A 57,671-nucleotide genomic window follows, 5' to 3' on the forward strand; every position below is an offset into this window, starting at 1 on the left:
GAAACCTACTCAATGGTGACGGCAAACCGTTTCTGGTCACAGATTTTTGGTATTGCTTTCTCTAACAAGCGCTGGTTGCACTTCTTCATGTTGTTCGTGCCAGTCACAGGCTTGTGGATGAGCGCCGTCGGCATCGTCGGTTTAGCCCTGAACTTACGGGCTTATGATTTCGTTTCCCAAGAATTACGGGCGGCGGAAGACCCGGAGTTTGAAACCTTCTATACCAAAAACATTTTGCTGAATGAGGGTATCCGCGCTTGGATGGCTCCTCAAGATCAACCCCACGAACAATTTGTATTCCCTGAGGAGGTATTACCACGTGGTAACGCTCTCTAATAGACCAAATATCTTAGGCGGCACTGGACGCGATATAGAATCCACTGGCTTTGCCTGGTGGTCTGGTAACGCACGTTTAATCAACCTATCTGGCAAACTACTGGGTGCTCACGTTGCCCACGCTGGTTTGATTGTATTCTGGGCTGGAGCGATGACCTTGTTTGAAGTCGCTCACTTCGTTCCTGAAAAGCCCATGTATGAACAGGGCTTGATCCTGTTACCTCACCTCGCCGCTCAGGGTTGGGGTGTTGGTCCTGGTGGTGAAGTCATTGACACCTTCCCCTACTTTGTTGTCGGTGTACTCCACCTAATTTCCTCAGCCGTCCTTGGCTTTGGCGGTATCTATCATGCCGTCCGTGGCCCAGAAACCTTAGAAGAATACTCTTCTTTCTTTGGTTACGACTGGAAAGATAAGAACAAGATGACCAATATCATCGGGTTCCACCTGATTATTTTGGGATGCGGTGCGCTGCTGTTGGTAGCAAAAGCAATGTTCTTTGGTGGGTTGTATGACACCTGGGCACCAGGCGGTGGTGATGTTCGGATTATTACCAATCCGACGCTGAACCCGGCGGTGATCTTCGGTTATGTACTCAAGTCTCCCTTCGGTGGCGAAGGCTGGATTGTCAGCGTCGATAACTTAGAAGATGTGGTCGGCGGTCACATCTGGATTGCCTTCATCTGTATTGCTGGGGGTATTTTCCACATTCTTACCAAGCCTTTTGCTTGGTCACGTCGTGCATCCATCTGGTCTGGTGAGGCTTATCTCTCCTACAGCTTGGGCGCTCTCTCCTTGATGGGCTTTATTGCCTCAATCTTTGTTTGGTTTAACAACACCGTTTACCCCAGCGAATTCTTTGGTCCTACCGGTCCAGAAGCTTCTCAAGCTCAGGCTCTGACCTTCTTGATTCGTGACCAACGCTTGGGTGCTAACGTCGGTTCTGCCCAAGGCCCCACTGGTCTAGGTAAATACCTGATGCGCTCTCCTACTGGTGAAATCATCTTCGGTGGTGAAACCATGCGCTTCTGGGATTTCCGTGGTCCCTGGCTGGAGCCTCTACGTGGCCCCAATGGTCTTGACCTGGAAAAAATCAAAAACGATATTCAGCCTTGGCAAGCTCGTCGCGCTGCTGAATACATGACCCACGCTCCTCTGGGTTCTCTGAACTCCGTGGGTGGTGTGGCTACCGAGATTAACTCCTTCAACTACGTATCTCCTCGCGCTTGGTTGTCGACTTCTCACTTCGTACTAGGATTCTTCTTCCTAGTTGGTCACTTGTGGCACGCTGGTCGCGCACGGGCTGCTGCTGGTGGTTTTGAGAAAGGAATTAACCGTGATACTGAGCCAGTGATGTTCATGGACGACCTTGACTAGGTTGTAAAGTTTATTTCATCACTGATAATTAAATAGTTTAGAGGCTCTTGCATAAAAGCAAGGGCTTTTTTTATAAGAAAATTAATAGTTTACTGATTAACTGAGCGACTTACCAATATAATTAATACCATGAGCTATTCCAATTTTATTGATGCTTTGCAATGGACATCTGAAGCTAAGGAAAAATTGCAAAATATTCCCTTTTTTGTCCGCGCTCAAGCTAGAGCCAGAATTGAACAACTGGCTCGTGAAGCAAACCAAGAGATTGTGACAGCCGATTTGGTAGAACAGGCTAGGCTTGAGTTTGGACAATAAAACATTCTGGAGGTCGTAACAATGACAGTCGCCAAAAATTTAGCAGACCGAGTAATGCTTTAGGACATTAGCTAGCAACAGTTTGAAAATCTTCTAAAAGACTTGGGAGAGCATCGGCAGCACGGTTAGCTTCTGATCGCACTACTTTAGAAATTATGACACCTTTACCTGAACACGAACATTACAAAGAGGTAATTAGCGATTTGGTCAAAGAAATCGCTGATGTGCTGGATTTGGACTCAGATATCAGGAAAATCTTCTTTCTTTATCCATAAATAAATTTAGGCAAATCAAGACTTTGTTTAGATTTTTAATTTTGACTTATTCAATCTAAAATCTAAAATTCCGTCAACTTCCTCCCATATTCATTGCTGCTAAAACAGCTTTCTGGCTGACATCTGTATAAACCGTAGTCAAATACTTCATTACCACATCACTCGAAGTTGAATTTACTGCATTTTCCTCTTCCTTCGCTAGAGGAATTGCTCCTAAGACATCTAATACCGTCTCGCTAATTGACGGCGCAATCACTACCAAAGATGACTCTAGTGGCTCATTGTATTGCCAGAAAGAGTCAATTTTTACCGAGTATTTGTTATTAGGAATTGACTGTTGAATATCGAGCGTTTCTGTGGCATTTGGTTGAATTTTTGCACTACGTAATTGACGTAAATCGCTGATAATTTGCTCTTTGGTGCGTCCGCGCAATTGAAATAGTACAAAGGGGTCTTCACTGAAGCGATCGCCTAACTGATAGTACAGCGCACCAATATGTTTACAGGGATTTGCTTTATCAGGACAAGAGCATTTACTCTGGACATCACCAAGGGTAAATGGAAATATCGAAAGACCATTAGCTGTGAACACTTCCTCTATATTTTGTGGCATTTCTCCTGCTAGTAGTTTGGCAGCAAAAATTGCCCTTTGGGACATGGTTTCAATTACATAACTCCACTGTTCATCGCTAAAAGGTTCAAGGGAAAGGGAAACTTTATAAGGTTCTACTTCACTACCTTGCACCCTAGCTAATACTTTTGCACCTTTAAATTCGATGCTGAGAACATTTCCTTGACGAGCATAATTTCTCGCACGTTCTAAACGCTTTTTAAAGCGATAAGAATCTAGTAAATCTAGCCATTGTTGTGACCACCATTCGCGGCTTGCTTGTAATGTGTAATTAGTCATAAGTCAATTCAAAATTATGGAATAGATGCGCGATTTATCGTTTTATGACAGTTACTTAAGACTATAGCGCTTATAGTTGGGAGCATATCAGTTTTGTAAATATGCAAATATACCTACAGACTGGAAGTTTGGGACAATACAGGGGCGTAAAACCTTAATTACGAATGCAGTTTGTGTTCTGAACTCGTCTTATTTATTTACAAGACGCGCTTGTGTTGAGTATTGATCGCGGTCTTTGGCGGGAAATGCAGTTTTAACTTTATCAACACTTTAGTTTTTCAGCAAAACTTTATTCAGATTAATCACTGCATTGCCCCATTCGTCCTTAGTCATAACCCACTTTTTGGTATCGTATGTGATGATGCTCCTCAGTTCAAATTAATCATTAAAGTCATACTTTGGAACAAGGTGAACGGGATGATTAAAGTCAATTCGACCGATAATGTCTTAGATGTCGCGATCATTGGAGCCGGGCCAGGTGGACTCTGTGCCGCTCATGCTTTAGCACGACTTGGCTTCTCTATCGGGGTTTTTGAGCAAGCCCACCTGTTGCGACCAATTGGTGCTGCCCTGGGGATGGGTGATTCCGGCTATGCTGCCCTAGCGGAGATCGATACTGAACTGGCGCAGCAGGTGCGCCAGTTGGCGGTGAATCCCAAACAGCAGATGTTGATGCGGCCAAATGGCGAGGTTCTTTTTGCTGATGAATCCCCGCTTGCCGGGACAGGCTTCACCTGGTTATGCTGGTATAATCTACAGACCTGTCTTTATAAAGCACTGCCCGCGACGGTATCACTTCATCTCAACCATACCCTTATCGGTTTCACTCGGACTTCAGTCCAGGGACAAGAGCAATTGCATTTGAAATTCCGTCAACAGGAAGATTTCTGTGCCCGACTTCTAATTGGTGCTGATGGTTATCACTCTGCGGTGAGAAGCATTACCGTTGCAGATGGTGCCCCTCTTTACACAGGAACCATGACCTGGAGGGGGATTGTGAAGCGGAAAAACTTGCCCCCACTTGCCGCTCCGTTCATTGAATCTGCTGGATTTCAACTTGTAGTTGGAGAAAAAAAGAACTTCTGGATAATGGATGCGGGTACGGAATTACTTGCCTGGGGTGGCACAGCCCTACGTTTGAATCACTCGAAAAGTTTATCAGCGCTAGAGACGGTACTCCAAATATTTGAGCAATGGCCTCCTCTGGTTGAAAGTGTGATTAGAACCACTGAGCCTGCGTCCATCATCGAAACTGGTGTCTTCGACAGGGAACCAGTGCCGCAGTGGGGGGACTTGAGACGTGTGACCCTACTGGGTGATGCGGCTCACCCAATGCGGCCATCGTTGGGATTGGGCACAACTATGGCCATACAGGATGTGGTAACCTTGGCTAAGGTTCTAGTCCATACTGATCTAGGTGATGGGGAACAACTCGGTCTTGCTCTACGCACTTACGAACAGGAGAGGATTGCCATTTCGGCCCCGTTACAGCGCCTTGCCCGACAGGAGGGTGCTAATTCCCATGCTGAAGATCAGGCAGAGCAGCTCAAAGAAAGATTTTTAGCTGCGCTGGCAGCACGTAGGCAGGCATCCCAGAAGTACTAAAGTACTTACTACGAAATTATTCGGCATCATCATCAATTACTGCACTGCGGTCAAGTATTAGTAAGTTGCGAAGTTGGTCTGTATCCAGTTCAGTCAACCATTCTTCACCAGCACCCACAACTTGTTCAGCCAATTGTTTTTTACTTTCAATCATGTCATGAATTTTTTCTTCTAAAGTCCCAGTGCAAACAAATTTATGTACTTGCACATTCCGGGTTTGACCAATCCGAAATACTCTATCTGTAGCTTGATTTTCTACGGCTGGGTTCCACCATCTATCAAAGTGGAATACATGATTTGCTCGTGTTAAATTCAGTCCTACACCACCTGCTTTCAGAGAAAGAATCATAATTGGGGGCCCTTGCGGGTCGTGTTGGAAACGGTCAATCATTTCCTCTCGTTGTTTTTTACTGGTACTACCATATAAAAAGAATATTTCTCGCCCAAGCTGTTTTTCTAAATAGGGTTTAAGTAATTTACCCCACTCAGCAAATTGTGTAAAAACTAAAGCGCGATCGCTTTCTGCTAAAACTTCTTCTAACATTTCTTCTAGCCGCAGAAGTTTGGCTGAATTATGTTGCTCTAATGTCGCCTGTTTCAAATATTGGGCTGGGTGATTGCAAATTTGTTTGAGTTTGATTAGTAAAGCTAAAATCATCCCCCGACGTTGCAATCCTTCAGCAGAATCTATCTCTGCTAAAGATTGTTCTACAACTTGTTGATAAAGTGTAGCTTGTTCACCAGTCAGACCGCAAAATACAGTCATTTCTTGCTTATCTGGTAAGTCTTGAATGATGTCGCGATCGCTTTTCAATCGTCGCAGTATAAAAGGTTGAACTAATGAACGTAATTGATTCAAAGAAGCCGTATCACCATACTTTTCAATTGGCATGGCAAACCGCCGCTGGAAAAATTGCCGATTGCCTAAATATCCTGGATTCAGAAAATCTAAAATAGACCAGAGTTCTTGCAGCCTATTTTCTACTGGTGTCCCCGTCAACGCAATCCGAAACGTCGCTTCTAATTGCCGTACTGCTTTTGACTGTTTCGCCTCTGGATTTTTCACATTCTGGGCTTCATCTAAAACAATTATCTGCCAAGATACACTTTGCAATGACTTGATATCTCGATGAAGAAGTGAGTAGCTGGTAACGATTAAATCGTGATTTTTTGCTGCTTCTAAAAATGCTTTCCCTTTTGGGCGTTTGTCACCGTGATATTGCAAAATTTTCAGGGTTGGTGCAAATTTATTAACTTCCCTTTCCCAGTTGCCTAAAACAGAAGTTGGACAAACTAGCAGTGTTGGATTTTCTAATGCATCTTGTTCTTTGAGATGTAATAAAAAAGCGATGAACTGAATAGTTTTACCGAGTCCCATATCGTCCGCCAGACACGCGCCTAAGCCCCAACGTTCTAAGAATGACAGCCAAGCAGCACCTCGTTCTTGATAAGGTCGCAACTGTCCCTGAAAGCCTGTTGGTGTGGGCAAAGGTGCGATCGCCTGGTTATTTGTTAGCGCCCCAATCAACTCTTGTAATGCCCCAGATGCCTCAAAGCTGACCACTGGTAATTTTTCAATTACCTGGGTATCTCCTGTACTAAAACGTAAGGCATCTTCTAAGGAAAGCGCCATTTGGTCTTTGCGAGTGGTAAAAAAAGTTTGGGCTGTTTTGATATCTTGGGTCCGTAATTCCACCCACTCGCCGTTAATTTCCACTAATGGACTATTTAAAGCCACAAGTCTATCAAACTCAGCTTTGGAAATAGTTTGTCCACCAATTGCCAATTGCCATTGGAAATTTAGCAGACTTTGCAACCCTAAGCGTCCCTGCTTTTTCTTTGGGGTTTCGGCAGTAATTTTCAAACCCAAACGGTTCGCCCATCCTTCACGGTTAGCTAAACTGGGAGGTAAAATTACTCCCAAACCACTGTCTTCCAACCTCCAAGCTACAGCTTTAATAAACTCGTATGCTTGGATGGGGTTGAGACGAGAAGATTGGGGATATTCGGTTTCTAAACTGGGTGCGTAGGCGCTTTGCGCCTTGTCGCCAGACATCGCTGGGTATAATCGGGAAGCTACCCCCAAACCCCGCAAAAATGTTTCTTGTGGTTGCTCAATTGTCCGATTTTCATAAACCAACCTTTCAACTGGATTGTTCCAAATAGTTGCTGCATCCACCAAAAACTCAGGATTATCAGCCGCTTGCAGGAAATAGGCTAATGTCCAATCTGTTTCGCCAGACTCCGGAGAACGCAGTTGAAAACAGGTACGAAATAGAGTTTTAAGAGTTAATTGGTATTGTAGCGGCATAGTCCAAGCCTTCAGTGCCGCTTGCAGTCGTTCTATTTCAACTGCATCTGCATTAACTGGATGAGATGCACTAGTTAAAGCTTGTAACCACTCTCGCACCGCAGCTGGTAATGCCGCAGCTACGCCCGTCGTAGACATCGCCTTAGCTTCAATTGGAGGTTGAGAACCTACCATCCCTCGCACTTGGGCATCTATCGTACTGTTAAGAAATCCCAAAAGTAATTCTTGAGGTTCGATGGGGAAATTTACATAGATTGGGCATTGGGCATTGGTTATTGATTCTTCTCCCCCCACTCCCCACTCCCCACTCCCCACTCCCTCTTGATAAGTACGACAAACCAACGGCATGTTCACAGAAAATTTTTCTAGGCGGGTTCCATCTACAGCACTGTCTAGGAGTACTTGCCATTTAGCAGCAAATGCACCATCTGATTGTCGGTCAATTGTTGGTAAAAACTTACACCGCGAGATTAAATCTAAACTCCATCGGGCAACCTGCGACCAAAAACGTAAATCTCCTCCTAAAAAGGCATCTTCCCCTTTAGCAGCATTTAAGGGAACAGCAGCGAGAAATTTTACCGCCTCGCTGGGGTTGAGGCAAAAACCCTCAACTCGCCACGGTTGCAAATATTGTGGGGAGTCTGTATCCAGCCCCAAGCTGGCAGAATGTACAGGGAAAATCCCTACTGTTCCTTCTTTACTTTCTTCTGGGATATAAGTTGGCAGAGCAATTATTTGGGAGTGCGTTGGCATTATCTCAGTGGCACTTGCTGCTTTGCGCGTTAGCGTAGCTCCTCCTTTGGAGGTTCGCCCAGTAGTAGCCATAGCAACTTGAGGTTGCTGGATGAAGTTAGTAATTGCCATGTTCTGTGAAGGCAACCACTCATTCAACTCAACTGATGACATTGCCAATGGATGTAGTGGGATATCTTCAGATCCATTAGACTCGAAATTCACTCGTGGCGATCGCCAAGTTTCTCCCCAAATAAATAAACAACCCTTTTGACTTTTTAGTAACCAATTTCCGTGTAAAATCGCCATTTGCTAACTACTTATAGTTTCCCAAAACTCATGAACTAAAATTGCAACTATTCTACTTTTCGCATCTTCTCAATAAAATCTTTAGTCAAATTTTGCAGACAATAAATATTTTAGTAATTATTGCACATAAACATTATTAATAATGAGACTTTCCTTAATTAAAGTGTTAAAAACCGGAATGCTGGTTGAACTAGATTATATGCATCCTCAGGAACAGGAGGTTGTAAGAGCATTACTCAATCTTGTAATTGTTGAAGGTAAAACTTATCCCCAAAAGCAACCTCTATCTCAGGTAGAATTTTCAACTTACTGGTTAAGCAAGGATGCCTTTGTTGTCAGGACATCTATTCAGGATGCTATACACAAACCAAAAGAAATATTAGGGGCGTTTTATTTAAAGCCAAACTTTCCTGGTCGGTGTTGCCATATTTGCAACGCTGGTTTTATTGTACAACCTGGCTTTGGCGGTCAGGGGATCGGGCGGTTCATGGGAGAGGCGATGCTCTTGATAGCAGCAAGCCTGGGCTATAAGGCAGTAATGTTCAATTTGGTCTTTGAAACTAATATACCTTCAATTACACTTTGGCAGTCGTTAGGATTTGAGATTATTGGGCGCATTCCGCGTGCGGCGAAGCTAGAGGATGAATAGGTGATAGACGCGCTGATCATGTATCGCGCTTTGGGTTGAACAACAAGTCTGATCTTTGTATGTACTAGAAGTCAGTCATAGGGCATAAATGTTAGGATTGCCACAGAAAGAGAATAGCGAAAGAGAAGGAAAAAAAACTGAATGGCAGAAGTTGACAAGTCAATATCCTTCGATGGAAGGGATATTCGACTGAAAGTAGGCTTACTAGCTCCCCAGGCTGGTGGGTCAGTTTTGATAGAATCAGGGGACACATCCGTTTTAGTTACGGCTACGCGATCGCAAGCCAGAGAAGGCATCGATTTTCTTCCGCTCACAGTAGATTATGAAGAAAGGCTATATGCCGCTGGTAGAATTCCCGGAGGGATCATGCGGCGAGAAGGTCGTCCACCAGAAAAAACAATTCTCACCAGCCGTCTTATAGACCGTCCCATGCGTCCCCTGTTCCCCTCATGGCTACGGGATGACCTACAAATTATTGCCTTAACGCTGTCGATGGACGAGTTAGTGCCACCCGATGTGTTAGCAGTTACAGGTGCTTCCATTGCTACCCTGATTGCCCAGATTCCTTTTAATGGGCCAATGGCAGCAGTGCGGGTTGGTTTAGTGGGAGATGATTTCATTATTAACCCCACTTATGCAGAAATTGAAGCTGGAGATTTGGATCTAGTAGTAGCAGGTTCACCACATGGGGTGATCATGGTGGAGGCGGGAGCCAATCAGTTGCCAGAACGAGATATTATCGAGGCAATTGACTTTGGTTATGAAGCAGTGCGTGACTTAATCAAAGCGCAGCAAGATTTAGTAGCAGAACTGGGCCTAGTAATAGTGCAAGAAGCACCACCACAAGTAGACCAGACGCTAGAAAATTATATCCGCGATCGCGCTAGCAGCCAGATTAAGAAAATCCTCTCGCAATTTACTTTCACCAAACCCGAACGCGATGCAGCTTTAGATGTCGTCAAGGATGAAATTGTCACGACGATTAAGGAACTGCCAGAAGAAGATCCAATTCGAGTTGCCGCAACTGCAAATAGTAAGGCACTTGGTAACACTTTTAAAGATATTACCAAATACTTCATGCGGCGGCAAATCGTTGAAGATAACGTTCGCGTTGATGGTCGTAAACTCGATGAAGTCCGTCGTGTTTCTTGTTTAGTTGGTGTCTTACCAAAGCGAGTCCACGGTAGCGGTTTATTTAACCGAGAACTAACTCAGGTATTATCCACTTGTACTCTGGGTACACCTGGGGATGCCCAAAACCTCAACGATGACATGCAGCTAGACCAACATAAGCGTTATCTGCATCATTACAACTTCCCGCCGTTCTCAGTCGGGGAAACCAAGCCAATGCGTTCTCCAGGAAGGCGCGAAATTGGTCACGGGGCATTAGCAGAGCGATCGCTCCTACCTGTGCTACCCTCAAAAGAACAATTTCCCTACGTGATTCGCATCGTATCGGAAGTACTTTCCTCCAACGGTTCCACCTCAATGGGTTCAGTCTGCGGTTCTACCCTCGCCTTAATGGATGCTGGTGTGCCAATTATCAAACCCGTCAGTGGCGCAGCAATGGGTCTGATTAAGGATGGGGACGAAGTGCGAATCCTGACCGACATTCAGGGCATTGAAGACTTTTTGGGCGACATGGACTTCAAAGTTGCTGGGACGGATACCGGAATTACCGCCTTGCAAATGGATATGAAAATCTCCGGTTTGTCGTTGGATGTTATTTCCCAAGCCGTCCACCAAGCCAAAGCAGCCCGGTTGCACATTCTGGAAAAAATGCTTGCCTGCATCGATCAACCCCGGATAGAAACCTCACCTTATGCCCCACGTCTGTTAACAATCAAGATTGATTCAGACATGATTGGTCTGGTCATCGGGCCTGGAGGCAAGACGATTAAGGGGATCACTGAGGAAACTGGTGCTAAAATTGACATTGAAGATGATGGCACTGTGACAATTTCTGCTGTGGATGAGAACAAGGCCAAAAGAGCCAAAAACATCATCCAAGGCATGACCCGCAAGCTGCATGAAGGGGATGTCTACGCAGGACGCATCACTCGGATTATACCGATAGGTGCATTTGTGGAATTTCTGCCTGGAAAAGAAGGGATGATCCACATCTCACAACTAGCTGACTACCGCGTTGGCAAAGTTGAAGATGAAGTAGCGGTGGGCGATGAAGTGATTATCAAAGTGCGCGAAATTGATAACAAAGGTCGGATTAATCTCACCCGCTTGGGTATCCACCCAGATCAAGCAACAGCAGCACGGGAAGCGGCGGCGGTGAATCGGTAACTCGATTTGGGATTTTAGATTAAATCTAAAATCCGCGATGCCTACTGTGAAGGCATCGCCGTATGCTTCTCTAATTAGTTGCCAAACTGCTCTAAATAAACTTATCCCGCTCCCAATTATTAATTTATTTATTAAATACTTGGCAGATTTAAGGTATTATATTGAATTTTATATCAGTGTGTTGAAGTTCATCGACGCATCTCGCCGGAATATTGAAAACCGCATAACTTCGTTGACATGCGTCGATGCCTTGTGTAAGAAGGCTTTCAGGCTACAAAATTGACGATTTTTTTTCTTCATCAAGAGATGTGTCGATTAGGGGGTCTAAAACCCGCTCCTAGTAAGGGTTCCAGAAGTTAACTCTTTTCATAACCACTTTCCTTAACAGGGATGGAAACAAGTGATTCTTACTGTAATTGCGAGATAGCCTTGCCAGATACCTTCCAAGTTGTAATCTTTCCCTAACAAAATCCCCGCAAGGGGACGAAAATAATTAAATTATCGCGTCTTCCTCAATTTTAGCGGCGATCGCACTGAAATTCCGGAAATATCGGCCGAAGGTAGCGAGCACTCGCGCCAATAACTTATACCAATTCATGAAAACCCAGATACAGATAGATTTCTCGTAAGGGCATGGCAATGTCCATTGGTGTCAACTTAATAAAACTTTTTTAAAACCTCGTTTCCAGTCTCTGACTGGAAATGCATACCCTGGCGGCTCTGCCGCTAGGAGAGGGAGACGGAGCCTCCGAACTGGCATTCCCAGTCGGAGACTCTTAACGAGGCAATCTCTGAAAAGTCTATCTAGACAGACTTTTACGTTAAGTTGACACGTATGGGCAATGTCACCCCCCTACCAACGTATTTGTATTATTATTAAAGTCAGATACTCCAAATTCTGTTTGAAAACTACTTAGTAGGTGACTATATCGAGCCTGGGAAAGTTGAAGAAAAACTTGTTGGAGGTATTGTCAAGGCAATGGAATAAGGAGAAAAACAGCTTTTTAGATCGTCCAGTGATTAGCGTTGTACCAGGCTTAATATGACATCGGAAATAAATTTGAAACCCCAAAAAATTGTGTTTACCTATACAACAAAGTAGTAACAATTGTTATAGGCTTGAAAAGCCCTTTACTTTTATACTTTTGGCGAAACTTCACCGCCAAAAAAGCACCAGAGCGATAGGAAATTACTTGTGACCAAGTGTGATTGATACTTATCAAACACAAACCTGGTTAAGTTGAACATATTCCTGTCAGCAGCATAGATGATTTCCTACGCCCTGGTTATTTATTTTCATTATTTTAGGTCAACAGCTTCAGGCGATACCCTCCTTTTTAAACTTTGTCATTGCTTAATGCTGAATGAACAGCGATGCCTGCGGCGGGCTGCGCCAACGCTCTGAGACTGGGGCAGGTTCGGTTGGAAGTTTACTACACCTTTTCAGAAATATTCTTAATGACATCCAATACCAACTTCAACAATTCATCTACCTTGAATAATACCTACCCCTGAATCTAACCAATTAATTTCTGCCAGCTAACAGGCCCGACAATTCCATCGGCATCTAAACCATTTTGCTTTTGAAAGTTCTTAATTGCAAGCTCTGTTTGCGGCCCGTAGACGCCATCATTCTCAACACCTAGACGATATTGCAAGTATTTGATAACTGCATTACCAGCATGGTTTGGTCTGAGAATTCGTTTTGCCAAAATTAAATTTATGGCATTCCATGTAGCTTCGTCAGCAATTCCAGTTGGCTGAACCCCTACAATAGTCTGAAATTTTTCTACGGTAGATTTTGTATTAGCCCCGGTGAAGCCATCTTCTACTAATGCCTTACCATTTTTATCGGTTATCTTTAGTCGATTTAAGGCTTTTTGCAGTCTGAGAATAGTAGTATCTACATTCTGCTCTTCATCTGGTACGGGGTTAACAGGAACACTTGACACTTTACCAGTTAAGCCTTTGACGATCGCATTAGCCATTGCTTCTGGATTATAAAGATTCATATCTTTTTGCGAATCGACAAAGCAACCTTCTACAAGAATCGCAGGCATATCCGTATTTTTCAGAACAAACAAGTGGGAACCACTCTTAACACCGCGATTAAAAAATCCTAACTTGACGATTTCATCTAATACAGGTTTAGCGATTTTTCTGCCAGTATCGCTAGTTGCAAATACTTCTGTGCCATTAGCTTGCCCGTTAAAGGAGTTAAAATGAATCGAGACGTAAATATCTACTTTACTCCCATTAGCTGTAGAACATCTTTTTGAAAGCGATTCCCGGACTGTACTAGCACTACTTGGTCTACATACTACGACTTCATTTCCCAAAGCTCTTAACTTGGCTATAACTCTATTACCAACATCTAAAGTTAAATTATCCTCAACTTTGATTCCTCTGGCTCCTGTGTCTGGTGGACAATTGTGCCCACTATCAATTCCGAATTTCATGATTTTATCCTCAACTTACTTATTTTTACGTTAGTTCAAAACTCTTCCAATTATATAGACAAAGTTTTGTTAATAAATTTGTTGAAGTACTTGTTAGCAATGTCCGCATTATTTTAAGCATTATTGCGCTGGTAAGTAAAATAAGTTTTTCTGCGACCATTGCAAGCAGATTCTATGTGGTTAAACCCGCTGATTGCAAGATTTTTTGGAAGAAAAAACACAACCATCATAATTTATCAAAATCGGAAATAATCCGGTGATTGTTGCAATAAATTGAAATGCAGCAGTTACCCCCATTGTTAAGATAATAACGCTTCGTAAAAGTAGAAAGCTATGACAAATCTACCTAGTGCAAGAAGGCAGAGGGGCACAGAAGCAGAGGGGTAGAAGGAAGAAAAGCGATAATACAGGCTTTTGTGCCTGATCGAATGGTCTGTTTATTTTTGCCATTCTGTACTAGTACGCTTGAATGACCGGAATCTGTGGGTAGATATTTAACAATCAACCTATGAGCCAGTTTAAAATTTAAGTAAAGAAATATTTCGTAGCTTACAGGCATGAAACGCATCGTCTTGGTTGCTGGGTTTGAATCGTTCAACGCTGACTTGTATAGGAAAGCAGCTTTTTTGGCTAACTCTCGCTGTCCTGAGTTGGATATTCGGGTATTTAGCGATCGCGATCTTACTAGCAAACGTACCGAGGTAGAAGCAGCACTTCATGACGCTGATGTGTTTTTCGGCAGCCTGCTATTTGATTATGACCAGGTTGTGTGGTTGCGCGATCGCATTGCCCAAATTCCCATCCGTCTGGTGTTTGAGTCAGCCTTGGAATTGATGAGTTTAACCAAGCTGGGTGACTTTGCGATTGGTGACAAACCCAAAGGAATGCCCAAACCAGTTAAATTCATCCTCGACAAATTTAGCAACGGACGAGAAGAAGACAAACTCGCTGGTTACATCAGCTTCTTAAAAATTGGCCCTAAACTACTGAAATATGTACCAGTGCAAAAAGTTCAAGACTTACGCAACTGGTTAATTATCTATGGTTACTGGAATGCTGGCGGTTCAGAAAACGTCGCTTCATTATTCTGGACACTGGCAGAAAAATACTTGGGTTTAAAAGTCGGCGATATTCCCGCGCTAATTGAAACCCCTAATATAGGATTACTGCATCCCGATTATCCAGGATTTTTTGAATCGCCCCGTGAATATCTGGAATGGTATAAAACCTATTGTGGAGACGCGATGAATCGCGTCTCTACAAAACCGATTATCGGGATTTTACTTTACCGTAAACACGTCATCACCAAACAACTCTACATTCCCCAACTGATTCGCAGTTTTGAATCAGCCGGGTTAATTCCTTTACCCATCTTCATCAACGGCGTGGAAGGACATGTGGCGGTACGGGATTTGATGACAACCGACTATGAAATTCAGCAACGACAACTAGGTAATATCGAGACTCCCTCACTATCTAATGAAGCAGTCAAAGTGGATGCGATCGTTTCGACAATTGGCTTTCCTCTGGTGGGTGGCCCGGCTGGTTCAATGGAAGCAGGGCGTCAGGTGGAAGTAGCAAAGCGCATCCTCACTGCCAAGAATGTACCTTATATTGTTGCTGCACCACTGCTAATTCAAGATATTTCCTCGTGGACGCGCCAAGGTGTCGGCGGATTGCAAAGTGTAGTGTTATATGCGTTACCAGAATTGGATGGGGCTATTGATACCGTTCCCCTCGGTGGTTTGGTGGGCGAAAATATTTATCTGGTTCCTGAACGGGTGCAGCGATTAATTAGTCGGGTAAAAAGTTGGGTGTCTTTGCGGCAAAAACCTGCATCGGAACGCAAGATTGCCATAATTTTATATGGGTTTCCTCCAGGTTATGGTGCTGTGGGCACGGCTGCATTATTAAATGTGCCGCGTAGTTTGCTGAAGTTTCTCCATGCACTCAAAGAACAAGGTTACACCGTCGGAGATTTACCAGAAGATGGGGAAGAATTGATTCGCTGGGTGAAAGAAGCGGATGAATCTTTAAATGACGCAAAGAATATCCCTGCATCTGTCAACGTCCGCACATTAGAAAAATGGTTGGGATATCTGCAAACTTCCCGTATCGAAAAACAATGGAAATCTCTGACGGGAACTGGAATTAAAACTTATGGCGATGATTTTCAGATTGGCGGTGTGCAATTAGGAAATGTGTGGATAGGTGTACAACCACCTTTGGGGATACAAGGTGATCCCATGCGCTTGATGTTTGAAAGAGATTTAACGCCTCATCCGCAATATGCCGCTTATTATAAATGGTTGCAAAATGAGTTTCAAGCTGATGCTTTAGTTCACTTTGGAATGCATGGGACGGTGGAATGGTTGCCTGGTTCTCCTTTGGGGAATACGGGTTATTCTTGGTCGGATATTCTGTTAGGAAATTTGCCTAATCTATATATATATGCGGCGAATAATCCGTCTGAGTCGATGTTGGCAAAACGTCGCGGTTATGGTGTGTTAATTTCTCATAATGTACCGCCTTATGGTCGGGCAGGTTTGTATAAGGAATTGGTGGCGTTGCGAGATTTGATTTCGGAGTATCGGGAAGATCCACAAAAGAATTATGTCTTGAAGGAAGGGATTTGTAAAAAAATTGTGGATTCTGGGTTGGATGCAGATTGTCCGTTTGAGGATGCTAAACGGTTGGGGATTGCGTTTACTCCGGAGAATGTGCGGATGTTTAGCAGTCATGCTTTTGATGATTATTTGGTGGAGTTGTATGAATATTTGCAGGTTTTAGAAAATCGGTTGTTTTCTTCTGGGTTGCATGTTTTGGGGGAAAGGCCGAGTGAGGAGGAGTTGGGGGCGTATTTGGAGGCTTATTTTGGGGAGGAGGAGGAAGAAAACGAACCGCAGAGGCAAGGCAGTGCGTTGGGCGGGTTCCCCGACTTGAAGCAACTGCCGCGCAGAGAACGCAGAGAGGAGAGAGAAGAGGAGGGAAGAGTAATAAGGGATTTGTTGATGCAATCTACGGATGAGTTAATGAATTTGTTGAGGGGGTTGAATGGGGAGTATATTCCGCCTGCACCTGGGGGGGATTTGTTAAGGGATGGGGCTGGTGTTTTGCCAACTGGGAGAAATATTCATGCTTTAGATCCTTATCGGATGCCTTCGCCTGCTGCTTATGAACGGGGACGGGAAATTGCTCAAAAAATTATTGTGCAGCATTTGGATGAATTTGGGAAATATCCTGAAACGATCGCAGTGATGTTATGGGGATTGGATGCGATTAAAACTAAGGGTGAATCTTTGGGGATTCTTTTGGAGTTGGTGGGGGCTGAACCTGTTAAGGAAGGAACTGGTAGAATTGTTCGTTATGAATTGAAGCCGTTGGTGGAGGTTGGACATCCCCGTATTGATGTATTGGGTAATTTGTCTGGGATTTTCCGCGATAGTTTTGTCAATATTATCGAATTGTTGGATGATTTATTTCAACGGGCGGCTGATGCTGATGAATCGGAAGATCAAAATTTTATTAAAAGACATGCTTTAGCTTTGAAAGCCCAAGGGGTGGAAAATGCATCGGCGAGATTGTTTTCTAATCCGGCGGGTGATTTTGGTTCTTTGGTGAACGATCGCGTCGTGGATGGTAACTGGGAATCTGGTGAGGAGTTGGGGAATACTTGGCAAAGTCGCAATGTATTCAGCTATGGGAGAGAAGATAAAGGTCAAGCTAGACCGGAAGTGTTGAATACTTTGTTAAAAACTAGCGATCGCATTGTTCAAGAAATCGATTCGGTAGAATATGGTTTAACTGATATTCAAGAATATTACGCTAATACGGGCGGTTTGAAAAGGGCAGCAGAAAAACAAGGCGGGAAGAAGGTTACAACCAGTTTTGTGGAAAGTTTCTCGAAAGATACTACACCGCGTAAGTTAGATGATTTGCTGCGAATGGAGTACCGCACTAAGTTGGTAAATCCTAAATGGGCGCAAGCGATGGCGAATCAAGGTTCTGGTGGTGCTTTTGAAATTTCCCAACGGATGACGGCGTTAATTGGTTGGGGTGGTACTGCCGATTTTGCCGATGATTGGGTTTATGACCAAGCGGCTGATACTTATGCGTTAGATGCAGAGATGGCGGATAAATTACGCAAGGCAAATCCTGAAGCTTTTCGCAATATTTTAGGGAGAATGTTGGAGGCGCATGGGCGGGGTTTCTGGGAAGCTGATGGTGAGAAGTTAGATAAGTTGCGGCAATTGTATGAGTTGACAGATGAGGAATTAGAAGGGGTCGTTGTTTAATTCAGTATAAATATTGAATTAATCTTGAAACTGTTTAAGTATCAATTAGGATTGCTATATAAATACTGGCGTTTAAGTCGCTCATATAAACAGGTTATATTATAAGTTGCATTTTTATCTAAATTATTTTGCCGCCAAATCTCATTCCATAGGTGTACTGCATAGCTATTCTTTGTAATCATACCCGATTTGGTAGAAGGTATAATTATTGGTTTTATCCAATCCTTTGCTAATTGAAAAGCCTTTTGAAATGTTAGTAATTCTTGATTGTAAACTATCTTATTTACAGCCCTCCATGTGATTGGACAAAATATCTCATGACCAACAACATGCTGTTGATAATTTAATTCAGAAACTGCTTTTTGAATTAAGACTGGACCAGTATCCGCGAATTTAAGAGTATTTGGTTCAGCTTTGTCACTGACTTCAACAAGATAAGCAGCCAAATAACTATCTTTAGGTATTTTGAGAACACAATTATTAGCAGCTTCTCCCTGTTGCCGTTCACAACTTGAAGCAATTACATACTCTGATTCAAAATTAAATGGTTTTAGACATACAATGTCTGTATCTACCCACCAACCCCCCTTAATTTTTAGGAGGTGATACCTGAAAAGATCCGCAAATCCTGCATAACTTCCTTTCCCCCATCCTACTGAGTAAGTAAAAATCCTTTCTGCTGGCAAAATTTCATTACCATTTTTAACAGTCGTACCTTCTGGGATATTCTTAACATCGTCATAAATATATAAGTGATACTCATGCCCATTTGACAAAAAAGAGTTAATAGATAACTGCTCCATTAAGGATAGTTCATTTCCTAACCATAAGCTCTGTATTATTCGATTTGCTGCTTGTATCATGTCTATTTACGCTTGTAATTAACGATAAAATTAAGTTATATGCTTCCAGCCGTAGCAGAAATACTAGGGCTTGGAGTCTGCGTCGTAATGATGCAAGACTGCTTTGGAATTGATAAATTCTTGTTGGAGTTTACACTAGTTAGGAGTGCAAAACTCAGAAAGCTCATTCTATAAAGCATAAAAATTAAGGCGTTGGTTCCTGGAAACATCTTAAAGGATGTTTGAAAAGTCTAAGAGCGTGTGTTTCACTACCCTAGCCACTGAGAAACTGCAACGAGAGAATCTGGGTTTTGGGATTTGCGATCCGGCGCACATCCGAAGCCTGCGGGCATCACGCCCCTGAGTCGTAGTAATGACATACTTATAAATTTTCCCACCTACCTACTTACAGCTATTTTCAACTAAATAGATCACGCACTCTTGGGCACAGCATTGCTGTGCCCCTACAACAGATGTGGTTCAAATACATGAAAACTGCTGTAATTGTATCGACTGACAATGCGATTGTTTCGACTGACAATGCGATTGTATCGACTGACAATGCGATTGTTTCGACTGACAATGCGATTGTTTCGACTAACAATGCCATTGCATCGACTGACAATGCCATTGTATCGACTGACAATGCCATTGCATCGACTGACAATGCCATTGCATCGACTGACAATGCCATTGTTTCGACTAACAATGCCATTGCATCGACTTGCAAAAATTAACTCACGTTTCCTTAACTTTGTTCTATCTAAAAATCTCATTTACTGTTAGTTTTTTTGTTGTAATGGGCACATTAAACTTATCCATTACAACAGTATGCATATATGCCTACTCAAGATAAAACCCGCCGTTTGCCCTCTCAATCAATTAGTCAAGATATTAACTCATTACACGGTTTGCAAACTGTCAGTACCTATGATACAACCCGTGCTGATGCCTCTGTAGCAAATTTACTGCAAGCTTATCAGGATATGTTGATGCAGCAACAAGCCGAAACCGAAAAACTAACTTTATTCCGTGCTGCTACCGATGCTGCACGATTAGCAGAATGGGAATTTCACAATGCTATATTAGCGATGAAAGAAGTAATCCGCGGACAATATGGGTCAGATAGCGACGAAGCCCAAGCGGTTGGACTAAAGAAAAAATCAGAGCGCAAGCGTCCCAGTCGTAAAAAGTCAGTTGCGGTGGCGTAATCGCTCGCCCGAAGCGATCGCAAGTTAACACAACAATAATAAAACAGACGCAGTAAACCCGCTTAAAGCGCTAGTTCACTGCGTCTTTTTTGGTAACAATAAGCTTTACTAAGGAAGATACTACACAAACCCCATAGCAAACTCTCCTCCTTCCCCCTGGTTACTGAGCGACTTGTCCTGAGTAAAGCCGTTCGCGCTAGCGTCTTTGAAGGAGAAGGAAGTCGAAGTATACCCTCTGCCTCCTTGCCTTTCCCCCGTTATGATTAGAAGTTAGTATGCATTACGGGTGCAAACCGGAATATAGAGTAACGAATTGCTTTAAGAAAACCTCTTTTAAACACGAAAACCTAGTAAATTCTTTAGAAATAAGGCTATGGCAACCGAACAGTTAACTAGAGACAGCGACAATCTAGATTTAAATCAGCTACTAAGAACGCTGAATGCTGTTAAACAGGGTGACTTCTCGGCTCGGATGCCCATAGACCATACTGGTGTGGCGGGGAAAATAGCTGATACGCTTAATGATATTATTGACCAGAATCAACGGATGGCGGCAGAGTTACAACGGATTGGCAATGTTGTCGGCAAAGAAGGCAAAATTGCCGAACGCGCCTCTCTCGGAGATGTTCGTGGTTCGTGGTCAGATTGTGTTACTTCTGTCAATAGTCTGATTACAGATTTAGTCCAACCAACAACTGAAACTACTCGTGTGATTCGGTCAGTTGCCAATGGTGACTTATCGCAAAAAATCGCCATAGAAATTAACGGCAGACCCCTCCAAGGTGAGTTTCTCCAAACTGCTAATATCGTCAACACGATGGTGGATCAACTCAGTTCCTTTGCTAGTGAAGTGACGCGAGTCGCCCGTGAAGTGGGAACTGAAGGTAAATTGGGTGTGCAAGCCCAAGTTAAAGACGTTGCTGGTACTTGGAAAGATTTAACCGATAGCGTGAACTTCATGGCGGGAAGCTTGACGGCGCAGGTGCGGAACATTGCCGAAGTTACAACTGCGATCGCAAATGGTGACTTATCTAAGAAAATTACTGTTACTGTCAAAGGCGAAATTCTGGAACTCAAGAATACTATCAATATAATGGTGGATCAACTCAACTCCTTTGCAAGTGAAGTGACGCGGGTGGCGCGGGAGGTGGGAAGCGAGGGTAAACTGGGTGTGCAAGCGGAAGTTAAAGGTGTGGCTGGCACTTGGAAAGATTTAACTGATAGCGTGAACTTCATGGCAGGAAGTTTGACGGCACAGGTACGAAACATTGCCGCCGTTACCACCGCCGTAGCTAATGGCGACTTATCTAAGAAAATCTCGGTTGATGTCAAAGGTGAAATTTTAGAGTTGAAGAACACCGTCAACACGATGGTGGATCAACTTAATTCCTTTGCAAGTGAAGTGACGCGGGTGGCGCGGGAGGTGGGAACTGAAGGGAAGCTTGGCGTGCAAGCGGAAGTTAAAGGTGTCGCCGGCACTTGGAAGGATCTCACCGACAGCGTAAACTTCATGGCGGGAAGTTTGACGGCACAGGTGCGAAACATTGCCGAAGTTACCACAGCTGTAGCCAATGGTGACCTCTCGAAGAAAATCACTGTCGATGTTAAAGGCGAGATTCTGGAACTTAAAAACACCATTAATACAATGGTGGATCAGCTAAATTCTTTTGCATCAGAAGTTACAAGGGTTGCCCGTGAAGTGGGAACCGAAGGTAAATTAGGTGTGCAAGCCTACGTCAGAGGAGTTGCAGGCACTTGGAAAGATTTGACAGACAACGTTAACTCAATGGCGGGGAACTTGACGGGACAAGTTCGCAACATCGCGGAAGTTACAAAAGCGGTAGCTAATGGCGACTTATCCAAGAAAATTACTGTCGATGCCAGAGGCGAAATTTTAGACTTGAAGAATACCACCAATACAATGGTTGATCAACTCAGTTCCTTCGCAAGTGAAGTAACGCGGGTGGCGCGGGAAGTGGGAACTGAAGGGAAGTTGGGCGGACAAGCGCAAGTCAAAGGTGTTGCAGGGACTTGGAAAGATTTAACAGACAACGTTAACTCGATGGCGGGGAACTTAACAGCCCAAGTGCGCGGTATTGCTAGAGTTGTAACGGCGGTTGCTAACGGTGACTTGAAACGGAAACTGATGTTAGATGCCAAGGGAGAAATTGAAACTTTGGCAGAAACAATCAACGAGATGATTGATACCCTAGCGACGTTTGCCAATCAAGTAACCACAGTGGCGCGGGAAGTGGGAATCGAAGGGAAGTTGGGCGGACAAGCGAGAGTACCTGGGGCGGCTGGAACTTGGAAAGATTTGACAGATAACGTCAACGAACTCGCTGCGACACTTACCACCCAGTTGCGATCGCTGGCAGAAGTTGCTACAGCTGTAACTAAGGGTGATTTAACTCGTTCAATCGCCGTCGAAGCACTAGGTGAAGTTGCCATCCTCAAAGACAACATCAACCAGATGATTGCCAATCTGCGGGAAACAACGCAGAAAAACACCGAACAAGACTGGTTGAAAACTAACTTAGCCAAGTTTACCCGAATGCTGCAAGGGCAGCGAGAGTTGGAAACTGTATCTAAACTAATTCTCTCAGAACTTGCACCTTTGGTAGGAGCGCAACACGGCGTATTCTTCCTGATGGAGTCTGGGGAAAATGCACCGTATTTGAAACTAATTAGTAGCTACGCTTACCGCGAACGCAGACATTTGGCTAACCGCTTCCACTTGGGTGAAGGCTTGGTGGGACAATGCGCTTTAGAAAAAGAGCGAATTCTGCTGACGGAAGTACCAAGTGATTATGTCAAAATTTCCTCTGGTTTAGGAGAAGCCACGCCACTCAATGCCGTGGTGTTACCTGTACTCTTTGAAGGACAGGTGACAGCAGTCATAGAATTAGCTTCCTTCCGCCGCTTTAGCGAAATTCATTTAACATTCTTCGACCAACTTACTGAAAGTATAGCGATTGTCTTGAACACGATCGCAGCATCGATGCGAACTGAAGAATTACTCAAGCAGTCGCAATCTTTAGCTGAAGAACTCCAAACCCAGCAAAGTGAACTCCGGGAAACCAACCAGCGCTTAGAACAACAAGCCCAATCACTCAAAGCCTCTGAGGATTTACTCAAAGGACAGCAAGAGGAATTGCAACAAACCAATGCTGAGTTAGAAGAAAAGGCAGAGTTGTTAGCTACACAGAAGAAAGAAGTCGAGCGCAAAAATCGCGAAATTGAACAAGCAAGACTCTCTTTAGAAGACAAGGCTGAACAACTCACCCTCTCCTCAAAATATAAATCAGAATTTCTCGCCAACATGTCCCATGAACTGCGGACACCGTTAAACAGCTTGTTGATTTTGGCGAAGTTGTTGGCAGATAACATTGATCACAACCTCACCACCAAGCAAGTTGAATACAGCCAGACAATTTACTCAGCAGGTACTGATTTGTTGACGTTAATCAATGACATTCTGGATCTCGCTAAAATTGAATCTGGAACTATGTCAATTGACATAACCCAAATGTCGTTAGCAGAGTTGGGCGAACAGACTGAGCGCACCTTCGGAGAAATAGCTCAAAGCAAAAGACTTGGCTTTGTAATTGAATTTACTCCCGAATTGCCAATCAGCATCAATACAGATGTCAAACGCTTACAACAGGTGTTGAAAAATCTCCTCTCCAACGCTTTTAAATTTACAGAACATGGGGAGGTACGCTTAAAGATTGCGGTAGCGAAGCAGGGATGGAGCAACGACAAGAAAACTTTAAATAACGCCCAGCTTGTGATTGCCTTCTCAGTCAGCGATACAGGCATTGGCATTGCCCCCGACAAGCAGAAAGTGATTTTTGAAGCATTTCAGCAAGCCGATGGCTCTACCAGTCGGAAATACGGCGGTACTGGATTGGGCTTATCAATTAGCCGCGAAATCGCCTATCTCTTTGGTGGCGAAATTAAATTAGTCAGTCAACCCGGTCAAGGTAGCACGTTTACGTTCTATTTACCACAATTAAGTCAACAGTCAAGAGTCCATAGTCAAGAGTCTACATTAATATTTCCTACTCCCAACTCCCCACTCCCTACTCCCTACTCCCTACTCCTAAATGACGATCGCACTACTATTGGTATAGGCGATCGCGTGTTGTTAATTGTCGAAGATGACGTTAACTTTGCGCGTATCCTGATAGAGATGGCGCAACAGCATGGATTCAAAGTAATAACTGCCCAAAACGGCACTACAGGTTTGACACTAGCGCAGCAATTCCTGCCTTCAGCCATTTTGCTAGATATTAAATTACCAGAAATGGATGGTTGGACGGTATTAGATCGCCTGAAACATGACCAAAACACGCGTCACATTCCCGTACATATTATGAGCGTTGAGGAAGGGAGACAACGCGGTTTGCAACTAGGAGCGATCGCATATCTGCAAAAGCCTTTAAACAGTCAGACAATATCCCAGGCGTTGACCAAAATTAAAGGTTTTGTTGAGCGCCAAGTGAAAAATTTGTTAGTAGTTGAAGATGATCATACTCAACGGCTTAGTATTGTCGAGTTGATTGGCAACAACGATGTTTCTACCATTGCTGTTGGTACAGGTGCAGAAGCGCTAGAAGCTATTCGTGCCCAGCATTTTGATTGCCTAGTTCTCGATTTAGGACTACCTGACATGACTGGGTTTGAACTGATCGAGCAGATAAAGCTTCTACCTAACGGCAAAACATTACCAATTATTGTCTACACAGGTAGAGAAATTAGCAAAGCTCAAGAAACAGAACTCAGGCGGATTGCCGAAACAATCATCATTAAAGATGTGCGATCGCCCGAACGTCTCCTTGATGAGACAGCATTGTTTTTACACCGGGTTCAGGCAAATTTACCTGCACCCAAGCGAGAAATACTTGAACAATTGCATTCACAAGACTACTTACTCACTGGCAAAAAAGCCCTAATTATAGACGACGATATGCGTAATATCTTCGCGCTTACCAGTATGTTGGAGCGTTATCAAATACAAGTTTTATATGCTGAAAACGGCAGAGAGGGTATCGCCCTGTTAGAAACTACACCAGATATTGATGTCGTTTTGATGGACGTAATGATGCCAGAAATGGATGGTTACGAAACAACACGCTTAATCCGCCAAAACGATCAATTTCAATCTTTGCCGATTATTGCACTGACCGCTAAAGCTATGCAAGGCGATCGCGATAAGTGTATTCAAGCCGGCGCATCAGACTACATCACCAAACCTGTAGATACTGAACAACTGCTTTCATTATTACGTGTTTGGCTATACCGTTAACCGCAGAGAACAGCAATTATGAAACACCTTGAAGGTAGAGTGGCATTGGTAACAGGTGCTACGCGGGGAATTGGTAGGGGAATTGCTATTGGCTTGGCTGAGGCTGGTGCAACTGTATACGTCACAGGCCGCAGCCTCAACAACTCTTCCAGTGATGCGGTTTCAGGGAGTCTTAGCGAAACCCAATCAGCCATAGAAGAAGTTGGTGGTGTATGCATTCCCGTCCAAGTAGACCACAGCGACGATCAACAGGTGCGTTTACTGTTTGAGCGCATCCAAGATGAGCAGGATGGACAACTCGACCTACTGGTTAACAATGCTTACTCAGGAGTTCAAGCAGTAAAAAACGCCTATGGGCAGCCCTTTTGGGATTGTGAACCAAGTATTTGGGATGCTAGCAACAACGTTGGTCTTCGTAGCCACTATGTTGCGAGTGTTTTTGCTAGCCGAATGATGACCAAGCGGAACTCTGGACTAATTTGCACCATTTCCTCGTGGGCTGGGATATCTTATCTCTTTAATACAGCATACGGTGTTGGTAAAGCAGCTTGCGATCGCCTAGCAGCTGATATGGCTGTTGAACTCAAACCCCATAATGTCGCTTCTGTTTCAATTTGGCCAGGTATTGTTGGGACTGAGCTTTTTTCCCGTTTTGCTTCTGAAATGAATCAAACCAATGCTACTGACCAAAAAAGCTCATTCATCAGTGAGCGCTACAACTGGGAAACTCCCTTATTAACTGGACGGGTGATTGCTGCACTTGCTTGTGAGCCAAATGTCATGCGCCATACAGGACGGGTACAGATTGTTGCCGAATTAGCCAAGCAATATGGAATTGTAGATGAAAATGGCGATCGACCCGCATCGCTTCGCTCTTTACGTTTTGTGCTGCCTGCTGCGTTGCCTGTACTGAGAAAGTACTCATGGCTTATACCTGATATTAAAATGCCGTGGTCACTACTACTATTGAGTGTTGTTAGCTCACCTAAAATTTAATCGACATTGGGGATGGGGCATCCACCTTTGATACTCGTGAACGAGTCTTTTAGCTGCGTTCATCCACCTTTAATACTCGTGAACGAGTCTTTTAGCTGCGTTGATCCACCTTTAATACTCGTTCATCCACCTTTGATACTCGTGAATGAGTCTTTTAGCTGCGTTCATCCACCTTTGATACTCGTGAACGAGTCTTTTAGCTGCGTTCATCCACCTACCCCTTTCAAGGTGGGTAAAAATTTTGGTCAATAAATTCCTCTTTAACCTCTAGTCTCTGTTTTCTCTGTGTCTTTGTGGTTAAATAAATTACTTTTAAACCGCAGAGGCACAGAGAACGCCGAGAAAAAACAATCTTATTTTACTAGTCACCTTGAAAGGACTAGTCCGACAATAAAAACTCCAATTGCCGCCTTAAAAATAATCAAATTTTGTCGCACCTTCACTAAACAAACGGTTTGAGAACATAAAACTTTGTATCCTGAATTAATAGGTCTTAATTAATAGTTTTTTTAAACTGGTGCAAGAAGATTTTAGGCTAATTGTTGATTTAGTTTTAGTTCTAGGCGTTGCAGCCTGCGGCGGACTGTTGGCGGCACTTTTGCGACAACCCGTGCTGCTGGGGTATCTCATTGGCGGGATGATCGTTGGGCCAGCCGGACTGGGACTGATTAAAGAACTTATTCAAGTAGAGACTCTGGCACAGTTCGGGGTTGCCTTTTTGTTATTCGCCTTGGGTGTGGAATTTTCCTTTGCCGAACTCAAGAAGGTAAAAGCGATCGCTCTTGGCGGAGGTGGACTCCAGATTGCTTTGACGATTTTGGTCACAGTTGTGGTATGCGGATTAACCGGAGCCTGGGGAGCCTTACCTGCTAAGGGCATGTTTTTGGGGTGTATTCTGTCCTTGTCTTCCACGGCGGTTGTCCTCAAGTGCTTAATGGAAGATAACGAAACAGAAACGCCCCACGGGCAAGTTATGCTAGGGATTCTGGTAGTACAGGACTTGGCACTAGGACTGATGTTAGCAGTCTTACCAGCCCTTAACCAACCACCAGAAACTATTGGCATCACCGTGCTGACAGCACTACTGTTGATTGGTTTATTTGCCGCCGGGGCAGTAGCTGCGGGGATTTGGCTGATACCACCTTTGTTGCAACTGTTAGCCCGTACTGAAAGCAAAGAACTATTTTTATTAGGGGTTGTAGCTCTATGTTTGGGCATTGCTCTGTTGACAGAGCATTTAGGGCTGTCGATTGAAATGGGGGCATTTGTCGCAGGTTTGATGATTTCTGAGGTGGAGTACGCCGATCAAACCCTGACTTATGTCGAACCCTTGCGAGATATCTTTGCCAGTTTATTTTTTGCCGCCATTGGGATGTTAATCGACCCAGTGTTTTTGTGGAACAACCTAGAATTGATTTTGGTGTTAGTGGCAATAGTTTTCGTCGGGAAATTTTTGATTATCACCCCCCTAGTAAAGCTGTTTGGCTACCCTTTGAAAACAGCGATAATCGCCGGTTTGGGACTGGCGCAAATTGGGGAATTTTCCTTTGTCCTCGCCAGTGAAGGGCAGGCATTGGGGCTGGTGTCCCGACAAATATACTTATTAATTTTGGGAACCACAGCAGTTACTCTCATGCTTACTCCCTTTGTGCTGCGGCTAGTGCCATTTTTATTTAACTTTGCCGAATCAATGCCCTGGTTGAAACCGTATTTAGAAGAACAAGAGGCGCGGGATGTGTCGCAAGATTTGCCCTTCAAAAACCATGTGGTAGTCTGTGGCTATGGGCAAGTTGGCAAAAATTTAGTAAAGTTGTTGCTGCAACATGACCTGCCTGTGGTAGTAATCGACCAATCAGAAAGTAGAATTCAGCGGTTGCGTGAGATGGGTGTGTCTTATGTCTATGGTAATTGCGTGAGTTTACATGTTTTGGAAACTGCTGGCGTGAATCATGCCAAAGGAATGGCGATCGCACTCCCAGATCCAATGAGTAGCCGTCTTTGCTTGAAACGCGCTTTGGAATTGTGCCCAGAATTAGATTTGGTTGTCCGTGCTACCCAGGATAAAAATATTGAGGTGCTGTATCAATTGGGAGCTAGAGAAGTTGTGCAACCGGAGTTTGAAGCCAGCTTAGAAATGGCAACTCATTTATTAACTGGCTTAGGCTTGTTGTCGCCAGTTGTCGTGCAACGGGAAATGCAGCAAATCCGCAACGATCATTATTTAGATTTGCGCCCAGAGCGTTCTGCTACTGAAGTTGCTCGTGATTTCCGCCAAGCAACCCGCGATTTAAATCAGCGCTGGTATCCTTTACCATCTGCTTCGCCGTTAATTGGCATGAGCATAGAAGAAGCAGATATGCGCTACTTAACAGGAGCGAGTTTGATGGCAATTCGCCGCGCTAACGGGGATGAAATCGATTATCCCAATAATCAAACCAAATTGGAAGAAGGCGATCGCTTGCTGATTGTGGGAGCAGATGAAGAATTAGCAGCTTTGGCAGAATTAGCTAAAGGACAAGCTGTTGTTCCCGGAGAAAATAGTGCTTGTCAGTGGATTACAGTTAATGCAGATGCGCCAACGCTAGGTAAAACTCTCAGAGATTTAGATATCGGCAAGCAATATGGAGTACAGGTACAAGCAATCCGACGCGATGGCAAATTTATCCGCTATCCTGATGGCGGTATGGACTTGCAAGTTAGCGACCAAGTATTATTATGTGGTGGCTTAACAGGTCTGAGTCAATTAGAACAGTTATTTGCAGTCGGCACTAAAGTACCCCTTTCTATCCCAGTAGTAAAAGCTAGTGAGGCAGAAACTCTTTAAGCGCTTCTCCCTATGGATAATTTATGGAAGTAATTTAATCAGAAATGAACTAATCCAATTAGCAAATATTGATATGAATAATTGTCCAAAAGTTTTATCGCATTTTATGCATCATGTATAATTCGGAGCTTTCCTGCCTAATCTGTTGGTTTTTCTGCATAACCTCTTGGACTTGCTTCAAAAGCTGTTGGTTTTTCTCCTTAATCTGCTGGGATTTCTGTGTAGACAGCCTTAATTCCTCTCTAATGAGCAAGTTATTTGAGAGGAACTCCTTTGTAAGAGTTGGAATCCGCTTTACTTCTAGATTTTCAGTTTGCTTTTGACCACTGCACACGCGATTGCGTCCTGTTGCCTTTGCCTGATACAATGCTTTATCCGCCTCCACAATTATTTTTTGAAAGTTAGAGTCAAATATAGGAATTTCTGTAGCTAACCCAGCACTCAGGGTTACATAAGGATTAATTTGTAAATTTTCATGGGGAATTGCCGCTTTCCGTACAGCAAAGCAAATTTTTTCTGCAATGTGAGCAGCACCATGTATGTCTGTGTTAGACAAAATTACAGCAAATTCTTCCCCACCATAACGGGTAACTAAATCAGTAGGACGTTGAACAACATCTTTCATGACTCTAGCAATTTTACTAAGACAGCGATCGCCCATTGGATGACCATAGGTATCGTTGTAGGATTTGAAGAAATCTACATCAAAAAGGATGAGGGAAAGGGGCTGTTGTGAGCGTGTCATGCGCCGCCACTCAATATCAAGATACTCTTCAAATCGTCGGCGGTTAGCTACTTGAGTTAAGGAATCGATAGTAGCTATAATATTTAATTGCTGCAATTCTTCATTCTTCGCTTCTAGTTCTTGCTGAAGTTGGCGACACTCTAGTTGTTGGCTGGCTACCAAAAACTGATAGTCCAAAATGCTTAAGCTTTTTTTTTCCACGCAGTCTAAGACCTCTTGCAATGCCTGCTCCCCCAGGAAACATGACTCATCTTGATAGGCGGATGCTAAACAAGCACTAAATCTTTGGCAATAAGAATCAAGATTATCTAAGTCCACAATCATCCTAATCAAATAAAAATTCAATTATATTGAATTTTTATTTGATTAGGATGATTTTATTACTTTTGGAATGGAAAAATCTAAAATGCAAAAGCAAGCGATCGCTATTCTCTGCTAACTTCAGCTAAAAAGCTGTCACTAATGGTCTGTAAAGTCAATACTACTATAGGACTGATATTTTATTTTTGAAATATACGTAGGGTGCGTTATGCCAAAGGCTAACGCACCACCTCTGATTCTAGGTGCGTTACGCTACGCGATAACACACCCTACATCTACTTAGATTTCTTCAAAAATCAAATCGGATTGCTATAGTTTGGGTTCGTAACGTTAAGGATTTTTCGTAATGGTAGTAAAAATGATTTTTACCACTACAAGGTTTTGCTAATCTGGTAAATTTCAACCAGCACCGTGGCAAGGGGCGTTTCAAACGCCGATTTATGACTAACTCTTGGGTTTAATATAAGCGATCGCTTGTTTCCAAACAGTGGTTTGCTGACTGTTTTCATCTGCAATACAGATACAGTGTGGATCTTGCCATAAAACCCTCCCTGTTACCACATCGCCAGTCAGCAACTTAAACTCTACTGGTATTGTTTGTTTAATCAGGTTTTGGACTTGTCTAATACTAGGCAAAGTGGTGTCAAGTTCGGTAAGCATTTTTAGTAAAGATGAACCTACGAGGCAAAATAAAGAGTAACTTATCTTTGATAATTCATCCTTGAGGAAATGGCAATCGAATTTACTAAGTATCATGGTCTAGGCAACGACTTTATTCTGATTGACAATCGCTCGTCATCTTTGCCTGTAGTGACACCAGAGCAAGCTATCAAGTTGTGCGATCGCCACTTTGGCATCGGTGCTGATGGTGTAATTTTTGCCCTACCTGGAGAAAACGGCACTGACTACACCATGCGGATTTTTAATTCCGATGGTTCAGAACCAGAAATGTGTGGCAATGGCATTCGTTGTTTAGCTGGCTTTATAGCAGACTTAGAAGGCGAATCCCGGAATAAAGACTCATATCGCATTCATACTTTGGGTGGTGTAATGACTCCCCAACTCTTATCTGATGGTCTAGTGAAGGTGGATATGGGTTTACCCAGGTTACTCGCTGTTGAAATTCCCACCACTCTTGCACCCGCCGAAGAAAAAGTAATTTCTCAGCCGTTGGAGGTGGCGGGGCAAACTTGGGATGTCACTTGTGTAAGTATGGGAAATCCCCACTGCATTACTTTTGTGGAAGATGTAGCAGCAATTGAGCTAGAAACCATCGGCCCTAAATTTGAGCATCACTCAGTTTTTCCCCAACGCATAAATACGGAATTTATGCAAGTGGTACGCCGTGACTATTTGAAAATGCGGGTGTGGGAACGGGGGGCTGGGATTACATTAGCTTGTGGTACTGGTGCTTGTGCTTCCTTGGTAGCTGGAGTGTTAACCGGGAAATGCGATCGCACTGCCACTATAGAATTACCAGGTGGGCCCTTGCAAATTGAATGGTCAGAAATTGACCAACGGGTTTACATGACAGGCCCGGCTGAACGAGTATTCACTGGGAAACTGTAACCGACTTAGCAGTGGCATTACTCAAGTAGTAGTGCCATAGAAGTCTTGCAGCAACTGCTCGCCACGGTCGCCAGTGCTGTGTCATTGCTTCTAATTGAACTGGTGTTGGCCGCGTCGCCAATCCTTTGAGTTTTTGGAAAGCGATCGCGATCGCTAAATCGCCTTTGGGAAAGACATCAGGACGTTGCAGCGCCATCAGCAAATAAATATCAACTGTCCAGTCTCCTATCCCTTTGAGACACTTTAGCTCAGTTCTGATCGCAGTTTCATCCATTTTTTCCAACTTGTTTAGGTCAAGCTGACCACTTGCGATCGCATCTGCCAGCCCACGACAGTATAGAATCTTTTGCCGACTAAATCCAATTCCTCTCAATTGAACATCATCCAATCTCAGAAAATTTTCTGGTGTCAGCGTTACAACAACCCCACATAGTCGGGTAAATACAGCCTTTGCAGCTGCTACAGAAACTTGCTGTTCCAGAATTATGCATAGAAGCGTAGCAAAACCTGGTTCTCTTTGCCACATAGGTGGAGGCCCCAGTGTTTCTAAAATCCGAGCCAAATCGCTATCGAGATTGGCAAGCACCATTAAACCACGCGTGAGACTTTCTTGAGTCAACGATTCTAGTTCAGGTGTTTGAGCGGCTGTTTTTTCTAATGTCATCTTTGATAAATTGCGATAAAAAAAGGGACTGGGGACTCGTTCATCTCTCTCAAATACTCATTCATCCATCTCAAATACTCATTCATCCACCTCAGAACTCCGTTCATCCACCTCAGAACTCCGTTCATCCACCTCGGAACTCCGTTCATCCACCTCGGAACTCCGTTCATCCACCTCGGAACTCCGTTCATCCACCTCAGAACTCCGTTCATCCACCTCAGAACTCCGTTCATCCACCTTAGAACTCCGTTCATCCACCTCGGAACTCCGTTCATCCACCTCAGAACTCCGTTCATCCACCTCAGAACTCCGTTCATCCACCTCGGAACTCCATTCATCCACCTCAGAACTCCGTTCATCCACCTCGGAACCTCGGAACCTCAAACTTCCCAATCCCCAGTCCCTAATACCTAGTCTTGCGTACAGCGTGACTCTTGTATAAGCAGTTTTTGTTTGCGCTCAATCCCCCAGTGATAACCACCAACACTGCCATCACTCCGCAGGACACGGTGACATGGTACAATCAGCGCTATCGGATTAGCTCCACAAGCATTACCCACCGCGCGGACTGCCTGGGGTTTGGCAATATCACGCGCAATATCAGTATAGGTGCGGGTTTGGCCATAGGGAATTTTCTGTAATGCTTGCCAAACCTGTTTCTGAAATGCTGTCCCACGGACATCAAGTGGCAAATCAAGATGTGCTTTACCTCCGGCAATAAAGTCGAGGATTGCCTGTATCCATTTTTTGTGTGTCTGGTCATCACGCATAATCTGCGCTTGGTGAAATTCCTTGATCAAAGTGTGTTCAAGTTTGTCTGCTTCATCACCTAGTTTAACGGCACAGATACCCTTCTCTGTTGTTGCCACAAGCAAATATCCTAGTGGACATGGAGCGATCGCATAGACAATGCTGATTGTCTTTCCAGCTTGTTGGTAAGTCTTTGGTGTCATTCCCAGCTGCTTAGGTGCTTTCTCATACAGTTGACTACTTGAACCATACCCCGTGTCGTAAACTGCATGAGCAATTTCCTTGCCTGACTGAAGAAGCTGCTTCAATCGTTGGTTACGCAGTGCATCTGCATATTGAAAGGGGGATACGCCAATTATTTGCTTGAATATCCTTTGCAGATAACTGGGACTCATTCCCACCTGAGAGCATAGTTCTGAGAGGGTTGGAATGTGATCAACTTGTGCTTCAATAAATCGACATGCTGCTAAAACTTTGGACTTAGCCGGATTTGGAACTTTTTCAAATTGTGGCTGACATCGCTTACAAGGTCGAAAACCTGCAATTTCAGCTTCTTGTGCCGACTGGAAAAAACAAACTTGATTGTGATTCGGTCTGCGACTAGGGCAAATTGGTCGGCAATAAACGCCTGTAGAGCGAACACCGTAGAAAAGCTTGCCGTCAATTGTCGAGTCTCGATTGAGAACTGCTTCCCAAAGAGTTTCTTTCAAAACTGGTGTCTGTTGTAATTGCATTTATGTCTCCTTGGATGTATTGCAAAGTTTCCACTCGAAAATACCTATTTTTCGTTTTTGCTATTGGTAACTCTGTTTATTTTTTTAGATAAAACTAGATTAAATCTATTGATAAACTACTTTCTATCTGATTATTGCGATCAAAGTTGGCTATATCAGTTTTTTACAGCCTTTTTCATCTATTTAAACCACAATCCCTTGTAGGGTTGCACAGATGTGCATTGGTGTCAACTTGAGTCCAAACCGATTTTAAAACCTCGTTTCCAGCCTCTGGCTATTTTTTTAACGTAGACGCAAAGCGGCTTGCCGCAGGCTACCACAGAGACACAGAGGAAACAGAGAGAAGAAAAAAATGCTTAACCCAAGCGTATTGGATTTTAGCCTCCAAGCCACCATTTATTTAGAAGACAAGAAAGCAGAACTTCTCAATCGATTTAAGTCTTCGGTAGAGACATCAACTTCTGTTAATCTTTATTGCTGGTATATTCCATTTTTTGCTCTCAAGGATAAGATAGTTTTCCGGCGGTTTTTGGAAGCGCTAGACTGGGCTATTCATGTAATTCAATCATCACGATATAATCCCATCATTATTATTGTTTTCAAAATAGCGTCAGTGTAAAGTTATAAAAGCTAATTTAAGACTAGCAGCGTCTTTAAAAGTGTCGTTGTTCACTATTTATAACTAACTTTTTTATCACTTTTTCCTCTTTGTGGGAAAATGGTTCACCCGATTGGGGGAATGCGATCGCCTCATCAGGAACTACTCTGAAAGAAGGCGCTATTTTTATTCTGTTATATCATGTCCGGTAAATTACTTGTGATTTCTGCGTGACCTCTCAAGACCTGCCCCTCCCCTACTAGAGCAGGGGAATCTCTAGCTTTAGCTAGAAGCGAGGTGAGTTCCCTTTATTATGGGCAATTCAGCGGACACGATATTAGCGATTATGCCTACAGAATCAAAACTGTTAAGTTGATTATTCTGGCTTTTAATTGTACATCAATAGCTTGCTATCAAAGGGTCAAAGAGTGGATGACATTGTAACATCGATGTATACACAAAATTGCCAGCAAGAGGCTGTTAACTTGCTCTCAAAACTTGCTGTCAATTTACCAGGAATAATTTTCCAAGTTCTGCAACAGCAGGATGGTTCTGTGTTTGTCCCTTATGTTAGTTCTGGTTGTCAATCTTTGTCTGAAATAGAACCAGAAGCCGTACAGGCAGACTTTCGGGTGCTATACAAACTTATTCATCCACAGGATATAAAAGCCTTTACAGAATCTATTGCTGTTTGTAGTACAAATCTTACACCTTGGCATTGGGAAGGGCGGATCATTACGCCTAGTGGCATTAAGTGGATTCAAGGGACTTCGCAACCCGAACTACAAGGTAACGGCGATTTTCTTTGGAATGGCTTGGTTATGGATATTACAGACCGAAAACTAGCCGAAGAAAAATTGCTTGAGAGTGAGGCGCGCTATAAAGCAATTTTGGATGCTATCCCCGATTTGATGTTTCGCATTAGCCGCGATGGCGAGTATCTAGATTTGAAAAGTGAGGGAGCAAATCTCACTCTTACCAGAGAAGAAATAGTTGGGAAACATGTGCAAGAGTTATTGCCTAGTGACGTTGCAACGATTAGCCTGGAAGCGATCGCTAAAACTTTAGATTCTGGAACTTTGCAAACTTGCGAATATCAACTACCAACGCCTTTGGGAGTCAGAGATTATGAGGCGCGGTTGGTAGTGAGTGGTGAAGATGAGGTACTAGCAATTGTGCGAGATATCACAGAACGCAAACAAGCAGAAATCAGCTTACAAAATCTTGCCCAAAAATTTGCTAAAGCTTTTAGTTGCAGTCCCGATTCAATTACGATTAGCACAATCCAAGAAGGACGTTTCATCGAAGTTAACGACAGTTTTGTGAAACTCTCAGGTTATGAGCGAGATGAAGCAATTGGTAAAACTTCTTTTGAGTTAGATATTTGGGTACATGATCGCGATCGCCTGAAGTTGGTGCAGGAGTTGCAAGGCACAGGAGTCGCTCGGAACTTGGAAGTTGAATTTCGGCAAAAGTCTGGCGAGATAATTACAGCAATGCTTTCAGCCGAAGTGATTGATTTGGATGGTATCTCGTGCATCCTAGCAGTGCATCATGATATTACAGAACGCAAACAGGTAGAAGCGCAATTACGCCTATCAGCACAACGCGATCGCTTGTTGGCAGAAACCCTAGTGCGAATTCGGTCTTCGCTTAATTTAGACCAAATTCTCCAAACCACCGTGACGGAAGTCAGGCAATTTCTGCAAGCAGATCGAGTTTTCATTAGTTTAAATAATGCTAATTTAGGAGTCAGAACTATTGCCGAATCAGTAGATCCCAAGTATCCATCAGTCTTAGGTTGGTCTACTAATGATGAAGCTTATTTACAAGAAGTGCGAAACTTACTAAAAGATAATCTTGTGCGTATCGTTGAAGACATCACACAAATGCCAGTATCTTCCAAAGTAAGAGCGCACTGTCGGAAATTTCAAACGAAGGCTAGCTTGGCTGTACCAATTATGCTAGATAACGAATTATTTGGGGCGTTAATTGCCAATCAATGCTCAGGTTCGCGTCATTGGCAGCCAATAGAAATTGATTTGTTACAGCAGATGTCAGAACAGGTAGCGATCGCCATTCAGCAAAGCCAGATATGCCAAAAACTAGCAGAACTTAACACTAATTTAGAACACCAAGTAGAAGAACGGACAGCACAGTTGCAGCAGAAAATGCAAGAAGTGGAAAAATTGCATCGCGTCAAAGATGTTGTTTTGCATACGGTTGCCCACGATTTACGAACTTCGGTAATGGGTAACTTGATGGTGTTAAAGAATTTGTTAAATCAGGGAGTGGGGGGAGTGCAGGGAGCAGAGGGGCAGAGGAGCAGGGGAGAAATTACAGCAATTTCTCCTCTGCCTCTTTCCCATGCCCAATCCCCAATGCCAGTATCTCGCTCAATAATCGAGCGGATGATTCAAGGCAATGATCGCCAACTGACGATGATTAACTCATTGCTAGAAATTAATTCCTGTGAAAAACAGGGTATTGACATCAAACTCGAACCTGTGCAATTTAGCACCCTACTGGGAGAAACGTTCGCCCAGTTTGAACCCATGCTGACACAAAATCAAGCTACTCTAAAAAATTTGGTTCCCGCCGATTTACCGTTAGTAATGGCAGATGAGACTCGGTTGCAGAAAGTTTTGGCAAATTTAATAGCACATAGTTTGCAAAATAATCCACCAGGATTAAATTTTCTTCTGAGTGCCACTGTTGAGGCCGGAATGATTCGTACTCAGATTCAAGATAACGGTGTGGGAATGAGTAAACTAGAGTGCGATCGCCTCTTCGATCTGCATGTCCGTGATCCCCAAGACTGTTGTTCCACAAGCATTGGCTTAAAAATGTATCTTTGTCGGAAAGTTATTAAGGCACATGGCGGCGAAATCGGTGTTATTAGTAACCGCAAGCGCGGGTTAACTTTCTGGTTTACATTACCTTTGGCAACTTCATCCGCAACAAATCGCCCATAAATCACCAAAAAATGAGAGGGTGTTATTTATGGCAATGTTGAGTAAGGGAAACACCCTCAAGGTATGGGCAAAGTTGGTCGGATGCTAATGGCTACTCCATTTACAACAGTGCAAAGCTGGTGGAGAAAAACCTTTTCTGCACCAACAACAGATGAAACCACTACTTTTTACAGAACTTGGCGTAACCGTTTTTTGTGGCAGAGATTACGTTTATGGTTATGGTTGGCGCTGATCTGTCTGTTGTCTTTTACTTTGCGAGATATTTACGGCTTGTTTTTCCCTTTTCAAGAGTTGGAGAAGCTGCCAGAAGTACTTAGAACTCAACGCCTTGTAATCAATATTGCAATGCTCCTGAGTATACTGATCTGCTTTGCTTTACATAAAACTAAATTAGGTCGTGAGCGTCCAGATTTATTATTTTTGGGGTCTTCTTGGGCAATTAGTTTAGCATCCCAGTTGTTTGCAACTCTTAGAGGTTTCGCACTACCCGATACCTTCGGCTGGTCACTGCTGTTTTTGAGCCAAGCTGTGTTGATGCCTATCTGCTGGATTATTCACTTGCTGACTCAAGTGAGTGTGCTGGTTTACTATTTTGGTGTGAATACGGCACTTGGGCTAAAAACACTAACCCCTGAACACCCAGAAATATATAATGTAACGTTCATTTTATACATTTTTTGGTTTTGTATTATATGTGACATTGGTGTTTATCTATACGATCGCCTGCAACGTTCTGAGTTTTACGCCCGTCAAGAACTGGAATCTGCCTACCAAAAGCTCAAGGTTGCAGAAGCTAAATATCGCAGCATTTTTGAAAACGCTGTTGAAGGGATTTTTCAAAGCAGTCCCGATGGACGTTATATTACAGCAAATCCGGCTTTAGCACGCATTTATGGCTACTCTTTCGCGGAAGAGGTGACAGCAAATTTCACTGATATTGAACATCAACTGTATATTGATCCGAGCCGCCGAGCAGAATTTGTGCGCCTGATGGAAAAGTATGGCAGTGTTTCTGAGTTTGAGTCCCAAATTTATCGCCGAGACGGGAGTATTGTCTGGATTTCAGAAAAAGCCTATGCAGTGCTTGATGAACAAGGAAAACTGCTTTATTACGAAGGTTTGATTGAAGACATTACCCAGCGCAAACAAACTGAAGAAGAATTACGAGTATTTTTCCATGCAGTTTCCCACGACTTACGCAACCCAGTACTGGGTACTTTAATGGTGCTGAAAAATTTGCTTGCACGTCCAGAGGATAATATTTCGATTTCCCGCTCCATTTTAGAGCGGATGATTCAAAGTAGCGATCGCCAATTGAACTTAATTAATTCGTTGATGGAAGCTCATGTCAGCGAAGTGCAAGGTGTTGTTTTACAACGTCAAGCCGTACAATTACTTACAGTTGTCGAAGCTGCGATCGCTGATTTAGAGCCATTGTTAGAGCAAAATCAAGCCAAGCTGATAAATCTGGTGTCCGCAGATTTGCCCTTAGTGAATGCTGACCCCACGCAACTATGGCGAGTTTTTTCTAACTTAATTGTTAATGCTCTGAAACATAATCCCCCAGAATTACTTATGACAATCAACGCTATCCGTAAGGATGACAAAATTTATTGTACTGTTAGTGATAACGGCGTGGGAATTAGTCAACAAAGCGATCGGCTTTTTGACCTTTACTTTCGGGGTGCAAGTATCCGCAATTCTGTAAGTTTGGGATTGGGCTTGTATTTATGTAAGCAAATCATCAATGCTCACGGCGGCGAAATTGGGGTAAATAGTGCATTCGATGCAGGGGCAACATTTTGGTTTACCTTACCTATTAGCTGATACCAATTCTCTAGGACTAGCCCTTTCAAGGTGACTCGAAAAATCTCGTTTTTTCTCTCTGCGCTACGGGCAGTTTGCTCAAGTCGGGAAACCCGCCCACGCAACTGCCCTCCTCTGTGCCTCTGTGGTTTAAAAGTAATTTATCTAACCACAGAAACGCAGAGAACACAGAGGTAAGAAGTTAAAAAGAGGTTTTTTGACTAACATTTTTACCCACCTTGAAAGGGGTATTCTCTAGGACTTACGCATTGACAAAAAATGCTATATATGTACGTTAACCTCTCCTATACCTGTTTGTAGATGAAACTTATTTTTAAACAGTACTATTTTAACACTTTGTCAATGCGTAAGTCCTACTTTCTTACTTTTCAGACATCCTGTGATTTAATTCCGTAACTTAGAAACTTACACTTGTATAAGTAAATAGAAGTTCTGCTTATGTTCTCTAGGTTCAGAATCCTATTAAATCCAAAAGTTACTCAAATGCTCAATAAGCCCAGTACTATTATTTCTACTATTGCTACTTTTTCTGCTTTAACTCTTTCTATGTTTACTCCGTCAGCTTTTGCCACTTCTAGAATTCTTGCTGTGAAGAACTGTATGGCATATAACTTTGATGGGGAGTCAGTTAACACAGTAAGAATTGGTGAAAAATATACTCTTAAAGGTATTAGACGTTTTTCTGATGGTGAACAGGGAGCCGTTCTATTCGTTCATGATTATCGACAAAATAGAAATGGTTTTGTAGTTGTCCGTGCCAATTGTTTTAAAAGGAATAGACAAGGGGTTATACGTTATTAGTTCTCATTGAATAATTGTGGGGGCGGGGGTAGCTGCGTTTTCGCGTTTCCAACATAACCCCCATTAATATAGGTCAAATCTGACAAACTCAAAAAGTGTTAGAAAATGACAAATTAGTTTTTTCATTTTTAATCGGCTGAAAGCTTTACTCTGTAGGCGTTACGGGTGTCAAATAGTTTTTAATTAGATAAAAATCTAAAGCTAATACAAGTTAGTGATTTTGTACGGATAAAAATGCATAAAAGATAATTTCTCCACGGCGATCGCTGGTATTTTTAGCACAATACGCTTGGGTTAAGCATTTTTTTCTCTCTGTTTCCTCTGCATCTCTGTGGTAGTCTGCAACAAGCCGCTTTGCGTCTACGTTAAAAAAATTGGCTTTGAAAAAAAGTTTGACCCTTAACTCAAGCGGATTGATTTTTAGCAGCATTAGCCTGCAACGTCCAACAGCATTTTTAATTCAATCAGTACCTGCAATATTGGCTCTAGTGCTTTTAGGATTGCGGAAAGGTTGAATAGAATTTAATAATAATTATTTAGTCATTCTGAAAAAAACAAACAGATAGAACAACCAAATCTAAGTAAAAGTGGTGATATTATTTCATCATCAAGTTTGGATTCTAGTTACATAATAAGAAGTTGAGGTTTAAATATGAAAAAATTTATCTGGTTTTTGCCAGTGTTGGCAGTTCTAGCAACATGGCTACCAAGTTCCGATGCTGTCTGGAAATATCTTTTCTTCTTGCGCCTGCCTATTTTGATGGGTTTATTCCTTTTGTTTCTTCCTAAACTTGCCAAGGATTGGCTGCCAGCCATGTTGAAAAATCTATTTGTACTTCGCAGCAAGTGGCAACTGGCAGTCGTAATTGTGAGCGCAATTGGAGCCGGAACATCAGTAATTTCAGTTGCAGCCATCATTCTGCATAACGCACCAGCTCGCTTTGCTGTACCACCAACAATAGAAATTTCTGAATTTTGGCAATATGGAATAGCTATTGCCTTAAGTTTATACATTTGCATGATCGCCTTTGATCTCTCCCAAGAGAAGCTGAACAACAAAGAAAGACGGTGGGGAGCATTTGTAGGTGCGTTATTGGGAATTGGGCTACTATTTGTTATTAGTTTTATCAGAGACTGGTTAAGCTCAAACGCTTTCTTAAAAAAGATACTTGCTGATATCGTTTATTTCGTAGGCAAACATAATACATTTGGTTATATTAATCCTCAAACAGGTGAATTGAGTGGGGGACATCTGACAGCAATTGCTTATCTTCTAATTGGAGTAGTTATCTACATTACTGTTGGTTTACGTTTTAATCCCAAATCAGAAACAAATCGACCTGAAGCGCCGGCACTCCTATATGTGCTACTTATAATATCGATGGTGACACTTTTCTATGGAGGTGCAACATTCTATTTTGATTACTTTCGGATTCCTGTACTAATTTTATTTACTGCTTTCTCAGCTATTAGCTATATTGCCTTTGATGTTAATCACTTTTTTCAAGTCAATAAGTTCAAGGATAGTGAAGATAAAAAGAGAGACAATAGGGATTAAACTAATTTCCAAGAATTGCTAAAAAAGCGTCTCCAACATCAAGATAGAGAACGAACTTTAGTGATTATTTGTGCTAGTGGTGGTGGAATTCAAGCAGCAGGATGGACAGTGCAAGTGTTAAGTGGTCTCCAGGAATTATTAGGAGAGTCATTTACCAAAGCAATTGGCTTGATTAGTGCTGTCTCAGGCGGTTCGGTAGGAACAATGTACTATCTAGATCGCTTTAATAAAGATGGCTTTTTAGAAGAGAGCGAGCAGGAAAAATATAACAAAACCACTAGTTTTTATGCTGCTACTAAAGATAGTTTAGATGCCGTTGGTTGGGGTTTTGTTTATTTGGACTTATGGCGATTCATCGGATTTCCATTCATTGTTCGCCCAGAGTTTGATCGTGGTACAGCAGTTGAGATAGACTGGCAGGGTGAAATGAAGGAACCGAAAAAGATAAAAACCTTTGGAACCTGGCGAAAACAGATTTTTGATGGCGAAATTCCTATTCCTGTATTCAATGCCACTTTAGTCGAAAATGGTTGGCGATTTTTGATTACTCCAGTAACCTTTAGCAACACTCCTGAGAAACAAAAACAGTATATAGACTTCAATACTCTTTATGAAGCCTGTGATATCAATGTTGTAACGGCTGCAAGACTATCAGCAACTTTTCCCTATGTCTCTCCCATATGTCGCGGCAGTGTAAACATTCAAAATAATAATTATCACGTTGCGGATGGAGGTTATTTCGATAACTCTGGCTTTGTAACGGCAGCCGAATGGCTGGATGAACAGCTTAATGAATGGTCAAAAACTGAAAATAGTTTAAATGTAAAACGAGTCCTTATATTGCAAATCAATCCTTTTCCTAAATCTGCTTCAACAGAAAACGTGCAGGGGAATGGAGGCTGGTTTATGGCGACTATAGGGCCATTACTGGCAATGTTCAAGGTACGCGATCCGGTTTTAGCATCTCGAAATGCAAAGGAAGCAGATTTGCTGGCTAAAAAATGGGAGAACAAGGTAGATATCCAATACTTTCCCATTTTCTTCCCCTCGGAATCTGAAATATCTTCAAAATTTGCAGTATCTGAATTTTACAAAGATGGTCGGTATCGTCCGCCTTTATCCTGGAAGTTAACTGATAAAGAGAAGCAAGCTATTCAAGATGGTTGGGAGGCGATAAAAATAGGAAATAACATTCAAAAAATTAAACAACTCTGGCACAAAACTTGGAATATGCCAAATTCCACAGACTCTACACCAGAAGATTAACTACTTGCTTCTGGTGTGCGTAGCAAACTTTAAAAGCGAGGGTACGAGCATCACTCAAAGGGTTACAGGTGACCTTTTTTGAATTAAAAATTAAGAATTTTGAAAAATAATAATTTTTAATTTTGAGAAGCGACTTGACAGGTAATAGGAAGGTACTAATTAGAATCATAATAAAAAGCGGAAGTTCAGACGAAACTTTTATGCTGACATTTACGCAACTTAAACCACCTAATCCTGATGCCGCAGTTACTTTTAGTCTGGCGCTGACAGCAGAAGAACGTACCCGCAGTCGTCATCGCTTTGAAACGGCAGATGATAAGGTTGTGTTTTTACATTTACCCAGAGGAACTGTGTTACACGATGGCGACATTCTGCAAGAAGAAACCCATAGCAGTTTAATCAGAATTACTGCCAAACCAGAACTCGTGCTGACTGCCTTTGCCCAAACACCACTTTTATTACTAAGGGCAGCATACCATCTGGGAAATCGCCATGTACCTGTAGAAATTACTCCAACTTATTTACGCTTGTCCCCAGATTCTGTTTTACGCACAATGTTGGAACAATTGGGGTTAGAAGTTAAAGAAGAAATTTTACCGTTTCAGCCAGAATTGGGAGCTTATGGACAACACCATCATGCTCACTGATAGCCATCTTTTGAGTATTTTGCAGCTGGCTAGCCCCGCTTTGCCTGTGGGAGCATATAGCTATTCTGAAGGCTTGGAAATGCTGGTGGAAAATGGTACGATCGCTAACCAGACACATCTCAAAGATTGGTTAAAAGCAGAGTTGCTCTCCGGGGCAATTCGACTAGAGGCGGCGGTGATGGTACGATCGCAGCAAGCTACAAAAACGGGTGATATTGAGTCCCTATGCCGTTGGAATCTGTGGTTATCCGCTGCTAGGGAAACAGAAGAGTTACGCGCTTCTAGTTGGCAGATGGGGCGATCGCTCGTCCAATTACTTGGTAAACTAGAACCGCAGATTGTGCCTATTGCCAATGCTGTCGGTAATCCGTGCAATTATGCGATCGCTTTTGGCATTGCCATTGCCCATTGGCAAATCAGTATCAAAGCCGCATTACTCGGATATCTGCATAGTTGGGCAAGTAATTTGATTACTGCTGGCGTCAAACTTATCCCCCTTGGACAAACAGCAGGACAGCAGTTATTGCTAGATTTGCAACCATTATTTAGTACTACGGCGTTAGAAATTTTAGCGTTGGAGGATGATCAACTCGCCTGTTGTAGTTGGGGTTTGTCGCTAGCGAGTATGCAGCATGAAACGCAGTATACAAGGTTGTTTAGGAGTTAAGAGAGACGCGATTAATCGCGTCTGTACAGGAGTGAGGAGTTATGAATGCATTTCGAGTGGGGGTTGCTGGGCCAGTGGGTTCGGGGAAGACGGCTTTAGTTGATGCTTTATGTAAAGGGTTGCGTGAGCAGTATCAGATTGCGGTGGTGACAAATGATATTTATACTCAAGAAGATGCTCAGTTTTTAGTGCGTTCTCAGGCGTTGGCAAGCGATCGCATTTTGGGTGTAGAGACTGGTGGTTGTCCTCATACTGCTATCCGCGAAGATGCTTCGATGAATTTGGCAGCAATTGAACAGTTAGAGGAACGTTTTCTCGATTTAAATTTAGTCTTTTTAGAAAGTGGCGGCGATAATTTGGCTGCTACCTTTAGTCCAGAATTGGTGGATTTAACTATTTACGTCATCGATGTTGCAGCTGGTGATAAAATTCCCCGCAAAGGTGGCCCCGGCATTACTAAGTCTGATTTATTGGTGATTAACAAAACTGACCTTGCCCCCTATGTTGGTGCAGATTTAAGTGTAATGGAACGAGATACTAAAAAAATGCGCGGTAATAAACCTTTTATTTTTACTAATTTGAAAACTCAGTCTGGACTTGCAGATGTAATTAACTTTGTTTGCACAAATATCTGTTAAAAAAGAATTTTATATAACGGTTTTCGTTTACGTGGGGTACAGCCGTAGGGGCACGGCACTGCCGTGCCCCTACACCTCGCGATCCAATGTTGTACCGCATCTGAATGGAAACCGCCATAACCCACGTATAGACGCGGTTTCTAACCGCCCTTTTTATAAAGCTTTCAGATGACCACTTCGCACGCGTTCAGAACTACCAGTAGGAATTGCAGCAATTAATTTTTGCGTGTATTCCTCTTTGGGTTCCAGATAAATACTTTCGGCTGTCCCTTCTTCAACAATTTGACCGCGATTCATGACTAAAATGCGATCGCTCATAAATTTAACTACACTTAAATCGTGAGAAATAAAAATATAAGTAAGCTGAAAATCTGACTGTAATTCTTTGAGAAGATTTAATACCTGCGCCTGTACTGAAACATCCAGCGCTGAAACTGATTCATCGCAGATAATAAATTTAGGATTTAACGCCAAAGAACGGGCTATGCAAATCCGCTGACGTTGACCGCCAGAAAACTGATGAGGATAGCGGTTGATCGCATCTGCACTCAACCCCACCCGTTCTAAAAGTTCGGCTACTCGCTGGCGTCGTTGTTGCTTGGTCTTACCAACAGAGTGAATTAACAATGGTTCCATCACCGCGTCCCCGACCTTCATCCGTGGGTCAAGAGAACTGAAAGGATTTTGGAAAACTATTTGCATTTCCCGCCGCAGTTTTTGCAACGGTTCTCCTTTGAGACTAGTAATATCTTGTTTCTCAAAGATAATCTCACCACTCATCGGTTCAATTAATCGCAGTAAGGTTCTACCAAGGGTGGTTTTACCGCAACCAGATTCTCCCACCAAACCTAGTGTTTCCCCTGGTTTGACATCAAAGGAAACGCCATTGACTGCCATATTGTAGCGTTTTGTACCACCAAACACCCCGCGCACCGGAAAAGCAACTTTCAGGTTGCGGATTTGCAGCAGGGGTTCCTTCTGATTGAAGCTTGTCAATCTTGCAGCAATCTCTTCAGTGGTGACTTCTGTGGGTTGTGCGGGTTCTTTCGCCTGAATTACTACTTGTCCCGTTGGTGTCTCTTCTGCACTCATGTAGTCAGAAACGGTGAGTAATTTTTGGGGACGGCGGTCAAGTGTGGGGCGGCAGGCTATCAAACCTTTAGTATATGGATGCTTGGGACTGCTGAAAATTTGCCGAGAAGTACCAGATTCGACAACTTTGCCTTTATACATCACCGCTACTTGGTCAGCAATTTCCGAAATTAGCCCCAAGTCGTGGGTGATGAAAATCATTGCCATGTCACGGCTTTGTTGCAATTCTCGGATTAACTCCAAAATTGTTGCTTGCACCGTTACATCCAAGGCTGTGGTTGGTTCATCGGCAATTAAGATTAATGGGTTGCAAGAAATTGCCATTGCAATCATTACCCGTTGCAACTGACCCCCAGAAAGTTCATGAGGGTAGCGTTCTAGCATGGCTTCTTTATGTTCTTTAACCAACTGTGACAACTTTGATGGTTCTGGTTTTGATGAATTGCTGTTGGTTTGAGGCCAAGTTTCGATATACTGCTGCTGTATCTCCTCATCGCTAGGTAGAAGTTTAACCTCTTGCAGACCTGCGATCGCAATTTGTCGTGCTTGGGCTGCTGACACATTTTGATGCCGCATAATCGCTTCTGTTAGCTGAAACCCGATGTTATAAACCGGATTAAGCGAACTCATCGGTTCTTGAAAAATCATGGCGATGTCGCCACCCCGGTGCAACTGCATTTGCTCAGGAGGCAATGTTACTAAATCGATGGGGTTAGCATTCTCTTGAGGACGAAACCAGATTTCACCGCCAGTAACCATACCCGGAGTTTGCAACAAACCCATTACAGCTAGGGCTGTCACTGATTTACCACTCCCCGACTCTCCTACTATTCCTAGAGTTTCACCTCGATGTAGCCCAAAGGAAATACCATCCAAAGCTCTGACGTTATTGCCATCACCGGGAAATTCAACTTGGAGATTGCGAACCTCTAGGACAGTTTCTCTCATAGGAGTTGGGTATGAATCTTAACTTAAAATTATTTGGATTTTAACAATAGTTTTGATGTATGTGTAGGTAAATCGGTAGTTAAGTATGTCTAGTTTTGATTGAGTTTGATTTGTGGTTGCGCTACGCGCAACCGTACATCTCGTTGCATGTAGATCGAATTCGACTCTGTGCTTGAAGCACCTTGGAGTCTGATAACTTGCAACTTGGGTTACTATCGTCGCGAATAATCATCCACATCGGGCGAAAATTCACGTTCTGCCTCACCTACAACTGGTGCGCCTGATTCACCTAAAGCCTTTGAATAGAATAAACCTGCTAATATCGCACCTAAAATTGGAGCTACCCAAAACAGCCATATTTGCTTAAACAGTTCTACACCAGCAAAAAGTGCTGGACCAGTACTACGAGCAGGATTGACTGATGTATTCGTTATGGGTATGCTAATCAAATGAATCAGTGTTAGTGCCAAACCGATAGCAATTGGTGCAAAGCCCTTTGGCGCACGACCATCTGTTGCACCTAAGATCACAATTAAAAAAATGAAGGTAAGTACAACCTCTGTAATGAAACCAGCAGCCAGTGAATAGCCTCCAGGAGAATGTTCTCCAAAACCATTTGTCGCTAATGGATTGGAACCAGAAAGCGTGAATCCTGGTTTACCACTGGCAATTAAATAAACTAGACCTGCGGCTAATATTGATCCCAATACCTGAGCAATAATGTATGGAAGCAACTCAGAGCCAGGAAAACGCTTTCCTGACCAAAGACCAAATGATACAGCAGGGTTAAAATGAGCGCCGGATATATGACCAACTGCGTAAGCCATAATTAGCACTGTTAGACCAAAAGCCAGAGCAACACCTACAAAGCCAATTCCTAATTCATTGGCTTTAGCGTCTGGAAATGCTGCTGCAAAAACAGCACTTCCGCAGCCACCAAATACTAGCACAAATGTACCAACAAATTCTGCTAAACATCGTGTAAGAATTGATACCATCAATAGTTCCTTGCTTAAGCAACTGATTGAAAGCATTATAAATTAAGCGTTAAGAAATTTCTTTAAATCTTGTAACTACAGATTTAGCGCCAACACTGTTAAACTTATTAACTTTTATAGATGGTTGCAATAGCTTCCTAAAATGTGCTGGAAAACCTTGATTTTTCGTTTTTAGTTCTCAATCAGCTTAAGCTTTGTAGCACAAATCTTATTAATAGGATAGCTTCTTACTATATAGTGGTTCCTGATTTGGTGAGGTACGTTTTCAAAGTACTAACCTTGCTAAAAAAGATTTGGGTGTACCTCAGTTGCTTAAAAAACGGTATAACTTTCTCTATTTCTAACTCACTCGATAGTTAAACTAAGCAATATCTCACAACAAGATGCAAAGCGTTAACGCAGACAAAAAAATAGCACATCCTCAAGGATGGCTATTTGCAGAAATTGTCTAATCGTAATGTTTAGTTAGCAAATTGAATACACGCTCAACTACCAACTTTAGAAGGGAATATCATCTGGATCTGGTTCTTCCTCTTTCACTGCTGGATAAGTGGTTCGCTCATATGTGGGTTGGGGTACGGGTTCGTAAGTCTTCGTTTGGGGAGTAACGCCAACAGGATTTGCAGCCGGGGTAGGTGCTGGACGCGGCGAATCGTAAGTGGTAACCTCTTTCTGTGGAGGACGAGATGCTGAAGATGGTTGTCGGGGAGCAGTTTCAGTGAATGATGGAGTTACGGTTGCTGAGGGCAATGGATCAGTATTAAAACTACCTCCAACAGATTGAATTTGTTGTACTGTCAATTCAGCACGTTTTTCTTTAAAACCTTCTTGACGATCAACAGTATTCATACTTAAACGTCCTACCAAGATAACGCGATCGCCTTGGTGGTAGTTTTGCTGAATTTCTGTCGCTAAATTCCCCCAGCCAACAACTTTCAAGGTGGCTGGCGGATCTTCTGGTTTCTGGGAATTGGGAAACTGCACCAGCATTTCCGTAACTCCCAGATTATCCGCTGTATAGCGAAGTTGTGGCTCGTTAATAATTTCCACCATCAAAACGCAGCTGTTCATTAAAATTACTCCTGACTGCAAAAAGTACTGATTGAAAAAGAGGGGGTTTTTCTATGTAGTTTCAATTAATATCTAGATATGTTTAATTGTTTGCATTTTTTAATAATGTTTGAACAAATTTTCTACATCCACTCCCAGTTTTTAGTCCTTTCTAACATAAAAGCCAAGCGATCGCTTTGAACAGCATTGAATATGCCGCTCGCCACTCTCGCCTGACTAAATGAGCATTGAATTCTGTCTTGAGTAGTATAATTGTACCATCCATTGAGGAAATATCAAAAATTCTCAGCAATAATTAAGTTTTGACGTGAACTGGAAAAACACCCAAGGCGATTAACCTGGCTGGTAGGTCGCGCAAGATGGGTAAGCGTAAAAACGCAGGTGGTACAAAGGTGCGATTTGAGGTAAGAACCGGGGCCAATACCCGCTTTTGGACAAAAGTTTGAAACGCCTGAATGATGCGTGTGGGCAACTCGCGTTGACGTTGTACTTTTGCTAAGTCGCTAAGTTGTACTTCTCGGTTTTTGAGCGGTTTGCTGAGTACATTCGCCGCGACTACAGCATCTTGAATCGCGTAGTTAATGCCAACTCCACCAACGGGGGACATTATATGAGCTGCATCACCAATGAGTAACAGTCCCGGACGATACCAGCGTTTGACACGGCTGGACTCGACTGAGAGAAAAGCTATTTGTGACCAATCATGTAAATTTTGGATGCGTTGCTGGAATTCTGGCACTACTTCGACAAAAGATTTTTTTAATTCCTCCAAACCCGCAGCCCTTAGTTGTTGATAGCCTCCTTTAGGAATAACATAGGCAAGTTGCCACTCATCACCACGGTCAAGCATGGCGATTAGCTTACCTTGACCAAAGCGCCCCATTCCCCCTTCAGGGTCTTCTGGCTGACGTGGTAGGCGAAACCAGAGGACATCCATTGGCGGCGAAGTTTCGATTGATTCAAACTCACCCAGGTGGCGTAAACGTGAGTGGCGACCGTCTGCACCAACTGTCAGTATTGCCCGAATTTCATGCCAACCACCGCCTCCTCGATAGCGGACACCTTGAATCACACCATTTTCCGTAATTAATTCCTGCACATTCGCACCCATTACCAGATGGAAATTAGGATATTTTTGTGCTTCTTGGGTGATGAACTCCAGGAATTTTACCTGGGGAAGCATTGTAATGTAGGGATAATGGGTTTTCAGATGACTAAAATCTGCAAATGTGACAGTATCTTCAGGAGTTTGAATACTAATTTGGCGCATTTTGGTATGGGGAAGTCCTAGCAAGCGATCGCTAAGTCCCAATTCCTCCATAATTTCCATCACCGATGGATGAATCGTATCGCCACGAAAATCGCGATCCAAGTCTTTGTGTGCTTCCAGCAGGATCACAGAAATGCCTTGACGCGCTAACAACAGCGCCAATACTGCTCCTGCTGGCCCTCCACCCACAATGCAACAATCTGTAGTTTGTCCGTCTACAATGTCATGGACAGTGTTAACGCTTGGGTCTTGGGAAAGATTTTTAGGTACATCGGTAGTCATAACAACACCTCCTGACAGCCCTAAAATTTAGAATAGTTTGTTTTTTATGGTAAAAGCTGTTTTTTTAACTTTTCGTATTTAGATAGAACGTGTATTATGGGCGCTAAAGTGTCATTAGTCATTAGTCCCTTTTTCAAGCCAATGCCCAATATTCAATGACAATAATTAACAGTTGTGTCTCAAGTTATTTTAGAAAACGTTTATAAAAGTTTTTCCTCGCGTAAAGGGGAAAGTGTGACTTCACAAACCCAATCTCCCCTCACGCTTGGGGAGAAGACTGATGCAGCGCAAGAGCGTGCAGGAAGTGTCAACGTCTTGCGGCGGATTAACCTAACGATCGCAGATGGCGAGTTTATGGTGCTGGTAGGCCCTTCTGGTTGTGGTAAAAGCACCCTGCTGCGCTTAATCGCCGGGTTGGAAGTGATGACTGGCGGTAATATCTGGGTAGGCGATCGCTTGATCAATGACTTACCACCCAAGGAACGCGACATCGCAATGGTGTTTCAAAATTACGCCCTCTATCCTCACATGACGGTGTATGACAACATCGCTTTTGGGTTACGCCGCAGGCAATTAGGGAATAGGGAATGGGGAATAGGGAATGGGGAAAATCAGCATTCCCCACTCCCCACTCCCCACTCCCCACTCCCCAACTGGGCAGAAAATCTTTTTGTGGGGGCGACAAGAAAGTTACCTAAAGGACTCCGCTACATTTCTGACAAAGAACGGGCAGTCAATGAGCAGGTGCGTAGTGTTGCTCAACTGTTGCAAATCGAAACATTGCTGAAACGCTTACCCAAACAGCTATCTGGGGGACAAAGACAACGAGTTGCACTGGGACGAGCGATCGCACGTGACCCTCAAGTATTTTTAATGGATGAACCGCTTTCTAACTTAGATGCCAAACTGCGGGCGGAAACCCGCGCCCAAATTGTCAAATTGCAGCGCCAACTGGGGACAACGACAATTTACGTTACCCATGACCAAACCGAAGCGATGACAATGGGCGATCGCATTGCAATTATGTCCGAGGGTAAAATTCAGCAAGTTGCTTCTCCCCTAGAACTTTACAATCGCCCTGCCAACCTTTTTGTAGCAGAGTTCATTGGTTCACCACCGATGAATTTTATTTCTGTAGAATTTCATGCCCCGCAGTTGATTACTCATTCCCAGTTTCGTTTCACCCTCCCAGAAGTCTGGGGAAAAGCTTTACAAAAATATGATGGGAAAACTCTAATTTTAGGTATTCGCCCAGAACACTTGAACTTGAGTATGCCTGCCACCAAAAATCTACCAGTGCAAGTAGATTTGGTAGAGAATCTTGGCAACGATTCCTTTCTCGCTGTTAAGATTGCCGAACCGGGATCTAAACCTGCTACTATAGCCAATTATTTACAAGTACGAATCCCACCAGACCGATTTGTACAAGTTGGCGAGCAACTTTGGTTATCTCTAACTCTAGAGAAAATTCACTTTTTTGATCCGGAAACTGAGTTAGCGATATTTCCCTAAAACTATCCGCGCCTAATTGGTAGAATACGCACTCTGGATTGGGTTTGATCAACAGTGACCAATGCGCCTGTCTCTAGTGAAGACTCAAACTGATTCAGGGCGGAAATAACTAGATTTTCCGTACTGTTCGGCAAAACATCCTGGGTACGAACCTGAATGACACTGGGAGTATCGACACCTGTCGCAGCTAGCAGGGAACCGAAGTCTAAATCGTGAGTAAAAACGATATATCCATTAGTTCTTGCCCACTCCATAATTATTGAATCTTTCTCACGGCGATCGCCAACGGTAGACCAGTGAACAGCAGCAATATTGTACCTCTTAAAAACCGCAACCCAATCAGGGGAAAGGTTCATATCAATCAAAATTTTCATGCACTTTTGAGAGGAACTTCAATCTCTTCAACCCGCCATGCAGCATAGGCAAGTGCTTCATAGATGTCGGCTTCTTCAAGGTAGGGATATGCTTTGAGAATGTCGCTATTACTGTGTCCAGATGCCATTAATCCGACGATAGTGCCAACAGTGACACGCATTCCTCGAATACAGGGTTTGCCGCCCATTACTTCAGGATTACGAGTAATTCTAGTGAGATTTTGCATAATTTTTGTAGAATGGGAGTAAGGTTATGGGATTGAGAAACCAAAAATGGCTGTGTCAATCTTTTTTATTATTGAACTCTTACCACCTTCCAGGCTAACTGATTGCTAATCTTCACTTAAGGATAATTGTAGCGACTGTTTTAAAAGTCAAGCGACGCCGAATAGCCCGTCGTAGACATCGCTTTGTTTGTGGAAATTTATGAAAGCGATACCTACGGTGATCACTGAGCCTTGTCGTACCACTTCTCCTTCGGAGACGCTAGCGCGAACGTGGAAGCAAGCTACGCGCAGCGTCTGTCTGCGACACGCTGCGCGAACGTAGAGAAGTGCGGGCTATTCGGCGTCGCACCTGTGTACTTGATCGCGGTGCAACAAAGTTTGAAGTACCTCAAAACGACTTTCAAGTACCTGAAAACGACTTTGGAGTACCTGAAAACGACTTTGGAGTACCTGAAAACGACTTTGGAGTACCTCAAAACGACTTTGGAGTACCTCAAAACGACTTTGGAGTACTTCAAAACGACTTTGGAGTACTTCAAAACGACTTCGAGGTATCTGTTGCTTATATAGCAGTCCTAAATCATTCGTGAGAATTTGAGATCGTTTTAACCCCCCTATAGTCCCCCCTTGGTAAGGTACTGTGTATACACAATTCTCAAGTAGTTGATAAATCTCGGTTTTACCCCACCCTAACCCTCCCCTTATAAAGGGGAGGGAACAATATTTTTTCTGTTTTCCCCCTTTATAAGGGGGGTAATTCGACTTGTGTATAGACGGTAGCCAAGGCATCGGGGGGACGGCTCAGACATTGAGATCAAAAGTGCGATGCCTGCTCTGGGCTACGCGATCGCCTAATATTGTAGATTGGGTTGTAGCTTGCTTCTCCTAATTGGTAAATCAAAATTTTTATGCACTTATGAAAGAAACTTCAGCCTTTAAACCGTATATTGTGTCTTAATTGACATATCACCTGGGTACTCCCCATGTAGAGTATGACTATGAACTCGCCTGTTCCCCAAGATTATCAATATCAATTCGGTGGTAGCCTTCCTGCTAATGCACTTACCTACGTCACACGCAAAGCTGATGCAGATTTGTATCAGGCTGTGAAAGCTGGAGAGTTTTGTTTTGTCCTCAACTCTCGACAAATGGGTAAATCCAGTTTGCGTGTCCGCACAATGCAAAGGTTACAGCGTGAAGGAATTGCTTGTGTATCTATTGATTTAACCGCAATTGGGACATCAGAGCTAACGTCTGAACAATGGTATTCTGGGATTATTGATACTATTGCTGGTTCTGAAAGTTTAAACTTAGGTGAGCAGTTTGATATAGATGAATTATGGGAAGAAAATTCCCGCTTTTCTGATGTGCAGATTTTTGGTAAATTTATTGACAAATTACTAAAACTAATCTCCACACAGATTGTTATTTTTATAGATGAAATTGATAGTGTTCTCAGTTTAAAATTTCCGGTTGATGATTTTTTTGCTTTAATTCGAGCTTTCTTTAATCAAAGAGTTGATAATCCTGAATATCAACGCATTACTTTTGTGCTTTTGGGAGTAGCTACCCCTTCTGAGTTAATTCAAGATAAAAAGCGTACTCCTTTTAATATTGGCAAAGGAATTGAATTAACCGGATTTGAATTTGCAGAAGCTTTACCTTTAATAAAAGGATTCTCTGGACAAACTAGCAACCCAGAAGCCTTACTAAAAGCGATTTTAGACTGGACTGGAGGACAGCCATTTTTAACTCAGAAAGTCTGTGAATTTGTCCGTAAATCTGCAACTGTAATTCTCTCTGGTGAAGAAGCTGCTTTTGTAGAGAATTTAGTCAGAGATAGAGTGATTCAGAATTGGGAATCTCAAGATGAACCGGAACATTTTAGAACGATTCAGGATAGAATTTTAAAAAGAGATGAACAAAAAGCAGCATACTTATTAGATTTATATCAACGAGTATGGTACTCAAACGGAATAGATATTGATAGTAGTATTGAACAGAGTGATTTACAGTTAGCGGGAATCGGTGTTAAAAAAGAGAGAAAATTAAAGGTTTATAATCTGATTTATCAAACTATTTTTAATAATTTATGGATTGAGAAAACTTTAGGCAGTTTGCGTCCTTATGCAGAGAATTATCGTCAGTGGATATTATCAGGAAAACAGGATGATTCTAGGTTATTGAGAGGAAATGCTTTAGTAGAAGCTTCAATTTGGGCAAGGGATAAAAGTTTAGGTTTTCAAGATGGAGAATTTTTAGCCGCTAGTCGCACACTACAGCGAAAAGAGGAACTAGCAGAAACAGAAATCCAGGCAGAATTAGAAAGGGAAAGGAAAGAAAGGGAAGCAGCAGAAAGGGCTAGAAAAATTGAAGGTAAAGCTAAACAGAAAGCAGAAAAGCAATTGATAACTGCTAGAAAAAGAATGCGTTTTGGAGTAGTGGTTTTATTTATCACTTTAGTGATTACAGGCTTGTTAGGAATAGCTGCATTTATCGGGCTTGAAACCGCTAACAGAAATACAAATGAACTCAAGCAATCAATTACTAAAATTAGAGAACTATCAACGGTGGCTTCTCAACTTCAACAAAAAGGAGAAACAAACCAAGCCAATCAGTTTTTAAATATTGCAGGTTTGGTTTTGCAGGGTAAAATTAATAATCCCAAGTTAAAAGAGGCTTTATTAGATAGTTCTCTGGTTTTAGGATATCAATATCTAGTTGATCAAAAAAACGAGGTGAATAAAAAAAATGATTTAAAAAATGCTGAAATATATTTTAAAAAAATCCTACCAGAATTATCAAAAATAGAAAATGAAGTTGAGAATAATTCAAATAATTTAGCAACTTTAGTTTATATTAACTATGTTAAAGGTAAATTAGAAGAACGCTCAGATAAAGTTAGGGCTTTAGCAGATTACAAGAAAGCATTTAAAAATATCAAAAGTCTAGAATCTCAGTTTAAGTCTAATCTTGAACTATTTACTTTAGACCTAAATATTCTCTACAATGGCAATGCTGATATTGTGGCTTTGCTTTATCGTCAACTTAAAGAATTAGACGGCTCAAATCCAGATTATGATAAATATTTAAAGGAACATTTATTAAATGAATTAGACTATTTAATGAAGCAACAAAGATGGAGGGAAGCAGATTCAAAAAATTGGCAGTTTCTTCTCTATTTGGCAGGAAAGAAAGAACAACCCCTATTAGATTTCACTGATGTCAAAAACTTCAATTGTAAGGATTTAAAACAACTAGATACACTTTGGGTTAATAACTCTAACGGGTATTTTGGTTATAGTGTCCAGAAAAAAATATATTTGGCTAATGGAAATTCTCTCGATTTTGATTTGGAGAAGAAAGAATGGAAAAATTTGAACCAGAAAGGGTATAATGATTTTACAAAAATTGTGGGATGGAGAGGACAGGATGGCGAGTGGAAGGAATATAAGGAATTACCCATGAACCTGAGGGATACCCAGTTGGAATTATCTAAGAGGGGTGAACTCCCGAGATATCGAGGATGGGTAGTGTACCCGAAGTTGCATTCTATTGAGTTTGAGTTTAAGGAGATTTATGCGATAAATGTGGAGGCGAGGAGGAATTCAAACTTGGACTTAGGGGCTATGGTGCAGGGGTTGATTTGGGGGGGTAGGGGACAGGAGTTTGGGTTGATGGTGGGTTTCTTTTCTTCATGCAGAGACTTGTAAATTGTAGCAGATAAAGCTTTCAGAGAATTGTAAAGATTTATTTATGGGATATTTTCCACGCAATAATAAGGCTCTGGGAGATTCCATATCTGGCACTAGGCAATGGACAACCTAAAGAAAAAAACAAACAGCACAAAGGGAATTGAGAACAGCTAATTTAGAGTCGTTGATATTACCAGTAAGTAGTAAATTCCTCTAAAAAAGACATCTTTAGTGATAAATAGAGACACTACTCCTATCTTCATTTCAAATCATTGACTATGAACTCAAAAAATCATCCCTGCAACTTGTGGATTGTAACAATTAGCAAAAATAAATTTTTCAGCCACATCAACAATTTCTGGATTACTTGCTTCCCAACTATCCCAAGGCAATCGCATCTGTCCTGGTGATGTTTTTTTACCTTTGTCTTTAATTACTTTTGGCAAAAATTGATTACCCCAAGAATAGTGTTTTTCTGTTTTCGCTTTTGGTTTGTACTTTTTACAAAAAAACCGGTATTTAGCAGCACATTCATTCAAAGTTTTACCCAACGCTAAAAAAGCCGGATGCCAAGTTGTTAAACCATCATCCCCAAGTCGGTCATAGGTTCCATAATTACTAAAATCATAGAAAAAGCCTTCTTGCATTCCCGCTGCTTTCGGATTGGCGTGAATATACCGCAACGTATTCAATGCCCGTTGATGGTCACTTTTAGGACTTACGCACTCACATCGACCAACCCACCCTAAAAAGGGGGCTTAAGAAGTTCCCCCCTTTTTAAGCTACGGTGTACACATAAGTCTGAAAATAGCTGAAGAAGACAGGTTTTACCCCACCCTAACCCTCCCCTTGTAAAGGGGAGGGAACCGGAAATCTTATTTCCCCCCTTTATAAGGGGGGATTAAGGGGGGTAATACAACTTGTGTGTAGACCGTAGTCCAAGTAGTGACGTAATAGCTGTATCCTAGTTTTAAGTCGCGCTGTGGCCGTGGCATAAGAAGAATTTGTCATCCTCTAATTCTCCCCATAATATCTATGCCCTTTAACATTTTTTCTAAACACCCAAAACCTGAACCCGCAGACATGACTGGTTTAATCAAAATATCAGGATGTGACAACCCTAAGCGGTGCGGGGATGTGATTTTTGTTCACGGCTTAGGTGGCCACGCACGCGGAACTTGGCATCCGCAAGAACTACGCAACGATGATAATTTCTGGTTAACGTGGCTTGCACAAGAAAGACCAGATTTAGGTATTTGGTCTTTTGGCTACAAAGCTGAATCCTTTGAGTGGAGAGGTTCAACAATGCCACTTTTTGACCGTGCTAGTAATTTACTGGAATATTTACAAGTTAATGATATTGGCAAATACCCAATAATTTTTATCACT

42 protein-coding genes and 1 pseudogene (1 of these 43 running past the window's edge) are annotated in these 57,671 nt (G+C 42.7%); 25 read left to right on the plus strand and 18 right to left on the minus strand.

The features are described from left to right. The 3 genes and pseudogenes from V7K46_RS24305 to V7K46_RS24315 all read left to right on the plus strand — a co-directional run. Positions 1-336, plus strand: a pseudogene (locus tag V7K46_RS24305) (photosystem II D2 protein (photosystem q(a) protein)); the annotation flags it as partial. After that, complete coding sequence (gene psbC, locus V7K46_RS24310; RefSeq protein WP_335117683.1) at positions 320-1,711, plus strand: photosystem II reaction center protein CP43; 1,392 nt, start codon at positions 320-322, stop codon at positions 1,709-1,711. The pseudogene V7K46_RS24305 and the gene psbC, both read left to right, overlap by 17 nt. A 129-nt stretch (positions 1,712-1,840) precedes the next feature. After that, complete coding sequence (locus V7K46_RS24315; protein WP_335117685.1) at positions 1,841-2,026, plus strand: PCP reductase family protein; 186 nt, start codon at positions 1,841-1,843, stop codon at positions 2,024-2,026. 348 nt (positions 2,027-2,374) lie between these two features. Here V7K46_RS24315 and V7K46_RS24320 read toward each other — a convergent pair whose 3' ends face one another. Next, entirely contained in the window at positions 2,375-3,211 is an 837-nt protein-coding gene (locus V7K46_RS24320) for an SWIM zinc finger family protein (protein ID WP_335117687.1), read from the minus strand. A 222-nt stretch (positions 3,212-3,433) separates the two neighbouring features. Here V7K46_RS24320 and V7K46_RS24325 point away from each other — a divergent pair, with 222 nt between their 5' ends. Next, entirely contained in the window at positions 3,434-4,816 is a 1,383-nt protein-coding gene (locus tag V7K46_RS24325; protein ID WP_335117690.1) for an FAD-dependent oxidoreductase, read from the plus strand. A 16-nt stretch (positions 4,817-4,832) separates the two neighbouring features. On the opposite strand, the gene V7K46_RS24330 is transcribed toward V7K46_RS24325, so the two are convergent. Beyond that, on the minus strand, positions 4,833-8,168 hold the full coding sequence (locus tag V7K46_RS24330) for a DEAD/DEAH box helicase (RefSeq protein WP_335117692.1): 3,336 nt from the start codon (positions 8,166-8,168) through the stop codon (positions 4,833-4,835). Between the two features lie 142 nt (positions 8,169-8,310). Between V7K46_RS24330 and V7K46_RS24335 the strand changes: the two genes are divergently transcribed. Together V7K46_RS24335 and V7K46_RS24340 are read left to right on the plus strand one after the other, a co-directional pair. Then, entirely contained in the window at positions 8,311-8,817 is a 507-nt protein-coding gene (locus V7K46_RS24335) for a GNAT family N-acetyltransferase (protein ID WP_335117694.1), read from the plus strand. A gap of 141 nt (positions 8,818-8,958) precedes the next feature. Further along, a complete protein-coding gene (locus tag V7K46_RS24340; RefSeq protein WP_298914094.1) occupies positions 8,959-11,115 on the plus strand; it encodes a polyribonucleotide nucleotidyltransferase in 2,157 nt (718 codons plus the stop codon). Between the two features lie 1,517 nt (positions 11,116-12,632). On the opposite strand, the gene V7K46_RS24345 is transcribed toward V7K46_RS24340, so the two are convergent. Next, positions 12,633-13,574 carry an N-acetylmuramoyl-L-alanine amidase gene (locus V7K46_RS24345; RefSeq protein ID WP_335117696.1) on the minus strand — a complete coding sequence of 314 codons (942 nt, stop codon included), beginning with the start codon at positions 13,572-13,574 and terminating at the stop codon, positions 12,633-12,635. A 557-nt stretch (positions 13,575-14,131) separates the two neighbouring features. On the opposite strand from V7K46_RS24345, the gene bchH reads away from it, so the two are divergent. Next, positions 14,132-17,869: a magnesium chelatase subunit H gene (bchH, locus tag V7K46_RS24350; protein WP_335117698.1), complete on the plus strand. Its 3,738-nt coding sequence runs from the start codon at positions 14,132-14,134 to the stop codon at positions 17,867-17,869. Positions 17,870-17,910: 41 nt separating this feature from the next. Here bchH and V7K46_RS24355 read toward each other — a convergent pair whose 3' ends face one another. Beyond that, positions 17,911-18,732, minus strand: a complete 822-nt coding sequence (locus V7K46_RS24355) for a glycosyltransferase (RefSeq protein WP_335117700.1) — start codon at positions 18,730-18,732, stop codon at positions 17,911-17,913. A 443-nt stretch (positions 18,733-19,175) separates the two neighbouring features. Further along, complete coding sequence (locus V7K46_RS24360; protein ID WP_335117702.1) at positions 19,176-19,487, minus strand: hypothetical protein; 312 nt, start codon at positions 19,485-19,487, stop codon at positions 19,176-19,178. Between the two features lie 63 nt (positions 19,488-19,550). Here V7K46_RS24360 and V7K46_RS24365 point away from each other — a divergent pair, with 63 nt between their 5' ends. The 4 genes from V7K46_RS24365 to V7K46_RS24380 all read left to right on the plus strand — a co-directional run bounded on the left by V7K46_RS24365 (position 19,551) and on the right by V7K46_RS24380 (position 29,053). Continuing rightward, on the plus strand, positions 19,551-19,922 hold the full coding sequence (locus tag V7K46_RS24365) for a hypothetical protein (RefSeq protein WP_335117704.1): 372 nt from the start codon (positions 19,551-19,553) through the stop codon (positions 19,920-19,922). A 373-nt stretch (positions 19,923-20,295) separates the two neighbouring features. After that, positions 20,296-25,233 (plus strand): response regulator, encoded by a 4,938-nt coding sequence (locus V7K46_RS24370; RefSeq protein ID WP_335117706.1) that lies wholly within the window; start codon positions 20,296-20,298, stop codon positions 25,231-25,233. Between the two features lie 18 nt (positions 25,234-25,251). After that, a complete protein-coding gene (locus V7K46_RS24375; protein ID WP_335117708.1) occupies positions 25,252-26,229 on the plus strand; it encodes an SDR family NAD(P)-dependent oxidoreductase in 978 nt (325 codons plus the stop codon). A gap of 517 nt (positions 26,230-26,746) precedes the next feature. Then, positions 26,747-29,053 (plus strand): cation:proton antiporter domain-containing protein, encoded by a 2,307-nt coding sequence (locus V7K46_RS24380; RefSeq protein WP_335117710.1) that lies wholly within the window; start codon positions 26,747-26,749, stop codon positions 29,051-29,053. A 94-nt stretch (positions 29,054-29,147) separates the two neighbouring features. Here V7K46_RS24380 and V7K46_RS24385 read toward each other — a convergent pair whose 3' ends face one another. Both V7K46_RS24385 and V7K46_RS24390 read right to left on the minus strand, forming a co-directional pair. After that, on the minus strand, positions 29,148-30,122 hold the full coding sequence (locus V7K46_RS24385) for a GGDEF domain-containing protein (RefSeq protein ID WP_335117712.1): 975 nt from the start codon (positions 30,120-30,122) through the stop codon (positions 29,148-29,150). A gap of 441 nt (positions 30,123-30,563) precedes the next feature. After that, positions 30,564-30,779, minus strand: coding sequence for an Hfq-related RNA-binding protein (locus V7K46_RS24390; protein WP_273768746.1), 216 nt, complete (start codon positions 30,777-30,779; stop codon positions 30,564-30,566). Between the two features lie 69 nt (positions 30,780-30,848). On the opposite strand from V7K46_RS24390, the gene dapF reads away from it, so the two are divergent. Then, positions 30,849-31,688 carry a diaminopimelate epimerase gene (gene dapF / locus V7K46_RS24395; RefSeq protein ID WP_335117714.1) on the plus strand — a complete coding sequence of 280 codons (840 nt, stop codon included), beginning with the start codon at positions 30,849-30,851 and terminating at the stop codon, positions 31,686-31,688. On the opposite strand, the gene V7K46_RS24400 is transcribed toward dapF, so the two are convergent. The 3 genes from V7K46_RS24400 to ada form a co-directional block, all read right to left on the minus strand. Next, complete coding sequence (locus V7K46_RS24400) at positions 31,672-32,352, minus strand: DNA-3-methyladenine glycosylase family protein (protein ID WP_335117716.1); 681 nt, start codon at positions 32,350-32,352, stop codon at positions 31,672-31,674. The two genes, dapF and V7K46_RS24400, sit on opposite strands and share 17 nt — an antisense overlap. Before the next feature lie 78 nt (positions 32,353-32,430). Next, positions 32,431-32,745, minus strand: coding sequence for a hypothetical protein (locus tag V7K46_RS24405; RefSeq protein WP_335117718.1), 315 nt, complete (start codon positions 32,743-32,745; stop codon positions 32,431-32,433). Positions 32,746-32,762: 17 nt separating this feature from the next. After that, positions 32,763-33,836, minus strand: coding sequence for a bifunctional DNA-binding transcriptional regulator/O6-methylguanine-DNA methyltransferase Ada (ada, locus tag V7K46_RS24410; RefSeq protein WP_335117720.1), 1,074 nt, complete (start codon positions 33,834-33,836; stop codon positions 32,763-32,765). A 352-nt stretch (positions 33,837-34,188) separates the two neighbouring features. Between ada and V7K46_RS24415 the strand changes: the two genes are divergently transcribed. The 4 genes from V7K46_RS24415 to V7K46_RS24430 all read left to right on the plus strand — a co-directional run bounded on the left by V7K46_RS24415 (position 34,189) and on the right by V7K46_RS24430 (position 40,037). Beyond that, positions 34,189-34,455 (plus strand): hypothetical protein, encoded by a 267-nt coding sequence (locus V7K46_RS24415; RefSeq protein WP_335117722.1) that lies wholly within the window; start codon positions 34,189-34,191, stop codon positions 34,453-34,455. Between the two features lie 407 nt (positions 34,456-34,862). After that, positions 34,863-37,409 carry a sensor histidine kinase gene (locus V7K46_RS24420; protein ID WP_335117724.1) on the plus strand — a complete coding sequence of 849 codons (2,547 nt, stop codon included), beginning with the start codon at positions 34,863-34,865 and terminating at the stop codon, positions 37,407-37,409. A gap of 63 nt (positions 37,410-37,472) precedes the next feature. Then, on the plus strand, positions 37,473-39,236 hold the full coding sequence (locus tag V7K46_RS24425) for a sensor histidine kinase (RefSeq protein ID WP_335117726.1): 1,764 nt from the start codon (positions 37,473-37,475) through the stop codon (positions 39,234-39,236). Between the two features lie 483 nt (positions 39,237-39,719). Then, entirely contained in the window at positions 39,720-40,037 is a 318-nt protein-coding gene (locus V7K46_RS24430) for a hypothetical protein (RefSeq protein ID WP_335117728.1), read from the plus strand. Positions 40,038-40,248: 211 nt separating this feature from the next. On the opposite strand, the gene V7K46_RS24435 is transcribed toward V7K46_RS24430, so the two are convergent. Continuing rightward, a complete protein-coding gene (locus tag V7K46_RS24435; protein ID WP_335117730.1) occupies positions 40,249-40,467 on the minus strand; it encodes a hypothetical protein in 219 nt (72 codons plus the stop codon). Positions 40,468-40,689: 222 nt separating this feature from the next. Here V7K46_RS24435 and V7K46_RS24440 point away from each other — a divergent pair, with 222 nt between their 5' ends. The 5 genes from V7K46_RS24440 to ureG all read left to right on the plus strand — a co-directional run bounded on the left by V7K46_RS24440 (position 40,690) and on the right by ureG (position 44,813). Next, entirely contained in the window at positions 40,690-41,595 is a 906-nt protein-coding gene (locus tag V7K46_RS24440) for a hypothetical protein (RefSeq protein ID WP_335117732.1), read from the plus strand. A gap of 15 nt (positions 41,596-41,610) precedes the next feature. Further along, positions 41,611-42,861: a patatin-like phospholipase family protein gene (locus tag V7K46_RS24445; RefSeq protein ID WP_335117734.1), complete on the plus strand. Its 1,251-nt coding sequence runs from the start codon at positions 41,611-41,613 to the stop codon at positions 42,859-42,861. A 200-nt stretch (positions 42,862-43,061) separates the two neighbouring features. Beyond that, entirely contained in the window at positions 43,062-43,508 is a 447-nt protein-coding gene (gene ureE / locus V7K46_RS24450) for an urease accessory protein UreE (protein ID WP_335117736.1), read from the plus strand. Next, complete coding sequence (locus V7K46_RS24455; RefSeq protein WP_335117738.1) at positions 43,483-44,175, plus strand: urease accessory protein UreF; 693 nt, start codon at positions 43,483-43,485, stop codon at positions 44,173-44,175. Before ureE ends, V7K46_RS24455 begins: the two co-directional genes overlap by 26 nt. Positions 44,176-44,216: 41 nt before the next feature. Then, positions 44,217-44,813, plus strand: a complete 597-nt coding sequence (ureG, locus tag V7K46_RS24460; protein WP_335117740.1) for an urease accessory protein UreG — start codon at positions 44,217-44,219, stop codon at positions 44,811-44,813. Between the two features lie 153 nt (positions 44,814-44,966). Here ureG and V7K46_RS24465 read toward each other — a convergent pair whose 3' ends face one another. From V7K46_RS24465 to V7K46_RS24480, 4 genes are all read right to left on the minus strand, one after another. Beyond that, positions 44,967-46,853 (minus strand): ABC transporter ATP-binding protein, encoded by a 1,887-nt coding sequence (locus tag V7K46_RS24465; protein ID WP_335117743.1) that lies wholly within the window; start codon positions 46,851-46,853, stop codon positions 44,967-44,969. 212 nt (positions 46,854-47,065) lie between these two features. Then, positions 47,066-47,851 carry an aquaporin Z gene (gene aqpZ / locus V7K46_RS24470; RefSeq protein ID WP_335117745.1) on the minus strand — a complete coding sequence of 262 codons (786 nt, stop codon included), beginning with the start codon at positions 47,849-47,851 and terminating at the stop codon, positions 47,066-47,068. Between the two features lie 498 nt (positions 47,852-48,349). Continuing rightward, the gene (locus V7K46_RS24475) at positions 48,350-48,922 is read right to left on the minus strand and encodes a single-stranded DNA-binding protein (RefSeq protein ID WP_335117747.1); all 573 of its coding nucleotides are present in this window, start codon (positions 48,920-48,922) and stop codon (positions 48,350-48,352) included. A gap of 295 nt (positions 48,923-49,217) precedes the next feature. Then, complete coding sequence (locus V7K46_RS24480) at positions 49,218-50,474, minus strand: FAD-dependent oxidoreductase (protein ID WP_335117750.1); 1,257 nt, start codon at positions 50,472-50,474, stop codon at positions 49,218-49,220. Positions 50,475-50,648: 174 nt separating this feature from the next. Here V7K46_RS24480 and V7K46_RS24485 point away from each other — a divergent pair, with 174 nt between their 5' ends. Further along, positions 50,649-51,986 (plus strand): ABC transporter ATP-binding protein, encoded by a 1,338-nt coding sequence (locus V7K46_RS24485; RefSeq protein ID WP_335117752.1) that lies wholly within the window; start codon positions 50,649-50,651, stop codon positions 51,984-51,986. A gap of 2 nt (positions 51,987-51,988) precedes the next feature. Here the strand turns inward: V7K46_RS24485 and V7K46_RS24490 are convergent, their stop codons facing one another. Further along, positions 51,989-52,360 (minus strand): DUF5615 family PIN-like protein, encoded by a 372-nt coding sequence (locus tag V7K46_RS24490; RefSeq protein ID WP_335117754.1) that lies wholly within the window; start codon positions 52,358-52,360, stop codon positions 51,989-51,991. Next, positions 52,357-52,587: a DUF433 domain-containing protein gene (locus V7K46_RS24495; RefSeq protein WP_322729008.1), complete on the minus strand. Its 231-nt coding sequence runs from the start codon at positions 52,585-52,587 to the stop codon at positions 52,357-52,359. Before V7K46_RS24495 ends, V7K46_RS24490 begins: the two co-directional genes overlap by 4 nt. Positions 52,588-52,913: 326 nt before the next feature. Here V7K46_RS24495 and V7K46_RS24500 point away from each other — a divergent pair, with 326 nt between their 5' ends. Further along, on the plus strand, positions 52,914-53,177 hold the full coding sequence (locus V7K46_RS24500) for a hypothetical protein (RefSeq protein WP_335117757.1): 264 nt from the start codon (positions 52,914-52,916) through the stop codon (positions 53,175-53,177). 408 nt (positions 53,178-53,585) lie between these two features. Further along, positions 53,586-56,300: an AAA-like domain-containing protein gene (locus V7K46_RS24505; RefSeq protein WP_335117759.1), complete on the plus strand. Its 2,715-nt coding sequence runs from the start codon at positions 53,586-53,588 to the stop codon at positions 56,298-56,300. A gap of 266 nt (positions 56,301-56,566) precedes the next feature. Here the strand turns inward: V7K46_RS24505 and V7K46_RS24510 are convergent, their stop codons facing one another. Then, the gene (locus V7K46_RS24510; protein WP_335117761.1) at positions 56,567-56,929 is read right to left on the minus strand and encodes a hypothetical protein; all 363 of its coding nucleotides are present in this window, start codon (positions 56,927-56,929) and stop codon (positions 56,567-56,569) included. 388 nt (positions 56,930-57,317) lie between these two features. Between V7K46_RS24510 and V7K46_RS24515 the strand changes: the two genes are divergently transcribed. Continuing rightward, positions 57,318-57,671, plus strand: the 5' portion of a protein-coding gene (locus V7K46_RS24515) for an AAA-like domain-containing protein (protein ID WP_335117762.1). It continues 1,518 nt past the right edge of the window; only the first 354 of its 1,872 coding nucleotides appear in the window; the start codon lies at positions 57,318-57,320; its stop codon lies off the right edge, out of view.

The organism is Nostoc sp. (genome assembly GCF_036917395.1).
Taxonomy (GTDB): Bacteria; Cyanobacteriota; Cyanobacteriia; order Cyanobacteriales; family Nostocaceae; genus Nostoc.

What these genes read in the sequence shown, in the direction of transcription:
- ureE (WP_335117736.1), top strand. Translation starts at nt 43,062, where the DNA reads ATGCTGACATTTACGCAACTTAAACCACCTAATCCTGATGCCGCAGTT.
- V7K46_RS24320 (WP_335117687.1), bottom strand. Translation starts at nt 3,211, where the DNA reads ATGACTAATTACACATTACAAGCAAGCCGCGAATGGTGGTCACAACAA.
- V7K46_RS24475 (WP_335117747.1), bottom strand. Translation starts at nt 48,922, where the DNA reads ATGAACAGCTGCGTTTTGATGGTGGAAATTATTAACGAGCCACAACTT.
- V7K46_RS24435 (WP_335117730.1), bottom strand. Translation starts at nt 40,467, where the DNA reads ATGCTGCTAAAAATCAATCCGCTTGAGTTAAGGGTCAAACTTTTTTTC.
- V7K46_RS24465 (WP_335117743.1), bottom strand. Translation starts at nt 46,853, where the DNA reads ATGAGAGAAACTGTCCTAGAGGTTCGCAATCTCCAAGTTGAATTTCCC.
- V7K46_RS24365 (WP_335117704.1), top strand. Translation starts at nt 19,551, where the DNA reads ATGCCTACTCAAGATAAAACCCGCCGTTTGCCCTCTCAATCAATTAGT.
- ada (WP_335117720.1), bottom strand. Translation starts at nt 33,836, where the DNA reads ATGCAATTACAACAGACACCAGTTTTGAAAGAAACTCTTTGGGAAGCA.
- V7K46_RS24440 (WP_335117732.1), top strand. Translation starts at nt 40,690, where the DNA reads ATGAAAAAATTTATCTGGTTTTTGCCAGTGTTGGCAGTTCTAGCAACA.
- V7K46_RS24415 (WP_335117722.1), top strand. Translation starts at nt 34,189, where the DNA reads ATGCTTAACCCAAGCGTATTGGATTTTAGCCTCCAAGCCACCATTTAT.
- V7K46_RS24345 (WP_335117696.1), bottom strand. Translation starts at nt 13,574, where the DNA reads ATGAAATTCGGAATTGATAGTGGGCACAATTGTCCACCAGACACAGGA.
- V7K46_RS24495 (WP_322729008.1), bottom strand. Translation starts at nt 52,587, where the DNA reads ATGCAAAATCTCACTAGAATTACTCGTAATCCTGAAGTAATGGGCGGC.
- V7K46_RS24330 (WP_335117692.1), bottom strand. Translation starts at nt 8,168, where the DNA reads ATGGCGATTTTACACGGAAATTGGTTACTAAAAAGTCAAAAGGGTTGT.
- V7K46_RS24425 (WP_335117726.1), top strand. Translation starts at nt 37,473, where the DNA reads ATGGGCAAAGTTGGTCGGATGCTAATGGCTACTCCATTTACAACAGTG.
- dapF (WP_335117714.1), top strand. Translation starts at nt 30,849, where the DNA reads ATGGCAATCGAATTTACTAAGTATCATGGTCTAGGCAACGACTTTATT.
- V7K46_RS24340 (WP_298914094.1), top strand. Translation starts at nt 8,959, where the DNA reads ATGGCAGAAGTTGACAAGTCAATATCCTTCGATGGAAGGGATATTCGA.
- V7K46_RS24455 (WP_335117738.1), top strand. Translation starts at nt 43,483, where the DNA reads ATGGACAACACCATCATGCTCACTGATAGCCATCTTTTGAGTATTTTG.
- V7K46_RS24355 (WP_335117700.1), bottom strand. Translation starts at nt 18,732, where the DNA reads ATGATACAAGCAGCAAATCGAATAATACAGAGCTTATGGTTAGGAAAT.
- V7K46_RS24370 (WP_335117706.1), top strand. Translation starts at nt 20,296, where the DNA reads ATGGCAACCGAACAGTTAACTAGAGACAGCGACAATCTAGATTTAAAT.
- aqpZ (WP_335117745.1), bottom strand. Translation starts at nt 47,851, where the DNA reads ATGGTATCAATTCTTACACGATGTTTAGCAGAATTTGTTGGTACATTT.
- V7K46_RS24400 (WP_335117716.1), bottom strand. Translation starts at nt 32,352, where the DNA reads ATGACATTAGAAAAAACAGCCGCTCAAACACCTGAACTAGAATCGTTG.
- bchH (WP_335117698.1), top strand. Translation starts at nt 14,132, where the DNA reads ATGAAACGCATCGTCTTGGTTGCTGGGTTTGAATCGTTCAACGCTGAC.
- V7K46_RS24335 (WP_335117694.1), top strand. Translation starts at nt 8,311, where the DNA reads ATGAGACTTTCCTTAATTAAAGTGTTAAAAACCGGAATGCTGGTTGAA.
- V7K46_RS24430 (WP_335117728.1), top strand. Translation starts at nt 39,720, where the DNA reads ATGCTCAATAAGCCCAGTACTATTATTTCTACTATTGCTACTTTTTCT.
- V7K46_RS24390 (WP_273768746.1), bottom strand. Translation starts at nt 30,779, where the DNA reads ATGCTTACCGAACTTGACACCACTTTGCCTAGTATTAGACAAGTCCAA.
- V7K46_RS24490 (WP_335117754.1), bottom strand. Translation starts at nt 52,360, where the DNA reads ATGAAAATTTTGATTGATATGAACCTTTCCCCTGATTGGGTTGCGGTT.
- V7K46_RS24510 (WP_335117761.1), bottom strand. Translation starts at nt 56,929, where the DNA reads ATGCAAGAAGGCTTTTTCTATGATTTTAGTAATTATGGAACCTATGAC.
- V7K46_RS24480 (WP_335117750.1), bottom strand. Translation starts at nt 50,474, where the DNA reads ATGACTACCGATGTACCTAAAAATCTTTCCCAAGACCCAAGCGTTAAC.
- ureG (WP_335117740.1), top strand. Translation starts at nt 44,217, where the DNA reads ATGAATGCATTTCGAGTGGGGGTTGCTGGGCCAGTGGGTTCGGGGAAG.
- V7K46_RS24375 (WP_335117708.1), top strand. Translation starts at nt 25,252, where the DNA reads ATGAAACACCTTGAAGGTAGAGTGGCATTGGTAACAGGTGCTACGCGG.
- V7K46_RS24505 (WP_335117759.1), top strand. Translation starts at nt 53,586, where the DNA reads ATGAACTCGCCTGTTCCCCAAGATTATCAATATCAATTCGGTGGTAGC.
- V7K46_RS24360 (WP_335117702.1), bottom strand. Translation starts at nt 19,487, where the DNA reads ATGAGATTTTTAGATAGAACAAAGTTAAGGAAACGTGAGTTAATTTTT.
- V7K46_RS24315 (WP_335117685.1), top strand. Translation starts at nt 1,841, where the DNA reads ATGAGCTATTCCAATTTTATTGATGCTTTGCAATGGACATCTGAAGCT.
- V7K46_RS24385 (WP_335117712.1), bottom strand. Translation starts at nt 30,122, where the DNA reads ATGATTGTGGACTTAGATAATCTTGATTCTTATTGCCAAAGATTTAGT.